At 45.8% G+C, this 57671-nt stretch carries 52 protein-coding genes (2 of these 52 cut by a window edge); 8 read left to right on the top strand and 44 right to left on the bottom strand.

The genetic code is table 11. The features are described 5' to 3' along the window. The 16 genes from BLR65_RS11760 to BLR65_RS11685 form a co-directional block, all read right to left on the bottom strand. A protein-coding gene (locus BLR65_RS11760; RefSeq protein ID WP_093794381.1) for a glycosyltransferase crosses the window boundary here: on the bottom strand, positions 1–655 show its start. The gene continues 1178 nt to the left of window position 1, outside the view; only the first 655 of its 1833 coding nucleotides appear in the window; it begins with the start codon at positions 653–655; its stop codon lies beyond the left edge, outside the window. Between the two features lie 62 nt (positions 656–717). Next, positions 718–2643, bottom strand: a complete 1926-nt coding sequence (locus BLR65_RS11755) for a glycosyltransferase (protein ID WP_143122560.1) — start codon at positions 2641–2643, stop codon at positions 718–720. Positions 2644–2847: 204 nt separating this feature from the next. Next, positions 2848–4587: a flagellin N-terminal helical domain-containing protein gene (locus BLR65_RS11750; protein WP_093794379.1), complete on the bottom strand. Its 1740-nt coding sequence runs from the start codon at positions 4585–4587 to the stop codon at positions 2848–2850. Positions 4588–4956: 369 nt separating this feature from the next. Further along, on the bottom strand, positions 4957–5133 hold the full coding sequence (locus BLR65_RS11745; RefSeq protein WP_093794378.1) for a carbon storage regulator: 177 nt from the start codon (positions 5131–5133) through the stop codon (positions 4957–4959). 52 nt (positions 5134–5185) lie between these two features. After that, entirely contained in the window at positions 5186–5602 is a 417-nt protein-coding gene (fliS, locus tag BLR65_RS11740; RefSeq protein WP_093794377.1) for a flagellar export chaperone FliS, read from the bottom strand. A 49-nt stretch (positions 5603–5651) separates the two neighbouring features. Next, complete coding sequence (locus BLR65_RS11735; RefSeq protein ID WP_093794376.1) at positions 5652–6074, bottom strand: hypothetical protein; 423 nt, start codon at positions 6072–6074, stop codon at positions 5652–5654. 26 nt (positions 6075–6100) lie between these two features. Then, positions 6101–8380 carry a flagellar filament capping protein FliD gene (gene fliD, locus BLR65_RS11730; protein ID WP_093794375.1) on the bottom strand — a complete coding sequence of 760 codons (2280 nt, stop codon included), beginning with the start codon at positions 8378–8380 and terminating at the stop codon, positions 6101–6103. A gap of 24 nt (positions 8381–8404) precedes the next feature. After that, positions 8405–10066, bottom strand: a complete 1662-nt coding sequence (locus BLR65_RS11725; RefSeq protein ID WP_093794374.1) for a flagellin N-terminal helical domain-containing protein — start codon at positions 10064–10066, stop codon at positions 8405–8407. Between the two features lie 16 nt (positions 10067–10082). Next, positions 10083–11609: a flagellar hook-associated protein FlgK gene (flgK, locus tag BLR65_RS11720; RefSeq protein ID WP_093794373.1), complete on the bottom strand. Its 1527-nt coding sequence runs from the start codon at positions 11607–11609 to the stop codon at positions 10083–10085. Between the two features lie 21 nt (positions 11610–11630). Further along, entirely contained in the window at positions 11631–13130 is a 1500-nt protein-coding gene (gene flgK / locus BLR65_RS11715) for a flagellar hook-associated protein FlgK (RefSeq protein ID WP_093794372.1), read from the bottom strand. 79 nt (positions 13131–13209) lie between these two features. Beyond that, a complete protein-coding gene (locus BLR65_RS11710) occupies positions 13210–15126 on the bottom strand; it encodes a flagellar hook-basal body complex protein (RefSeq protein WP_093794371.1) in 1917 nt (638 codons plus the stop codon). A gap of 126 nt (positions 15127–15252) precedes the next feature. Further along, the gene (locus BLR65_RS11705) at positions 15253–15684 is read right to left on the bottom strand and encodes a flagellar hook capping FlgD N-terminal domain-containing protein (protein ID WP_093794370.1); all 432 of its coding nucleotides are present in this window, start codon (positions 15682–15684) and stop codon (positions 15253–15255) included. Between the two features lie 346 nt (positions 15685–16030). After that, complete coding sequence (locus BLR65_RS11700; RefSeq protein ID WP_245692711.1) at positions 16031–17374, bottom strand: TolC family protein; 1344 nt, start codon at positions 17372–17374, stop codon at positions 16031–16033. A gap of 259 nt (positions 17375–17633) precedes the next feature. Continuing rightward, on the bottom strand, positions 17634–18848 hold the full coding sequence (locus BLR65_RS11695) for an ABC transporter permease (RefSeq protein ID WP_211285097.1): 1215 nt from the start codon (positions 18846–18848) through the stop codon (positions 17634–17636). Between the two features lie 56 nt (positions 18849–18904). Beyond that, positions 18905–20044, bottom strand: coding sequence for an efflux RND transporter periplasmic adaptor subunit (locus BLR65_RS11690; RefSeq protein WP_093794368.1), 1140 nt, complete (start codon positions 20042–20044; stop codon positions 18905–18907). 10 nt (positions 20045–20054) lie between these two features. Further along, complete coding sequence (locus tag BLR65_RS11685) at positions 20055–21320, bottom strand: TolC family protein (protein ID WP_093794367.1); 1266 nt, start codon at positions 21318–21320, stop codon at positions 20055–20057. 308 nt (positions 21321–21628) lie between these two features. On the opposite strand from BLR65_RS11685, the gene BLR65_RS11680 reads away from it, so the two are divergent. Both BLR65_RS11680 and BLR65_RS11675 read left to right on the top strand, forming a co-directional pair. Then, complete coding sequence (locus BLR65_RS11680; RefSeq protein WP_093794366.1) at positions 21629–22300, top strand: response regulator transcription factor; 672 nt, start codon at positions 21629–21631, stop codon at positions 22298–22300. Next, positions 22297–23826, top strand: coding sequence for a sensor histidine kinase (locus BLR65_RS11675; RefSeq protein ID WP_093794365.1), 1530 nt, complete (start codon positions 22297–22299; stop codon positions 23824–23826). Before BLR65_RS11680 ends, BLR65_RS11675 begins: the two co-directional genes overlap by 4 nt. On the opposite strand, the gene BLR65_RS11670 is transcribed toward BLR65_RS11675, so the two are convergent. From BLR65_RS11670 to BLR65_RS11610, 13 genes are all read right to left on the bottom strand, one after another. Next, entirely contained in the window at positions 23771–25510 is a 1740-nt protein-coding gene (locus tag BLR65_RS11670) for an amidohydrolase (RefSeq protein ID WP_093794364.1), read from the bottom strand. The two genes, BLR65_RS11675 and BLR65_RS11670, sit on opposite strands and share 56 nt — an antisense overlap. Before the next feature lie 93 nt (positions 25511–25603). Further along, positions 25604–26542: a DUF1848 domain-containing protein gene (locus tag BLR65_RS11665; protein ID WP_093794363.1), complete on the bottom strand. Its 939-nt coding sequence runs from the start codon at positions 26540–26542 to the stop codon at positions 25604–25606. A gap of 261 nt (positions 26543–26803) precedes the next feature. After that, positions 26804–27202, bottom strand: a complete 399-nt coding sequence (locus tag BLR65_RS11660; protein WP_093794362.1) for a helix-turn-helix domain-containing protein — start codon at positions 27200–27202, stop codon at positions 26804–26806. Between the two features lie 64 nt (positions 27203–27266). Beyond that, a complete protein-coding gene (locus BLR65_RS11655) occupies positions 27267–27644 on the bottom strand; it encodes a hypothetical protein (RefSeq protein WP_093794361.1) in 378 nt (125 codons plus the stop codon). After that, positions 27641–28231, bottom strand: coding sequence for a GTP-binding protein (locus BLR65_RS11650; protein ID WP_093794360.1), 591 nt, complete (start codon positions 28229–28231; stop codon positions 27641–27643). Before BLR65_RS11650 ends, BLR65_RS11655 begins: the two co-directional genes overlap by 4 nt. Before the next feature lie 104 nt (positions 28232–28335). After that, the gene (locus BLR65_RS11645; protein ID WP_093794359.1) at positions 28336–29133 is read right to left on the bottom strand and encodes a methyltetrahydrofolate cobalamin methyltransferase; all 798 of its coding nucleotides are present in this window, start codon (positions 29131–29133) and stop codon (positions 28336–28338) included. A gap of 56 nt (positions 29134–29189) precedes the next feature. Next, complete coding sequence (locus tag BLR65_RS11640) at positions 29190–30569, bottom strand: methyltransferase MtaB domain-containing protein (RefSeq protein WP_093794358.1); 1380 nt, start codon at positions 30567–30569, stop codon at positions 29190–29192. Between the two features lie 22 nt (positions 30570–30591). Then, positions 30592–31230: a cobalamin B12-binding domain-containing protein gene (locus BLR65_RS11635; RefSeq protein WP_093794357.1), complete on the bottom strand. Its 639-nt coding sequence runs from the start codon at positions 31228–31230 to the stop codon at positions 30592–30594. A 322-nt stretch (positions 31231–31552) separates the two neighbouring features. Next, complete coding sequence (locus tag BLR65_RS11630; RefSeq protein WP_093794356.1) at positions 31553–32212, bottom strand: corrinoid protein; 660 nt, start codon at positions 32210–32212, stop codon at positions 31553–31555. Positions 32213–32226: 14 nt separating this feature from the next. After that, on the bottom strand, positions 32227–33498 hold the full coding sequence (locus BLR65_RS11625) for a PocR ligand-binding domain-containing protein (RefSeq protein WP_093794355.1): 1272 nt from the start codon (positions 33496–33498) through the stop codon (positions 32227–32229). Positions 33499–33567: 69 nt separating this feature from the next. Further along, positions 33568–35406, bottom strand: a complete 1839-nt coding sequence (locus tag BLR65_RS11620; RefSeq protein ID WP_093794354.1) for an ASKHA domain-containing protein — start codon at positions 35404–35406, stop codon at positions 33568–33570. Further along, positions 35396–36064, bottom strand: a complete 669-nt coding sequence (locus BLR65_RS11615; protein ID WP_093794353.1) for a DUF1638 domain-containing protein — start codon at positions 36062–36064, stop codon at positions 35396–35398. Before BLR65_RS11615 ends, BLR65_RS11620 begins: the two co-directional genes overlap by 11 nt. 200 nt (positions 36065–36264) lie before the next feature. Then, entirely contained in the window at positions 36265–36969 is a 705-nt protein-coding gene (locus BLR65_RS11610) for a DNA alkylation repair protein (protein WP_093794352.1), read from the bottom strand. A 307-nt stretch (positions 36970–37276) separates the two neighbouring features. On the opposite strand from BLR65_RS11610, the gene BLR65_RS11605 reads away from it, so the two are divergent. The 5 genes from BLR65_RS11605 (at position 37277) to BLR65_RS11585 (ending at position 41766) form a co-directional block, all read left to right on the top strand. After that, positions 37277–37708 (top strand): hypothetical protein, encoded by a 432-nt coding sequence (locus BLR65_RS11605; protein ID WP_093794351.1) that lies wholly within the window; start codon positions 37277–37279, stop codon positions 37706–37708. Positions 37709–37906: 198 nt separating this feature from the next. Then, positions 37907–39010: an aminofutalosine synthase MqnE gene (gene mqnE, locus BLR65_RS11600; RefSeq protein WP_093794350.1), complete on the top strand. Its 1104-nt coding sequence runs from the start codon at positions 37907–37909 to the stop codon at positions 39008–39010. Continuing rightward, the gene (locus BLR65_RS11595; RefSeq protein WP_093794349.1) at positions 39007–39834 is read left to right on the top strand and encodes a menaquinone biosynthetic enzyme MqnA/MqnD family protein; all 828 of its coding nucleotides are present in this window, start codon (positions 39007–39009) and stop codon (positions 39832–39834) included. The genes mqnE and BLR65_RS11595 overlap by 4 nt, the downstream gene beginning before the upstream one ends. 23 nt (positions 39835–39857) lie before the next feature. Then, complete coding sequence (mqnC, locus tag BLR65_RS11590) at positions 39858–40904, top strand: cyclic dehypoxanthinyl futalosine synthase (RefSeq protein ID WP_093794390.1); 1047 nt, start codon at positions 39858–39860, stop codon at positions 40902–40904. 28 nt (positions 40905–40932) lie between these two features. Then, the gene (locus BLR65_RS11585; protein ID WP_093794348.1) at positions 40933–41766 is read left to right on the top strand and encodes a phosphorylase family protein; all 834 of its coding nucleotides are present in this window, start codon (positions 40933–40935) and stop codon (positions 41764–41766) included. A 68-nt stretch (positions 41767–41834) separates the two neighbouring features. Here BLR65_RS11585 and BLR65_RS11580 read toward each other — a convergent pair whose 3' ends face one another. The 9 genes from BLR65_RS11580 to BLR65_RS11540 form a co-directional block, all read right to left on the bottom strand. Beyond that, positions 41835–43049 carry an ABC transporter permease gene (locus BLR65_RS11580; RefSeq protein WP_093794347.1) on the bottom strand — a complete coding sequence of 405 codons (1215 nt, stop codon included), beginning with the start codon at positions 43047–43049 and terminating at the stop codon, positions 41835–41837. 1 nt (position 43050) lies between these two features. Further along, entirely contained in the window at positions 43051–43734 is a 684-nt protein-coding gene (locus BLR65_RS11575) for an ABC transporter ATP-binding protein (RefSeq protein ID WP_093794346.1), read from the bottom strand. Positions 43735–43766: 32 nt separating this feature from the next. Then, complete coding sequence (locus BLR65_RS11570) at positions 43767–44873, bottom strand: efflux RND transporter periplasmic adaptor subunit (protein WP_093794345.1); 1107 nt, start codon at positions 44871–44873, stop codon at positions 43767–43769. Between the two features lie 17 nt (positions 44874–44890). Continuing rightward, positions 44891–46156: a TolC family protein gene (locus BLR65_RS11565; protein ID WP_093794344.1), complete on the bottom strand. Its 1266-nt coding sequence runs from the start codon at positions 46154–46156 to the stop codon at positions 44891–44893. A 186-nt stretch (positions 46157–46342) separates the two neighbouring features. Further along, on the bottom strand, positions 46343–47620 hold the full coding sequence (locus BLR65_RS11560; RefSeq protein WP_245692710.1) for a sensor histidine kinase: 1278 nt from the start codon (positions 47618–47620) through the stop codon (positions 46343–46345). Next, entirely contained in the window at positions 47620–48294 is a 675-nt protein-coding gene (locus BLR65_RS11555; RefSeq protein ID WP_093794342.1) for a response regulator transcription factor, read from the bottom strand. Before BLR65_RS11555 ends, BLR65_RS11560 begins: the two co-directional genes overlap by 1 nt. 32 nt (positions 48295–48326) lie before the next feature. Continuing rightward, complete coding sequence (locus BLR65_RS11550; protein WP_093794341.1) at positions 48327–48581, bottom strand: hypothetical protein; 255 nt, start codon at positions 48579–48581, stop codon at positions 48327–48329. A 123-nt stretch (positions 48582–48704) separates the two neighbouring features. After that, complete coding sequence (locus BLR65_RS11545) at positions 48705–49178, bottom strand: HAD family hydrolase (RefSeq protein ID WP_211285095.1); 474 nt, start codon at positions 49176–49178, stop codon at positions 48705–48707. A 26-nt stretch (positions 49179–49204) separates the two neighbouring features. After that, on the bottom strand, positions 49205–49552 hold the full coding sequence (locus tag BLR65_RS11540; RefSeq protein ID WP_093794340.1) for a DUF190 domain-containing protein: 348 nt from the start codon (positions 49550–49552) through the stop codon (positions 49205–49207). 205 nt (positions 49553–49757) lie between these two features. On the opposite strand from BLR65_RS11540, the gene BLR65_RS11535 reads away from it, so the two are divergent. Beyond that, positions 49758–50003, top strand: a complete 246-nt coding sequence (locus tag BLR65_RS11535; protein ID WP_093794339.1) for a hypothetical protein — start codon at positions 49758–49760, stop codon at positions 50001–50003. Positions 50004–50148: 145 nt separating this feature from the next. Here the strand turns inward: BLR65_RS11535 and BLR65_RS11530 are convergent, their stop codons facing one another. From BLR65_RS11530 to BLR65_RS11500, 6 genes are all read right to left on the bottom strand, one after another. Continuing rightward, complete coding sequence (locus BLR65_RS11530) at positions 50149–51543, bottom strand: FAD-binding oxidoreductase (RefSeq protein ID WP_093794338.1); 1395 nt, start codon at positions 51541–51543, stop codon at positions 50149–50151. A gap of 54 nt (positions 51544–51597) precedes the next feature. Beyond that, positions 51598–52779, bottom strand: a complete 1182-nt coding sequence (locus tag BLR65_RS11525) for an FAD-binding protein (RefSeq protein WP_093794337.1) — start codon at positions 52777–52779, stop codon at positions 51598–51600. Between the two features lie 14 nt (positions 52780–52793). Beyond that, positions 52794–53582, bottom strand: coding sequence for an electron transfer flavoprotein subunit beta/FixA family protein (locus BLR65_RS11520; protein WP_093794336.1), 789 nt, complete (start codon positions 53580–53582; stop codon positions 52794–52796). Between the two features lie 441 nt (positions 53583–54023). Continuing rightward, on the bottom strand, positions 54024–54875 hold the full coding sequence (gene panB, locus BLR65_RS11510) for a 3-methyl-2-oxobutanoate hydroxymethyltransferase (RefSeq protein WP_093794334.1): 852 nt from the start codon (positions 54873–54875) through the stop codon (positions 54024–54026). A gap of 47 nt (positions 54876–54922) precedes the next feature. Continuing rightward, positions 54923–56653: a dihydroxy-acid dehydratase gene (ilvD, locus tag BLR65_RS11505; protein WP_093794333.1), complete on the bottom strand. Its 1731-nt coding sequence runs from the start codon at positions 56651–56653 to the stop codon at positions 54923–54925. 18 nt (positions 56654–56671) lie between these two features. Continuing rightward, positions 56672–57671 carry the 3' portion of a four-carbon acid sugar kinase family protein gene (locus tag BLR65_RS11500; RefSeq protein ID WP_093794332.1) on the bottom strand. Its footprint extends 245 nt past the window's final position, so the window shows 1000 of its 1245 coding nt (coding positions 246–1245); the start codon falls outside the window, past its right edge — the gene reads right to left on this strand; it ends in the stop codon at positions 56672–56674.

Below are 57671 nucleotides of genomic sequence, written 5' to 3'. Positions count from 1 at the left end.
TATCTTGTTTAAAAGATGCACTGCCAAAGTGATGGATAAACGTGTCTCTACATAAAAGAAGACGAAAACCCGCTAACCGAATTCGATAGGAAAGGTCATCATCTTCAAAATTTCCCGGACTGAATTGCTCGTCCAACAGTCCCACCTGATCTAAAACACTTTTTTTAATGAGCATACAAAAACCAACGAGTTTTAGCCGGTCTTCCCACATCTTAGGGTTTAGCCGGTTTACCGTACTTGCGAATTTCTGTATCTCTGTCTCAGAGTGATAATTTACCTTAATCGCCTGATAGTAGGATGCATTATTAGTTACAGGCCCGACTGCACCAATATCATTTTCGCTATAAAGGCACTCTATTAGATTATCCAACCATCTACTCGTAACGATAACATCATTATTAAGTAACAAGATATTCTCCCCAGTGGATACGGCAATACCTTGATTACATCCTTTTGGAAAACCAACATTATCTTTGTTATAGATAATTTTTATATCTTTTTGCTTTTTGAGCCAAGAAGTTGTTCCATCTGTGGAGTTATTATCAACAATAATAATCTCATACGTATTTTTCTTAGTATATTTACGAATACTATCAATACATTTTTTGGTATAATCCAATTGGTTAAATGTTAATATTATAATGCTGGTTTTCATTGTTTCCTCCCTGTTTTACACTCGAAAACAACATATTTTTTGAAAGTATCAGCTATACAAACTTACCCATTTCTATTACTGTATAATTCTTTTAACGCCATGAGTTTCTCCTTAATTGCTTCATCAGGACATTGCTGGTATGACCATTCCAGAAAGTCAAAAATATAGTGTCGATTATAGCCAAATTCTAAGGCTTGCGAAAAATACTTGGATGCTCCGGCAAAATCTTTCAATTTATAGCAACAATAGCCAGCATCACAGTAAAGCAGGCTCAATTGCTTTGCTTCCAAACTTGCTCTATTTATATAGTTCAAAATCATATCCACTGCATAGTCAAAAAATCGCTGCTGCATAAGAATTGTGCTGATTTGGGTATAGGCATCATCTGAAAAAAAATTTTTTCCCAATTGCAATAATGTTTCCATCTGTTGCTGGCTAGCCAAATAAATCATTTCTCGCACTAAATCACAAAAAAGTGGAAAATCATCATCTGTTAATTGAATATCGCTATCTATTTGGAAATAAGCGGTAATAATTTTTCTAAAAGAAGTTTTCATTTGTGGCCCTAATAAATCCATCGAGTCGGGTCTTCTGCCAATAAGCAATGATACCACAGCCAGCAATTCCATATCATAATTCCCATGCTTGCGAAAAGAATCAGCTAAAACGGGAAAAACATTTTCAAACTTACAATTCATTAATAGCACTAAACCATTGAGTTTATTATCACCAAACTTATCCAACAGAATTTGTTGATAATAGTCAAGCACTTTTTTTACTTTTAAATGCGATAAGTTGGTTACCAGAAAGCGAATGTCCCCCTCCGCCGCAATATTATATAGCGTGTTCAAAAAATAGATGACCTCAGCCGGATCTTGTTTTCTGATTATGGAAACAAGACCATTAAACGCGTTCTGATTATATTTTTCCCGTTGCAATACTTTGGTATAGCAATCAAATGCCTGAGCGGATTGGTTTTTCATTTCATAAATTTGAGCCACATTAAGATAAGCGTCCGGACTTAATGCGTGGAAATCATTATTTCTATTAAAATCGCTGTAACAAGCGTTCGTTTCAATAGCTTTTAGTAATGATGTTAATGCTTGCTCGCAACGCCCAATGCTCCGATAATAGAGCCCCTGAAACAGCCATATCTCCGGATGATGAGGAAATCTCTCTATCGCCTCATTACAGTTGGCAATAACTTCTTCTTCACTATATGTTTTTAAATGGGTCATACTACTTATTAGAAACACATAGGGTTTATAATCCAGTTCACTGCTCAGCCGCGCTAACTGTTTGATTGCTTTTTTCGCATATTCTATGGATTTTTCATACTGTCCATTTCGCCAACAACCATCACTTAGATAACAATATGTCAAATCGCGAACAACGCCGCTTTTTACTTCGGCTTCTAATATGACCGTATTACGTCGTATCTTTTCGATTATTGTTTTATTTGTATATCCGGTGTGATAAATAACAATCAATTGGTTAGTAACATTTATCAGATTAACAGGTTTTCCGCATTTATAAATAGCCTCATGGACGCGCCCCTTGTAACGTATAACCGGAGAATTACGAAATATCCTGATGCTCGGATTAGAACTTCTAAGCAGACCATCAATTCCTTCCAAATTATTCATCTGGCACCTTATCGCATCAACCTTCCGGTTACTATGAATTTTGTCAATAACCGGGCGAACATTTTTAATCGTTTCGGCTGTAATATACTCATCGGCATCCAAAAAAATAATCCAGGCCCCTTTCGCCTGTGTCAGGGCATAATTCCGGGCTGCAGCAAAATCATTGTCCCATTGGTAATGGAATATCTTAGCCCCAAACCGTTCGGCAATTGATACCGTAGCATCATCGGAACCGGTATCGACAACAATGATTTCATTAACGATATTTTTTACGCTCTGCAAGCAGCGCTGAATATTCTTTGCTTCATTTTTGGTTATTACGCATGCGGAAATTTTTGCCACATTGTTCTCTCCCAAATAAAAAATTTAAATATTTCTTTGATTTTACAAAATTCATCATTTAATAATTATATCGAAGCATTTATTTGAATTTTATTAAATAAATGCGGTACTTCCAGAAACTTATCAATCCACTATACGAAAAAAGCACAAAAGCCCTGCTTAACAGAGCTTTTGTGCTTTTAGTTATCTTGTTACTGTATTAGCTTAACTTTGTAACAGAGTCAATACTTGTTGCGGCTGGGAATTGGCTTTAGCCAGCATAGCAGTAGCCGCCTGGGTTGCAACACTTAGTTTGGTGTATTCTGCCATCACAGAAGCCATATCGGTGTCGCGGATATTGGATTCGGCAGAAGTCAAGTTTTCACTTTCGGTATCCAGATTATTAATGTTGCTTTCCAAGCTGTTCTGAACAGCACCCAGATTGGAGCGTTCAGCCGCAACTTTACTAATTGCATCGTCAATGGTGGTGATTGCAGTGGTAGCGACTGCAGCGGAACTTAGGTCAATACCTGAGTCAGAATCACTACCGGCTACGCCCAAGGCGTTAGCATCCATATCGCTGACGGAAAGTGCCATGGTCTGATTAGAGTTTGCGCCAACCTGGAAAGTCAGGTTACTGGACGAATCTACCGTAACAGTAGCAGTTGCGACATCGGTAAGAGCCCCAAGTGTGTTTACAGCAGTGTTATATGTTCCTAACGCGCTAGTTACTGAAGAATCAGCAGTGATTTTAGCCTGATCAAGCAAAGCTTTTTTAGCGTTATTTATCGTACTGGCATTGCCGTTGGAAAGCGCGTCCGTGTATGCAGTAGCCGCAGCTATATCTGCGGCTGATGTTGTGCCGGACGATGCGGACATAGCGGTTACCAAAGCGTCTAAATCATCAGTAACAGCAGCAGCAGCAGCAGCATAACCAGTAACAGCGGCAGCGTTTTTAGCCAATTCAGTGTCATCACCGGTAACGGTAAGATCAAAAGCAGTTAAGGTATTACCATCACCCAAAGCAGCCGCCCCATTGATGGTACCGGTTGCATTTGTGCCATATTCAGTAACACTGGTGGCAGTAGAACTGCTGCTTACTGCAGCAAATAAATTCTGTAACGTGTCATTATCTGCTTTTAAAGTAACTGACGATTTACTACCGTAAGTGCTATCTGTTAACTGAATATAGTAATTACCACTTGCTCCTCCTGTAACCAACGAAGCGGTAACGCCGGTAGTAGTTGATTCATCATTAATTTTTTTAATAAGGCCTTCGACTGTATCGTCAGAATCAATAGTTATGGTAGTTCCGTTAATGGTAATATCTCCTGCGTAAGCGCTGAGACCAGTAGAACTAGCGGTAGCCAGTGTGGATCCGAGCGTGCTTGTTACGTTGGCACTCGCACCTGTCGTTGCCTGAGTGGCAACCGAGGTGTAAACTACATCATAGGTTCCTGATGAAGTATTATTACCAGCAGACGTCGAGGAAGCAACAATGGCATCCGCATCTACACCAGATACAGCAGTGGACGTACCGCTGTCGCCATTGAGTAGTTTAATAGTGTTATATTCGGTGTCATCAGAAATGCGGTCAATTTCTTGACGGAGGGTGTCAACTTCATCCTGAATAGACTCTCTGTCGGAATCGGTCAATGTATCAGAAGAAGCTTGTACGGCCAGTTCACGCATACGTTTCAGGATTTCGTTGGTTTCGTCAAGGGCGCCGTCGGCAGTCTGAGCCAGTGAAATAGCGTCCTGGGAGTTGCTGCTTGCTTGATCGAGGCCTTCAATTTGAGCGCGCATTTTTTCGGAGATCGCAAGCCCTGCGGCATTATCGGCTGCGCTGTTGATGGAATAACCGGATGACAGTTTTTCCAACGCCGAATTCATCAGTGCTGAGTTTTTGTTTAATTGGTTAGTGGTGTTCAACGCGGACATGTTGGTACTAATGACCATTGCCATAATAAAATTCCTCCTTGAGTTTCCTGTTTTTAAAATTTAGCTTCCGTGCACCATTTTTCGTTAGATTTCTGCTCCCTGTGAGCGACTCTCTAACGGAAAGTTGTCAACAACCCGCCTCCCTCCTTGGTTATCTAATTTTAATGTCGAAAACACATATTTGAAAAATGTTAAAAAATATGTTAAGTTACTATTTTGTCGATTTTACTATAAAAATATCGTGAATTGTTAATAAATTCAATCTAACCCTTGCGTTCACTTACCAATCCGCTGGTAACATATAGATAAAATAAAAAAACAGGCGCCAGCAATGTACTGCCAAAACATTACCTGCTTGCCGCCTGCAAAATAGTTGAAGTATTCATCATTAAATTAATTGTTCTTCATCTGTTTTAATCGATCTTCATATATTTCCCCGCGAATGATATTAGTGGCTTTGGGCGCTTCAATTCCCAGTCTCAGGTAACCGTCGCCACTTTTGACGACCTTAACCATGATATCTTTGCCGATCATAACGTACTCGCCAGGTTTCCGTCCCACTACCAGCATCCATGCTCACCTCACAACAACGTCCATTTTGATCCGGTTCACTACCATTTTCTCAGGCTTCAAATTTGCCTTTGGCAGCTTCATCCATATCTTTGTCTGATCGCGCCAGCTTCATAGCCTGAGACCATGCGTCACGAAAATCTGTCAGCAATTTTTTGGCTTCTTCCAGTTTGGCCTTATCCTTTTTTATATTGCCCTGCACCAGGCAATGCAATATATATTCGTCAATCAATATCCACTTCTGGGAAATTTCCTGCTTCATATCTGTCGCCAGCATCAATTCACGAACAATCTTCTGGGCCCGCATGTTGGCATTATGGGCCTTTTGGATATCCTTTTTTTCAATAGCCCGAATGCTTTCTGTCACAAAACGGATAGCTCCGTTATATAACATTAGCGTTAACTCTGCCGGCGATGCTGTCATGATTTGTTGCCGCTTATACGCATTGGCCATGTTTGCCGCATTCATAGCCAGTCCTCCTTGTGTATCTCTTTAGATTCAAATTTTATACCTTGACTCAGCCTTTTGTATTGAAGCGGCAGCCGGCCATCATATCTCTCCAGGGAGTCACATACTGACTCCTGGCATGGCGATAAAGCTTACTACTTCTTATTTCTGAGGCCATCCGGGTCTTTTCTTGCATCGCCTGCTGCAGCACTTGATGACTGCGTTCCAATACCTCCCGGTGTTTGCCGGTGGCTTCCTGTACAAGCGTCGCCAAGCCCGCTTCATGTTTCCAGGCGGGGTTATTCGCTATCTGCGCATGTACGACCGCAAGTTCGTCAATTAGCGCTTTTCTTTCCCGCAACACTCGTCCAAGGCCCGTTATCTTGCGATCAGGAACAAAACGGCTTAAGGTTTCCGTTTTGGCAGCAATTTGTTCGAGAATTTGCAGCTTGCGCTGCAGGCACTTGCGTGCTTCTTCTTCTCCTTGCTCCATACTATCCGCCTCCCCAAAAAGTTCTATTAGCTGCTGGTAAGTGATGACAAGGCGCTAAGCTGGGCATTCATTGTACTAATATAGGTTTCTAAGGTTGTGTATTTGTCATACATGTTATCTTCATATTCGTCAATCCGGTCTTCTTCTTCCGAAATCTCATCTTCGTACTTTTCAATCAGCGAAGTTAGCGTGTTATCTGTTTCGCTGGTGTCACCGTCAATACCGGCGATTTCTAAAAGCGCTCCCTCACTGCCGGAACTAAAGGTACTTGTCGAGACATTCTGCTCCAAAATGTCGAAAAACCGGTAGGCAAGGCCTTCTTCCTTGTACCTGGTGTTCAGATCAGTTGTGTTTATCGAATACAAAATTGAGTTATTTCCCAGTGACTTGCCGGAAACTGAGGACGTAGTCGCTTTAGAAGTAGCCTTCTTAGTAAACAGGTTCATTATCGCTTCAGGGTCACTGGAAATAGCTGAGGTCAGTGTGTCTTCATCAATCTCAAGGGTTCCTTGATCGGTATAATCGCTGGAGGTGGTTATACCGATGTCGGCAAGCGTTGTCGACAGACCGGATACAGAATCAATCAGCGCTGAGCGCAAGTCGCTTAAAAGGTCTTCCAGGTTGGAGTCATTTTCCAAAATTCCCACTTTGGCTTTAGCTTCCCAGGCAGTAATCTCATCATCATCCATTTCATCTTTTTGGTCATCGGTAAGCGGCGGATAATCCGAATCGGCATTTTCATCGATCTTATCATTGATCGTCGTAATCAATTCATTATAAGCATCCACAAAATTAGAAATCAGATCGTAAATGGCATCCGAATCCTGCGTTACCGTTACGGTGACAGGATCGTCATTGGTAATGGTCGTGGTAGATGTAACAGAAAATGACGTCGTGCCAGCCGCAACCGTTGTTGGTGCCGCCAAGGTAATCGCTCCGGTCCCGGTGCCAAACGTTGCTGAGCCATCGGTTGAAGCACTTACCGTTTGGGACGTTCCGTCTGGATATGTTAGTGTAACATCCCAGGTGGAACCATCGGCATTCTGGGCTACGGTAACAGTATAATCACCGGCCGCTGCACTGGTTCCAGTAGTAATCGTGCTGTAACCTGCCGTATTGCTAGTGGTGCTGACCGCCGCAGAAGTTGTGGTAGTAGCAGTGCCCGTTAATGCAGTCGCTGTATAGGTCACGCCATCAACGGTAACAGAATTGGTACTGCGCGTCAGCTTTGTCCCGTCAATAGTCAATACGGCGTCTGTACCATCCGTATAATCAGTCAATAACATGCTGACAAAGTTGCTTGTACCCGAATCCTTCACAGTCAACGTATTACCGGCTCCGGTATCGTCAGCCGTTAATGTCAGTTCACCGGTCAGTGAATTATAAGCAAGTGTAGCGCCTAGATCAGCACTATTGATCTCCGACATCATCGTTGCCAACGTAGTAGATTTATCAAACGATTTGGTCGTGCCGTTGATCGTGATGGAAAACTCTCCGTCAGTAGTAAATGTTAAGGCGGTATTTAACTGCTTGGAAATTGTTTCTAGTGTTGAAGAAGTGCTTAAGCGGTTGGAAAGGATGGGGGCACTGCCGAATAGCTCACTTAAGCCGGCATTATCAGCTGTACCATCGCTATTAGTATCAGTGGCACTAATAGTAATGGCTTGTACACCTGAACCATCCTGAGCGGTGATTTCCAAATATCCGCTGGAATTGGTGCTAACTTTAACTTTTGTTGCTGAACCGACTGCGTCATCAATCGCATCCTGTAATGTAGAAACCGTATCTGCTGATGTAACGTTACTTACATCAACCGTATAGTCTGTACCATCAAGGGTAAGGACAAAGCTTTCGCCGCTTAAGCTGGAACAATCGGCTGCCGCCGAACCCTGCACCTCTTTGGAAACGCTGCTGCCACTGGAGTAACTGGCCGCAGTCGCCAGTTGGCTGACAGAGACAGTATGGCTGCCTGCTGACGCCGTGCTGGCTGCCGTCACCGTAACGGCATCATCACCACTGGTGGCATTATACTGTAAAAAATTACTGGCTTTCATGATACTGCTGGACCCAGTCGTACTAAAATAGGTATCTTCGAAATCCGTTATATCTGAAATAATGTCTTGGTAGGCATCCTGCTTCCATTCGGCCGTTTGTTCCTTTTGCTGCAGTTTATTTAACTTTTTTTCCTTTTGCGCTGCTACCAGTTGTTCAACAATACCATCCACATCAATCCCAGATGCCAAGCCGGTGACCCGGGTTACGCCATTAACCGTGCTTGTGGTTATGCTGCTGCTGCTTGAGGACATGTACGCCACCTCCCATCGTCATAATTAACCCAGATAATCAATCAGCGTTTTGGAAATTACCTTAGCCCCGACAGCAAGAGCTGCGCTATACGTATACTGGGCTTCGGTTAATTCTGTAGCCGCTGTTGCCGTATCAATATTTTCATTGTCGGTCATGAGTGTGCTATAGGCTTCATAAGCATCATCCAGACTGTCGGATATGTCGGTCAAACCATCCATGCTTGCGCCTAACGTGCCTTGCGCACTGGTGATTCGATCAAGAGCATTGCCCAACTCATCAATTAAGTCGCTGATATCTAACGTATTCGTGGTAACTGTCACATTGCCGGATGCGTCTATTGTTGCTGACTTATAGGTGGTATCACCATTGAGTGCAAGCAGTAGTTTTTGCACCGTATTGAAGAGATTATCGCTCCCTTCGCCGGTAACGTCCTGGCCCTCAATATTTACGGTAACTTCGGAACTAAAACCGACATTGTAGGTAATATCCTGCTCTGAATCAGCAACAGCATCTGACAAAACATCAGCCGTGTTTTTCGCCGCCGTCGCTGCATCTGCTAACGTAGTCGAACTACCATAAGTTGACTCTGCCGCCGCTAATGTATCGGAAGTGGCTTCTGCCGCTTCTGCCGCCTCCGACAGGGTCGTCGTACTGCCATAGGTAGTAATCGCCGCCGCTAAAGCATCATAAGTCGCTTTCGCCGCCGTAGTTGTAGAACTGGTGGGATCAGCGGCATAGGCAGTCTGATAGTCACTATAGGCGTCCTCCTTCGCCGCTGTTAAGGTATACGAGTCACCATAAGTAGTCACTGCCGCCGCTAACGTATCGGCAGTCGACAAAGCATCGGCGGCAGCGTCGGTCAAGGTGGCCGTGCCACCATAGGTAGTAATGGCAGTTTTCAATGTATCATAAGTATTCTCCGCATCAGCCGCTGCCTCTGTTAAATTAGTAGCACCGCCATAGGTGGAAACAGCCGTATTTACCGTAGTGTAAGTTGCTAACGCCGAAGCTGCCTTAGCGGCTAAAATAGCATTCGAAGAATCAGCATCGGCGGCAACTTGGGCTTTCGTATAAGCGGTATAAGCATTATCTGCCGCATCGTTTAAAGAATCATAGACATCACTGGAACTGTCGGTAATAAACGCCTCGATATCTTCATCGGATACATCTGACGATATTACACCGCCCAAACTCAAGTATTGACCCTTGAAAGTCACAGTATTGCCAATATCGGTGGTCACGAGTTCATACGGTTCCTCACTGGTATTGTAACCGCCAAAAACATAGCTGCCGCTTTCATCCGCGTTCATGTATGTAATAATATTTTGCAGGTCTGTTTCGACCGTTGTCGCGTAATTTTCCAGATCGTCATCCGTAACCGTGTCAGAAGATGCCCCATTGGCTATTGTCTTCAGTGATGTAATAACATCGCTCAGTGATGATAACGCACTATCTGTAGTCTTCTGCCAGGCTGTAGCAAGATCAGCATTATCCTGATATTGTTCTATCTGGGCTACATAACTGCGGTAGGTTACCGCCCGTGTTGCCACTGTCGGATCATCGGAAGCCAGTTGGATTTTCATATTGGAAGACACGGCTTCATTGGCCGCGGCCAGCCGGACGGCAGCGGCACTAATATTTCGCAAAGTATTAGCCGCGATCATCCCATTCGTTATTCTGTACACCAAAACCCCCTCCTCTCTAATCGTCTACCATACTGATGGTCGTATCATATATTTCACTCCAGGCACTCACCATAGAAGCTGACGCCGCATAGGCCGACTGATAGGTCGTTAAGTTAACCGTTTCCTCGTCACTGGAAACCCCGGATACGGAAGTCCGGCTGGTGTTGATGTAGGTTGCTGTCGCGCTTTTGCTGCTATAGGCCGTTTCGGCCGAAGCACTGTCGCCGGCGACAGTGGCAACGATTAAATTGTACATTTCAGTCGCGGTGGAGTTGCCGGAAATATTGACATCCGAACAAATGTCAATAAGATCGTCCAGAACATCGGTATTGCTTTCCTCGCCGGCAGTGGAAGACGCGGCAATTTTAGTGGTATCGTCCTGGATATCCTTGGATACGGAGATATTCGCAGCCGTAATATTGCTGTAAGCCTCCTCCAGGTCTGAACCACTGTCCACAAAGTCTGCTGAAGATACATCGTCATACGTAAAGAAACGGATACCGGTGGTTTCGTCATCGTCGATGCCTACCCCGTCGACATGACCGCTATAAGTAGTTTCGGTTCCTGAATCCGAAGTAACAGTAACTCCCTCGTTGAAAGCCTGAGCAAAGGTCTGAGCAAATTTATCCAACTGGTTCATATAGTAGACAACGCCTTTGCTGTCAGCTGTGCTGCCATCCCGCATCTGCAGATAGCCGGTGAGTGATCCGGAATCACCGCTGTCAAAGTCTTTGCCGCTTTCGGCCCAGCGAATACCGTACATCCCATAGGAATCACTGTCGGAATCGGTGACCGTATAACACTCCAGTTCGTTGGCCTCATCCCCTTTTACCAGCGTAACTCCATCCACCGTGATTGTATATGTGCTGTCATCGGCTTCAGTCACACTAATACCAACCAGGCCGGAAAGTTTGTCAACAATCACATCCCGCTGATCTTCCAACTCATTCGTCGAGGCCCCGGAAGCCGAAGCGGTGGAAATCTGACGGTTCAATTCCGCAATTTGCGATGCGTAGGAATTGATCTCTTCAACTGCCGTATTCACTTCGGTGTTAAGCTGGTCGCGTATGGATTCCAAATCTTCCGCAGCAGTGTTAAGAGTATCACAAAAACTTTTAGCATAAGACAGCACAATCTTTCTGATTGATTCATTTGTCGGATCGTCAGCCAGCGTTTCCAGTTCTGCTTCAAAAGTATCCAGGGCCTCAGAAATATCACTGGAATCCGTAGTGCCGAAAACATCTTCAATTTTTTCCATATAGTTGGACGTAACTTCCAGTTCACTTGCCGAGCTATTTTCCTGCCAATATTTTTGATTCAGGCGAAAACTGTTCACCCTGTCAACAGAGGTTACCTCTACCCCGTTCCCGACCAAACTGCTGCTGTAGACGGCAGCCGGGCCAATGGACGTCTGGCTCACCACTTGCCGGGAATACCCGTCTGTATCGATATTGCTCATATTATTGGTGGTTACCGTCAAGCCGACCTGAGCGGCAGTTAGTCCCCGGTTGGCAATACTAAGTCCTGCAAACGTTGAAGCCATTTCATTCCCCCCTTATTCTAATTAAAATACTGCCAGCAAACTCTCTATCATGCTGTCAACCGTGTTCATAACCTGGGCACTGGCGGCATAGGCTGTCTGAAACTTGATCATGTTTGACATTTCCTCGTCAATGGAAATGGCCGAAACAGCCTGCCGCTGATAGTCTAACTGCGACACCAAAGCGGCCTGAGTTTCATAGTTGCTTGCCACGGTATCGCCTTCAGTCCCTAGCCAGGTAGTCAACGCTGTGTAAAAGTCGATAATATCAAGTGATGAACCATCGCTTTCATAGCAGGAGGTATCGCTGGCAAGATCGTAAATTGCGTCGGCAATGCTATAATCGCCTGTTCCCCCACTGGCAGAAGTAACTACCTTGTCCGAATCACTCACCAGCTCCGGATTGACCTGAATATTGGTAATACTCAGCGGCTCATTGGAATCAATGGTCGTAAAAAAAGCCAGGCCGGTATCGCCATTAAGGTCAACCCCCGAAGTGGTTAAAGAATTTATTTTAGTTGCCAATGTGGTAACCAAATCATTCAAAGCCTGACGCATGGTACTGATCGAACTGGTTGCACCAGTGGTAAAGCTATAAGGAAGATCACTGGTATCAATGGTTTCGTAGCCGGTTTGATCGGCATCCTCCAGATAAGCCCCAATGCTCCCGCTGGTAATATCGACTTCATCGCCCGAATCAGCCAGCGTCACCTTAAGCGGATTATCGGTTGATCCGTCGCCTTCAACAACCAGCGTCTTGCTGCTGTCGCCCTTAACCAGCGTCTTGCCGTCAAGCGTGACGGTCACCGAGCCATCGTTTTGTTCACTGACCGATATATTCGCCAAAGCCGACATCTCATCAAGCAAAGCATCCCGCTGGTCCCGCAGGTAGCTGGCTTCGCCGCCGCCTGCCTCGGCCAGCGTAATTTTCGCATTCAGTTCCGCCACCTGTGCGGCATAGTCGTTCAGACTGTCCACGCCATCCTGCACCGAATTCACCGCGTCTTCCTGCAACTCTTGTAACTTCTCGTCAATCCAAACCAGCTTTTCCAGCAAATCTTTCCCGGCGTCTACAACGTCGACACGGTCAGTTTGGCTGGATGTAGTTGTCGACGTGCTTAGCTTTTCCCAGGCAGAGAAAAAATCGGAAATTGCATCCTGCACCCCCTCGGTGGTGGTGGTATTCCCATCGTCGTCAGTGGTAACTGTGTCATATTCACTCAAGATGGTATCCATATATTCCAGATTGCCGCTTTTTACTGCCAGGTAAGCGGAATCGGCATTCTCTGTCCGGTACGTGCTGTCAAGATATATATCCCGTGAACGTGTAATGCTTTCCACGGTAACGCCGGATACAGCAACCGATCCGTCCGAACGGGTAGTTGATGCGTCCGCACTGGTCAGCTGCACCTTGGAAGCGCCAGTCGTGTCAACATTGGCAAGATTTGTGCTTGTTGTTGTCAGTGCGGCCTGATTTGTATACATTCCCGAATAGGCGATGCTATAGGTGCCGAAAGTCGACATCTTGTACCTCCTCCTTTAGCCTGACACAAGCCGGCTGCGTTGCCCGAGCGCCGGAGCCAGCCTGTCCATGATTATTTTATTAGCCCACCATGTTGATCAGCGACTGCAGCATATCGTCCGCCGTGGAAATAACCTTGGTGTTTGCTTGATAAGCCCGCTGGCTGATCATCATATCGCTAAACTCCGACGCCAAATCAACGTTCGACAATTCCAAAGCATAACCGGTCATCGTGCCCGAACTGCCTGTTCCGGCTACGACAATACTGAGATCACCGGAACTCAGACTTTCCGAATACAGATTGTCACCGATCTTGGAAAGGCCTTCGGCATTGGTAAACGTTGCCAGGGCAATTTGGCCGATTGATAAAGTTTCTCCATTCGAATAAGTACAATAGATGGTACCATCGGTCGAAACTGAATAGGATGACGGCGTACCTGTAGTATATCCGTCCGTCGTATCAGACAACGAACTGCTGGTTGAGGATTTGGTCGTAAGATCGGAAAAATCCAGTGCAAGGGTGATATCGTCAGTACCGGCATCTGCCGGTGTTGTGATGGTAACGGTGGATTTCGTGTCGAACGAATAGGTGGTTGATGCTACGGTAAAACTCGTTGTACCGGCTTCCAGGTTCGACGGAGCGGCTAACGTTATGGTGCCGGTCAAGCCGGTGGAAGCCCCTGATGAGTCTGTTGCCAGATTGAAGGTAGCAGAACCGTCGGTCCCGCTGCTGGTGGAGGCAAAGGTATATGTAGTACCGGAAGAATCCGTGTAAGTCAACGTAGTCGTATAAGAACCGCTTGTCCCTGCCGTCGTAATGGTATAAGAGCCTTCCGGCGCACTACTAACAGTGACATCCGAATATTCGTAATTAGCATCACCGCATGTTACTGTATCAGAAGCAACAGAAATAGTAGTAGTGCCGGTCGAAAGGGACGTTGGTTTAGTAAAGGTTAGCGTTCCTCCTGTCGATAAACTAACCGATCCTGAGCCAGTTGTTGAAGTTGTAGAACCCAGTGAAGTGCCGGAACTGTCATACACCGTAATGGTATAAGCATCACTTGTGCCTGTTACTTTAACAGTATAGTCACCGTCTGTCACCCCGCTTGACGTGATGCTAGAAGCTGTGTAACCGGTAGTATCATCCACTGTTGCCGAAAGTGTCGTGGCAGAATCTACTACGTTACCCTCCGCATCAAACGCAATGTAACCGCTGGAGGGACTTATCGTTACATCATCATTATCAAGTTCCCAATACCAGGTCGTTGTATCACCTTCGACCGCGCATTTTTTCATGTTAACACTAACCGTATAGGCGTTGCCTTGCGAATCATACACTTTAATATCTGTCGTAGCGTCAAAGTCCAGATCGGTAGTGTCACCAATAGAGGTCAACCCGGTGGCGCCGTCCGCCACATCTGCTTTTGAACTAACATAGCCGGTGATATCCGAAGAAGTAGAGGCCACAGGCGTCAGTGTATATTTATTGCCGGCATAGCTATCGCTGTAGATGTTGATGGGTTCAACCGAACCGCTGGTATTGTACGTGATGTTGCCGTCGTCATCCAGCGTATAGTCCTCCCAGCCGCAGACGATATAGCCGTCGATCGTCAGGTTGCCTTCCGAATCAACGCTCATACTGCCGTTGCGGGTATAGGCATATTCGCCCGAACTGGTCTGGACAATAAAGTAGCCTGAACCGGTAAGCGCCACATCGGTCCAGTTGCTGCTGGACGAAGTGGTGCCCACCGTCATATCGGTATCGGTGCTGGCCACACTGACCCCCAGGCCAACCTGCGAAGCGTTGGTGCTGCCGGTAGTGTCGGTGGCGGCAGTGGCCGCTTTGATGGTCTGGCTTAGTATATCACTGAAAGTAACCGACTGCGATTTGTAACCGGTGGTATTAACGTTGGCAATGTTATTAGCGATAACGTCAAGGGCTGTCTGCGAACTCTTGATCCCTGACACCGACGTAGATAAGGCGTTCATGATAGCCATAGATAAAAACCTCCTACAAATAGTTACTATTTCCTCTGTCGTTCAGAAATAGAAGATAACCTCCCGTTGTTGGGTCCGGTTATAAAGTACACAATTCAATTAACTTAACTATTCATCAGTCTTATATTAGGACGAAGAAGTAGTCGTAGAGTCGCTTCCCACCTTCGTAATGTCAGAATAATCTACCGTTGTGCCGCCAACGTTGACATACGTGTTGCTGCCGGAAACGGTTACCGACAATACTGTGCCCGTACCGGTAACCGTATTGCCAGATGTATCGGTAGTAGAATACGTTGCCGTTTGGCCAATCAAACTAAATGCTGACGCATTAGTCACGGAAGTGCTGATGTCTGATAGCGCCGACAGGGAGCTGATTTGGGCTAACTGGGACACATACTCGGTGCCGCTGACCGGATCATCCGGGTCCTGGTACTTTAGCTCTGTTGCTAATATCTGGATAAATTCGTCAAAATCCAAACTTGTAGTAGAACTTGAACTGCTGGTACTAGAAGTACTTGATGTCGACGTAGTAGATGTAACTGATGATGTCGTACTCATATTTCTTTTTTCCTCCCTTTTTTTGCTAAAAATTTGGGTCTTTGTAGTCAGTATCGCAAAAATATATTTAGTTTTTGTTAAAATAATAAGATAGCAGGCGATATTTGTATGAAATTCCTGATTGCCTTACGTAATAGTGAAAACAATAGAAAAAGGCTATCTCAACTAGGTTTTAGACCTACGAGATAGCCTTTAATTTAGCATCATCACTCTATAATTACAAAACACGCAAATACAACCATAATAGTTACAATAAATGACAGTATTCAACCCACTATATAAAAATCCGTTACTCCACGAAAACACTCATTGTACCATTTCAATCAAAAATGTCACGAAAGGTTGATCAACGGCCCTTCTCAACAATGGCTGTTCCAATGGCCTTCTCTACCTGGGCCTTACTGGTATTATAATCATACAAAGCTTTAATATTATTAAGTTTGGCCTGGTTTAAAGCTAACACGGCGTCAAAAACATCTAAGTTGGTGCCTACACCTGATTTATACTGGGCTTCGGTAATATTTAGACGTTCAGTCGCCTGCTCGACGGCGACCTTCTTGAGATCAATTCTTTTTTCCGCTTCCCGCATGCTTACATAGTATTGACGTACTTCAAGCAATATATTTTCCCGCTGCTGCCGTGCTTGTTCCTGGGCTGCAGTTAAACTGTACTCCGCCTGTTTGACTTTGGACTTATTAAGGCCGGAATCAAATATGTTCATAGAAGCTGTCAGTCCGGCCGTCCAGTTGCTGTTATTCAGCCCTGGTAAATCTCCGTCATACCAGCCCTGGGTTAAGGTTAATTGAACAGTGGGGTCGTACCCGCTTTTAGCAATTTTAACATCAGCCTGAGCGCTTGTAATCTTGGTCTGATAGACGGCAATCTCCGGGCGGTTATCCAAGGCTTGCCGTATGCATTCCTCAAAAGTAGCCGTAAAGGGAACATAACTTAGTTCATCCTTAAGTTCGATCTCACTGTCAATAGGCAAGCCGATCATGTTGTTGAGACTAGCCACCGCCACTGCGTAATCGCTTTGGGCTTTAATGAGGTTGTCCTGTGCATTCGCCAGTTCAACCTGGCTGGACAATACATCAAGTTTCGCCACAGCGCCTATTTGATATTGATCCCTGACATGTTTCAAATGCGCAGTGTAGTTATCCACTGTTTCCTGGTTGACTTCCATTTCTTTCTTGTACTGCAGTACATTAAAATAGCTGGTGGTAACATTTTGCCTGAGTTGCTGCTTGGCAGCTGTTAAATTCAACTCAGCCACTTTAGCGTCCCGCAGCGCCTGCTCAATCTGCGTTTCCAGTTTGCCGCCGGAATATAGCGGCAGACTAAGCGACAGTGCATTGGCAAAGTAGTTGTTACTGTAGTATCCGGAAATATCAACAGGCACGCTATAGTATGTATCGGTATGGGTCAAACTGATACTGATATTTTTATTAGCCCTTGCCTGTTTAATCGCCCAATAAGCCTTATCCCGGAAAGACTCGGCAATTTTGACATCGGCATTGTTCTGCAACGCCAATGCAAGACTATCTTCCAGCGATAGCGCAATAGGAGCAGCCCCGACCGGTTGAGTAAGTACAAGCCCGACAAATACCGTCCCTATTACCTTGCAGACATATTTTTTAAATTTCTTATGCCAATTATGTTGGCGGCAGGCTGTTTCTGCAATCATTTCCATAAGCATTTTCCTATTCGCTGATAATCCCCTTCCCTGTTTTTGCGGTCATTAGTTTTATTCCATTATGAAGAAATTGGCGAGTCTTGTCAATTCAGAAACAATCCTGCTACATCTAAGGAGCAACCACATGTTTGAAAATATATTTCTATTGGCATTATTACATAAAATGACGCCGCTATTTAAGCGGTGTCATTTTATTGTATAATGATTTATGCTTGCGCTAACCTCATATAATTATCATTAAAACAATAACCCGGCATCACTCATAACGCAGCGCCTCAATGGGATCCAGCAAAGCGGCTTTTCTGGCGGGATAAATACCAAAAAACAAACCAACCGCAACCGAAACTGCAAACGGCACCAGAATAGACACCGGTGAAATTACAGTGTTCAAACTGCCAAAAGCGGAGATGGCAAATGCCACTGCAACCCCCAGCATAATGCCAAAAATACCGCCAAGCACACCAATTACCACCGACTCAATCAAAAACTGCAGCATGATATCGCGATATCTCGCTCCCAATGCCTTCCTAATGCCAATTTCCCTGGTTCGTTCCGTGACTGACACCATCATAATGTTCATAATGCCAATACCGCCAACCAGCAATGAGATAGCGCCGATACAACCCAGAAACAATGTTATGGTTCCGGTCGTTGCGGTCATCATTTCCATAATGCTGGTCAAATTGCGTACGGTAAAGTCGTCTTCCTTATTGCCGCTGATTTTATGCCGCTGCCGCAGCACATTAGTGACTTGCCCCTGGACCTGGTCCATTTCTTCCACCTTGGTAACTTGAATACTAATGGAATTAATGTAAGTAATCCCCAGCAACCGTTCTTGCGCTGTAGTTAGCGGTACCAAGACGATATCATCCTGGTCCTGCCCCATAGAGGACTGCCCTTTGCTGTCCAGGACACCAATAACTTGATAAGGGGTATTGTTGATACGCACATTTTGTCCGGTTGGATTCATTTCACCAAATAAGCTTTCAGCAACCGTCGCCCCAATTACGGCTACCCGTTTACGGGAATTGATATCCTGCTGGGAAACGAAACTGCCGCTGCCTACTGTTAAACTTTTTATTGCCATATATTCAGGCGTAATGCCATATACAGTCGTCGTCCAGTTTTGATTCCCGGCAATAATTTGATATTGTCTGCTGACAGAGGGTGCTACATAGTCAATTCCCTGTATCACTTTTTTTATATACTCAGCATCTTCCAAATTTAACGTGATACTACTGCCGGATGCGGAACGCACCCCCTGGGAAGATGCCGCCCCCGGAGTCACAATCAGCATGTTGCTGCCCAGACTCGCAATCGAGCTTTGTATCTTTTCCCTGACGCCCATCCCAATCGATACCATGGCAATTACCGCTCCCACCCCAATAATGATGCCCAGCATGGTTAAAATTGAGCGAAGCTTATTGGCCAGCAAAGCTCGCAACGCGATTGCAATGCTCTCTTTAAACATGATTCTGCTCCTTTATCTCACCGCTTATCGTCCTCATGACCGCGCCCGCACACATACTACATGGGTGGCGGCGGACCATTGTCTTTTTTCTTGGAAGTACTTTGGCTTTGTGATTTCGTATAAGAAACGATTAATTGCTCATTTTCCTGCAAACCGCTAAGAATTTCAACTTTATCGTCACTTGTCAGACCAATTTCCACCGGAACGTTTTCGCTTTGGCCATTATCACGCAATACCATTACATATTGTCCGTTAGTACTTGTTTTTAGCGCGGCTAACGGAATAAGCAACGCATTGTCTCTTTCCTCTACCTTAATATTGACTCTTGCCGTCATTTCTGTCTTTAACAAATTATCCGGATCGTCGACAGCGAGTGTTACATAATAATAGACGACACTATTAGAGGAAGACGAAGAGGACGACGACGAGGACGACGAGGATGATGACGAAGATGTGCTTGTTGTACTTGTGGAAATCTCGCCTATTTTGCTGACAGTGCCTGTAAAGTTACGATTTTGATAGGCATCCACAGTAAACGTTGCCGCTTGACCGACTTTAATCTTGCCAATATCGGTTTCATCCACTTTTACCTTTACCATTTTGCGGGAAACATCCCCAATCATCATAACAACCGTCGGGTTATTGACACCTGCTGTTACTAGGGTTCCGACCGCTACCGGTTCTCCCAAAACGACACCGTCCATCGGCGAGACAAGCACGGTTTTTTCCACGTCCGACTTAGCATCATTGTAACTTTCTACAGCCGTCTGATAGTTTAGCAAGGCGTCTTCCAGATCAGCATCGGATTTTGCCCCAATGGAATGCAAATACTGATACCGCTGATATTTGGCGCTATAATTATTCATGGCATATTCGGCTTTTTTCATTGTGGTTTCATAGGTCTTAGCGTCTAAAATCGCCAGAACCTGGCCGGTTTTAACATGGTCATTTTCCTTAACTTTAATCTCTTTGATCAAGGCGGTAACCTGCGATGATATATCCACCGAATCAACTGGCTTTACTGTGCCGGTTGCGGCTACGGTAGAGATAATTTTACCTCTGGTTACTGTTACCGTTTCCTGATTAGCGACGGTTTTAACTTGCTGTGTCTGCTGATAGTACCTTACCCCGCCGGCAATTACCAGTAAAGCGACGATAGCAACTACCAATAGTTTTTTATTTAGTTTCCCCCACATGTTAAACCTCCTAGTCTATTCCCATAGCATTTTCCAGCTTAGCTTTATAGGTCACGTAATCATACTGTGCTGTAATATAGTTGTTCTTGGCAGTTGTTAAGGCCAATTGGGCATCAATAACATCAAGAATAATGCCCTCCCCTACCCGGTATTTTTCTTTAGCAATGAAATAATCTTCTTCCGCTTTATGTACGGCAAACTTTGTTGTCGCAATCCGTTTTTCGGCTTCCCGCATTCCCAGATAATACTCTTTTACGGAAAGTTCCACCGAGTCTTCCTGCGCAGTCAAGTCCAACCGGGCATTCTCAACCGCATTGATCGCTTTTTTAACTTTGGCATTGGTAACTTGACTATCAAACAAATTCCAACTGCTTGTGATCCCCACATAGGTATTTTTATTATCATCGTTAGGTAAAACCGTACTGTGCCAACCGGTTGCTGCCGTAAGCGACACCGATGGTTTCTTATCGGCTTTCGTAACCTCAACCGTTTTTTCCGTCTCATCAATCGCGAGGCGATACTTTTTAACGTCCGGACGATGTTCTTTGGCATAAGCCACACACTCGTCCATGGTCTTATTGACAGGAACATATTGAAAATCTTCAACAAATTCGATTGCCTCGGAACTTTTCCAACGAATCATGTTTTTGAAATTATTAATGGCCACTTCATAGGCATTTTTAGCCTTGATCAACGTTTGCTGAGCATCGGTCAATTCAACTTCCGACCGTAAAACATCCGACTTGGCAATATTGCCGACACTATACTGGGCTTTGACATCATTAAGATGTTTTACATAATTATCGACGGTTTCCTGATCGACAGCCTGCGTTTTGCGGGCTTCAATTACATCATAGTAAGCGGTGATGGTGTTTAATTTCACATCTTGCTTGGTTTTCAACAGACTAAGGCCGGCTATCGTAAGGTCGGTTTTAGCAATCTCAATGTTGCCTTCATTTTTCCCGCCAGTGTAGAGCGGCAGCGATAGCGTAATGGCGCTGCTGCTGCTGTTTGCCGGATAATTAATCCGTTTAAGATAAAAAGTGTTAGAAGCATCAATCGAAAACCCACGGCTGCCTTTCGCGCTTTCCAGCGCATATTCAGCCTGTTTTTCACTATTAACAGCTTTCTTAATATCCAGATGATTTTCCAGTGCCATGTTTACCGCTTGCTCCACTGTCAGGGGTACGGCAAAGGCTATTGTAGTTTGAGCCAGTAAACACAGCCCTAAAATACTTGCACTTCCCTGCCTTGCATATTGTCTTAACAAACTCAATTCCAGTCCTCCTTATCATACTCCAGCGGTTTGCCACTTTGTTAACCACGTTAGGGAAAATATGTATATATAATACCATACCAATGTTACTAAATTGTTACAAAAACCACCGTAAAATTGCTTTCTTGGCTTTGATAATTCTTCTGATATTTCTATCGTAATAACCGCTCAAATAGTAAACTCCTGCAACAGATGCGTTGGACCCGCTTCTTTTCATTCTGAGGGATTCATATTACAATAATGAATAAGGATACAAAATACGCCATTTTTCAGGTCTGCATCCAAAAAGCCGCAAAGGAGGTCACCTTATGGCTAAAACCGTCTTACTAGTGGACGATGAGCTGCGCATGAGAAAGCTGGTTGCCGATTTTCTTTCGCGCGAAGGTTACTTTATACTGGAAGCTGCGAATGGCCAGGAGGCCCTTTCGCTTTTCTCCAGGGAAAAGATAGATCTTGTCATTCTTGATATTATGATCCCGGAACATGACGGTTGGACAGTATGCCGTGAAATCCGGAAAAATTCAACCATCCCAATTATCATGCTGACCGCCAAAGGCGAAGAAGCGGACCAGCTTTTCGCTTTTGACATTGGTGCCGACGAATATATTGTCAAACCCTTCAGTCCCAAGGTCTTAACCGCCCGCGTAAATGCCCTATTCCGGCGAATTGAGCAGGAAAAAAGCAAAACCGCCTTAGATGGCGGCCTAGTGATTGATGCAGCCGCCCGTCAAGTATTTCTTGACCGGCAACTGTTGGATTTGAGCCCCAAAGAATATGAACTGCTAACTTATTTGGCCGAAAATACGGGAAATGCGCTGAGCCGCCAGCAAATTCTCGACCATGTATGGACCTATGACTATCTGGGTGAGTTACGTACCGTCGATACCCATATTAACCGGCTTCGAACCAAGCTTGGCCCTAAAAGTGATTTGATTCAAACCATTAGAGGCTACGGGTATCGCTTCGAGGCAGCGAAATGACATCCGTTCGCACCAAACTTTTTCTTATTCTCAGCGGTCTGGTACTATTCTTCGTATTAATATCACTGGCCTCCCTGGGACTTGGCCTGAAAAAATTTTATGTTTGGCAAAAACAGGATCTTCTTATCACTACCAGTCGCAGCATTGACCAAAAGTACCGGGGAGAGCCGGAAGAATTGTCTCTGGAATTGGAGCGGGCTGCCAATACCCTTGGCGCCCACATTAGCATTTTCACCCCGGAAGGAAATATTAAATACAGCTCCATCAGCCATATTTTGAATAAAAAACAAATTGAGTCTCCCGAGCCCTTGCCTGATGTCACCCCAACCCCGTCCCCTCCCAGTCAATTCCGCATTCCCCCCAATTCACTGCAATTAATTAAAAGCAGCCAAATAATCGATAGCCGGACTGTCGTTGAGATGCAGCTTGACCAGATGCTGCGAATTGATTTTATGGTTTTAAAACGGCAGCTGCAAAGCGGCGATGTGCTTATTATCCGGCAGCCGCTGGCACCGATAGCGGAAAGCGCGGTTGCGGCCGCCCAGTTTATGTCTTTAACAGGCCTGCTCACCTTATTGGCCGGCTGCGTGGGCGCCTTCTTTTTTTCCAAAAGATTTACCCAACCGATTCTGGAGCTTAAACAAATTGCCCAAAGCATGGCTAAACTTGATTTTTCGCAAAAATGCAAAGTAAACCGGGACGATGAGCTGGGTGAACTGGGCAACAGCATCAACCACTTATCCGACCAGCTGGACACCGCCATCTCTGCCCTCAATCAAAAAAACCAGCAACTCTTGGCCGATGTCGAAAAAGAACGGGCCTTGGATAAGATGCGCAAAAGCTTTGTATCCAATGTCTCGCATGAGCTAAAAACACCGCTGTCGCTTATATTGGGCTATGCCGAAGGGCTGAAAGAAAATGTGGTCCAGGACAAAGAAAGTAAAGACTTCTACTGCTCAGTGATTATTGACGAAGCGGAAAAGATGGATAAACTGGTCAAGGACCTGCTTAATCTTTCTCAATTAGAATCCGGCTTGTTTGCTTTAAGCCGAACTGATTTTGACTTTTGTCTGTTGCTTAGGGATATAAAAAAGAAGTATTTGTCTGTGCTTGATGAAAAACTTATTTCCCTGGAAATAAATCTGCCTGCCAGCCAATGGGTGAACGGTGATCCTCGCCGCATTGAACAGGTTTTGCTTAATCTTTTTACCAATGCCCTGAACTATGTCAAAGGATCAAAACACATCAAAATTTGGCTGGAAGACACAGGCAAATTAATCCGTTTTTTTATTTATAATACCGGCCAGCCGATCCCGGAAGACAGCTTGGAAAAAATATGGACCAGTTTCTACAAAACAGATGAAGCCCGCACCCGGGAAAACGGCGGCTACGGGCTAGGTTTATCGATTGTACGTGCCATCCAGGAACAGCACGGCAACGGGTATGGAGTAAGAAATACGGCAGACGGTGTTATATTCTGGTTCGATTTAAATAAGGCTTTTCCCCCTGTGACTCCTCCCTCTTAAATACCAGCCTGCCGGCAAAAAAAGTCATATTTACTTTCACCGCATCAATCGCGACAGGGTTAATTGCCAGCAGGTTTTGACTAAGCACCACAAGATCAGCCTGCTTGCCAACCTCGATCGAACCTATGTCTTTTTCGCAAAATAAAGCATAGGCACCGTTAATGGTAAAGCTCTTGATCATTTCTTTTACAGAAACCCGTTCGCTCTTATTGAGCAAATACCGTTCATCATCCATGTCGGTTATATCCTCTACCCCAAAAACAGGACCATTGTAAATATTGCGGGTAACGCCCGCTTCAATGGCAAAGAGCGGATTGGGCTCAGGCGTAATTGGGTAATCAGACGAAGAAATAATGGTAACTCCCTGATCAACAAAAGACCGTAACGGATACTCAACCTTTGCCCGCTCCCCCAAAATCCGGTAATCCACACTCTGCCACCAGTTTGGACCCTTAAAGTGCCAATAAGGCTGAACACTGGCAATCACCCGGAGCGACTTAAAGCGGCTTATATCCGTTGGGTTTACTAGCTGCAGATGCGTAATGGTATTGCGGTAGTCGCCGGGCGGAGTTACTTGCCGGGCGTCTTCCAGAGCGTCCAAAACCCGCCGCGTCGCGGCATCGCCGATGGAGTGAACGTGAATCTGCAAACCATGTTGGTTGGCTAACGCAAAGGCCTGAGCCAGCTTCTCCTTATCCCATAAAAATTCGCCACAAAACTCGGGGGCCCTACCTGTTTCCAACGTGTAAGGATTTAACAAATAAGCGGTTCCGCCCTCCACAACCCCGTCAGCAAAAAACTTGGCTGTCTTGATTCGGAAACAAGGAGAATCAAATTCTTGTTTAAGCCTGTCAATCGCCGTCAACTGGCTGAACACATCCTCCTGCTTATCAACCATTACTGCCCCTTGCATATGCAGTGCTAAATCTCCTTGTCTTGTAATCAGCTGCCATGCCTGCAAAATCATTTTCATAAACCGCCCCATGATGCAAAGAGCACCGGTAATACCTAAGCTATGCATTTTACTTTGAAACGCACGTAAAGCTTCGACATATTGTTCCAATGAGTATTCCGGCTGCATAACCAGGGAGATGGCGTTCTCCTTCACCGTTCCCCACAATTCACCGGTTGTAGTGTTTTTTTCAATTATCCCGCCCTCTGGCGCCTGCGTACTCCGGGTTATGCCACTCACAGCCAATGCCTTGGAATTTACCCACCAGCTATGTCCGTCCATAGCCCGCAATATGACAGGAATATCCGGTGCAATCTCATCCAGATACTCTTTGCGCGGCCCTTTGTTCACCTCTTCCCCCGAAAAAGCACTCCATAGCCAGCCTTGACCAAAAACCGCTTTCGTTCCCGGGTGCTCATTAATAAAGTTCTTTACCGCAGCAAGATAGCCTTCCAGGCTGTTAATGCCGAAAAGTTGTACCTCATAAAGTTCTGACAAGGCAATTCCCGGTGGATGAATATGCGTGTCAATCATACCTGGAATAACCATCTGCCCTTGCAGGTCAATGGTTTTCGTACCTGGGCCGATAAACTCGTCAATTTGTTCGTCACTGCCCACAAAGGCTATTTTTTCTTTTTGAATAGCAATTGCCTGACAGAGGGTATCCTGGGTATCGGCAGTATAGACGATGCCATTCATCAATACGAGGTCGGCAACTAATCCTTGTGCCATGTCTCTCACCTACTTGCTATAAGTATGCCAAAATAACGATTGCTCTGTTGTTTACAATTATATTCGTTTCTGCCTAGCGTTACCAGTCTATTGTTAAAACAGAGACGACTGTATATTCTTTAACGATTTGCATGCGCGGCTGCCGACATGATCCTCTTCAGCCGGAACACCGACTAACAAGGGCGAATATACGCTATGCAGCTGCCTGTTTTTTTGCACCGCGGCTTCACTTTTTGTACCATAGCAGTAGATACAGCCGTAAGGGCAACAATCATAAGCCCCGATATCAATACTTTCCAGGCACCCACAGTCCGGACGCTGGTTGGGGTCTTTTTTTCCGCCAAGAGAAGAGTCGGTTATCTTTTCAATCAGCCTTTTATCTATACAGGCTGCCCGTTCAATACCATAAGCACTAAAATCCATGGTCTCAGAGCAGGCCGCCAAGCTTAGCTTATGAGCTTGAGCAATCGCTGAAAAACCGGCGGCAATTTTGTTTTTATGCCGGGGTTCTGTTTCACAGGCCATAATATCCCGTAAGTTTCGCCGGTTTTTCGCATACACATCGATAAAACTGATCATACATTGACCGGTATAATCGCCAAGATGATCGCACAGATTGCCGAAAGCTTCCAGATGGTACTGTACAGAAAATTCCGGGCTAACAATTACAGGGTCATAACGCCAGATGACGCGCTGTTTGCCAATTTTTTCGCTTAAATATTGGAAGGTTTCTATGATTTCCGCTTTAGGCGGAAGCCTTTTTTCCACCTGCTGATCATAGGGTGTTATGGTAAACTGAAAATAATACGGATAGCCCATTTTATCGATTACATCCAGTTTATTCAGCATCGGTCGGGCATTTTTTGTCCAGAACACAATACAATCGACGACCGCCGGGTTTAAGGCAACACTGGCAATCTGTCCGGGATTACGCGGATTTCTGACGTAAACAACACCTGCTTGCAGACGATACATAAACCACTCAGCATAAAAAGCAGGGATGTCGGTCCGTCGGCTGGCGCTTATTATCATTTTCCGGCAACCTCCTATCTATATACAACGTACTAAAGATTTTTGCAGGCGGGCGGGGTGTTGGCAAAAGCGGAAGTCTTGAATACAATTATCCCTATTTTGTATTCTAGCAAAAATCACCTGCCAGAACCAGGGGGCATCACATCTTACTAAGGATTGTACGAAAAAAGGGAATAACTCTACCTCATACCTTCATATACTATTTATAACAGTAAAGCCACCCAACCAGAAATGGCAGTGTGGCTTCTTCACATGTACTGCTTATTCTATTCCGGATCTATGATCCCCCTGTTTTTGATGAATTTTATTGTATCCCTTGATAAACTCTATAGCCTGCCCTAACTCCTCGGGACTAATATTAGCAGCTACGGCTTGCTGCACCACACCGGAATAATTCAGATAGTCTTCATCACCGTGATTTTGCCCGCTGCTATCACGGGATTCAAATTCTTCCAGCGTTTGCGGGTCATCATACAGGAAAAACTCTACAGGCGTGTTAAGCTTTTGAGACAAAATGACGATCTTATCGCGGCTTAGCTTGCGGCGATTGTTTTCGACATGGGATATGTACGATTGACTTACATGTAAGAGTGTAGCCAATTGTTTGGTAGTAAGAGAAAATCTGCTCCGGATATACCGAATTTTTTCACCAAACCCCATCCGTTGCTTCCTCCTAAATGTACTTTTCGCACAGCAGATTTTTTGTGTCTGTATTCCCTTTTTCTTAGCGATAATCCCCTAATTGGTTTAATGACTCCGTCACCTTGGTTTCAATTTCACTGAACGTATGTCCAAAAATCAGTACATTGATATCCAGATCTAAACCGGTTAAGGTAATGCCGTTTACATGCGACCAACACTTTGAGGGAATTACGTTCACTTGATCCAGCCGGGTAAGCGATAGAAAAAGGAAATGCTCCACCGCCAGTTCCGATAACCTGCCCAACAGTTTGATATGTCCCAAAATAACGTTATCCTGTGAGAAAGAGTGCCCAACTGTTACAATAAATTCCCGCAATAGATTTTCCACTTCCCGCGTGTGCAGTGGGTTAACAAACGAAACATGATAATGTTTGCTAAAAACCGTGGCCTCATTACTCATAAGGAAACGACCTCCTCAAGCACCGCAAGCGGCAATTCCTGGGCTGCGCTGGTGGCCACACACTTAATATGTTCTCCCAATAGGCGTAAATCTCTTTCGATGGTTTGTACATCTTCACCGTCAAGGTCCACTTTGTTAATAATAATGAGGTCACTTCCTTCCACTTGTCCAGTAACAAGCGGTCCCAGCGTTGCCATCAGCTCTGACCACCGCCCGCGATCAACAATCGTTATTGTTTTAAAGGCCGAACAAACTGTGCTGTATTTTCTAAGCGACTTTGCTGTCTTGGAGGGATAGGCCAAACCAGTCATTTCAATCATAATCCAGTCCGGCTTCAACGTTTCATGAATTTCCTCAACAGCATGCAGCAAATCACTGGTAATTTGGCAGCACACACACCCACCGAATAACTTTTTAACCTGCAATCCACTGTTCGCAAAAAGCCGGTCGTCAATTCCCGCTGCCCCGATCTCGTTCTCGACAATGACCACCGTTTCATGGCGCACAATGGTTAGGTATTTGGCAATTTGCAAAATGGTAGTCGTTTTACCTGTTCCCAAAAAGCCGCCAAAGAGCAAAATGCGCATAGTTTCTCCTCCTTAGTCCCGCGGAATCAGATAGTTTAATAATTTTAGTTTTTAAAATAAAGGGGCCATCCCCATGTTTGGAGACAACCCCTTCCCCACCACAACTACCAGGAAAAACCTCCTTGGCGATAAGCCTCAAGATAGTTACAACAGAAATTATCCCGTCCGGCCAATGTTTCCGCCGTGACAATACCGGCCATCATGGCCTTATCCAGCGGGTTAATAATTAAACCGTCCAACCCTTTGGCAATCCCCATCACCGCAAACATTTGATTCATAAATTTACGGTTTGGCAATCCATACGAAATATTGGATAAACCGCAAATCGTATGCACACCCGGATAATTGGCGGTGATAACCTGAATCGCATCCAAAAATTCAATGCCAAAAGAGTCACTGGTAGCCACCGGCTGAACTAACGCATCCACATAAATATTATCCAAAGGTATATTTTGTTTTGTCAGATTATTAATTAATTTATCGGCAATTTTGAGTCTGGCTTCCGTAGTCTCTGGCATCCCGTCATCACTCATGCATAAAGCCACAACTTTAAGATCGGTTCCGGCAATAACCGGCAACAAGGAGTAATAACGTTCTCTTTCCAGCGAAATAGAGTTAACCATCGCCGTTCCCCGGTGAATTTTCAGTGCCTGTTCAACACATTTCGGGTCAGGACTATCAATACAGCAGGGCGCATCGACAACTTCCTGCACCGTTTTAACCAGCCAGTTAAGGTATTCCGATTCCTTGCCGACAAAAATACCGGCATTAACGTCAATATAATGAGCTCCGGCTGCAAACTGGTCTTTGGCTACTTTTTGAATCGCTGCGGCATCTTTATCCTCAATAGCCGCCGCAATGGCTTTACGGCTGGAATTGATTAACTCACCAACAACTATCATGACTTCTTATCCCCTTTCTGCTACGTTTTTGCTGATGTTTACGTACTAAGTAATAATCAATCAAGCTCGTACTCGGCAGGGATAAATTTATCCAGCTCTAACTCACCTTTGATTTGATGCCAGAATTTTTCTTCATCATCAGGAATAGCCGCCAACTGATCGTCCATAATATCCAGCCAGTTTTTCTCACGTTCGGCGATAAATACTTCCTTATTGTCAACCGCTTTTCTAATCGCATCAACAGCCAGCTTGGCACCGGCTTTTGTTTTTAAGAAAGGTGTTTTGGCTTTGATTAATTCTTTGCTAAGTTCAAAAACTACATCCGGACGCAGTATATAGGCTTGCGGATCTAATTTAGAGTCGGAATCAGCGAGAAAATCCCTAAAGGTAATGCCATAGCCTTTTTGCTTGGCCACATTCATCAGCCGGCAGTCATAAATCAATTGTTCGATTGAAACGACAGGTGCTATATCGGACAGCAGCCGCACCGGCGCGACGGATTCATTGCTCCACAAGTCGGCAACTGCCGCGGCGATATTGCCGACAGCGCTTAAATGGGCACAGGCCGCCGATTTACCTTCCATGGCAATGGGTACACCGGCAATGGCCTTACAATAAACGCCTTCATAGCCACAGTCCTTATTAGGGCCAACCGCACCGGCTTCATAAGCGGCCAGGGTTCGGGCCACACTGGCTACCCGGACAACGGCGGCAAACACATTGGGGATAAATCCTTTATGCGCCAAAACCATAGCGGTATTAGCAAACCCGCAAGCCGTATCCCCGGCCGCCTGTGCACCGTTTGCCCCGGCTATCTGGACAATATGCTCCCACAGGAATTTTATATCCCGGGTACCCATGACGCCAAGGGCAAAAATTACTTTGGTTAAATCGGCGTTTACCAGCGCATCATCATGAATTTCTTTACCGCCTGTTGATTCAATCGCGATAAAATCCGCACCGCCTTTGGCCGAGCCTTCGATCGTTTTGAGCAGATTATTGAAGATTTCCCCACTGCGCATTACCGGCGGGCGTTTAAATTCACGCACATCACCGGGCGTACTGCGCAGCGCGCTCTTTAATCCATATTTGGCTTCATATTCAGACATGGCATTACGCAGCAGGTTGTTTACCTCAATTCCCCATTCCGGTACAAGCGTCATTTCCGGCAGCATTTCAAACTCCACTACAATTCCGGGGGCATACAACTCTTTGGCCCGTTTCAGTACTCCATTAATCATTTCCGAATAAATTTCTTTAATCTCCGGCATGTTACTTGCAGTAACTTCCATGGCCGGCAGGGTAAAGTTAAGCTCCGGATAAATCTCGCCGCCGCCGATAACCATGCCATTTTTGCATTTAACAGGATTGGGCGCACTACCATATACAAAATCGTTTAACGAATTGTACGCAAGTTTTTCAAACGTTTTGGCCATTTTAAACTCCTCCTCCTAAAATTTATTGTTTTTTCGCCAGATATTTTTTCGCAACATCAACCGCGACAACCGCATCTTCCGCATAGCAGTCCGCATGAATACTCTTGGCATACGCTTCCGTAACAGGAGCCCCGCCAATCATAAATACAAACTGGCCCCGTACGCCGGCTTTTTCAAATTCTTTGATGACGCTGTCCATATACGGCATAGTCGTCGTTAACAAGGCGGAAAGACAAATCATGTCGGCTCCAACCTCTTTAGCCTTTGCCAAAAATGCCTGGGCAGGTACGTCAATTCCCAAATCATACATTTCAATGCCGGCGCCTTTCAGCATCATACGAACCAAGTTCTTGCCAATGTCATGCAAGTCGCCTTTTACGGTACCGATAACCGCCTTACCGATAGGTTTAACCCCGGTGGCAGTTAAAACCGGCTCCAATACCTGCATTCCTGCATTCATTGCTTTGGCGGCCATCAACATTTCAGGCACATATATTTCGTTATTTTTGAACTTTTCTCCGATCGCTGTCATTGCTGCAATTAAACCTTCATTTAAGATTTCGGTAGGAGACACCTTTTGAGCCAAGCCTTCAGATACCATTTCTTTTACTTTGCCGCCATTCCCTTTTTGTACATAGAGCGAAAGTTGATTAAAATCCATTTTTCTTCCCCCTTTTGATTTTTGTAATTTTGTTTTTGATCAACTATTCCCACATGCTTCCTTGGATTGGCTTTATTATAGCATTGTTGTTATTCAGAAAATTCGCTTCATTACTGCTCTTTTGAATACAATCCTTGCATCGTCCAATATGTGAATAAAAAGACATATCGCATGCATTTTTAAGTGAATTTATTAACGAAAAATCCGCGAAAAATGCGGCTTCGCGCCACACTTTTAAGTGCAGGATTGTGAATAAAAAAACAAAACAGCCACCCCTACCCTGGGTAGCCGTTTCGCCACTCATTTGCTAAAAAATATACAATTATGTAGCTACTTTTCGCCGCAGTACAATCTTACTCAAATTATGGTCAAGAAAGCTTTTAGCGTCTTTGGCACATTTAAAATAGCAATCGGCATTAATCGCCCGGGCAAAAGTTTCATCCACCGGGGCACCGCCTACGCAGACAATCAACCCCTGACGCATATCTGCAGCCTCCAGCTCTTTGATTACTTTTTTCATGCAAGGCATAGTCGTCGTTAACAGCGCTGCCATCATCAGTATCTCGGCTTTGTGTTTTTCCACGGCCTGAAGAAATCTTTGCGGCGTTACATCAATCCCTAAATCAACAATATGGGCACCGGTACCCATTATGGTTAGCTTGACCAGGTTCTTGCCGATATCATGCAGGTCTCCCGCAACCGTACCAATAACGATCGTCCCTGTCTGCCGCCTTGCTTTATATTTCATGTGCGGCTCCAGAACAGCCAAGCCGGCATGCATCGCTCGCGAAGACAGCAGGACCTCCGGCACGATAACCCGCCGATGGCTATATTTATCGGCAATTTGATCCATTCCACAAATAAGCCCCTTTTCTAAGATGACAAGTGCGGGATACCCTTGCGCCAAGGCTTTGCCGCATAGTTCCCTCACGGCCTCCGCGTCGCCATTCTTTACCTTATCGGCAATCTCGGCATAAATCATAGCCATCCCTCCCGTCAAGACAAGCTATTACGGTAAATTAACGGCGCAACACCGATATGTTTGGAAAAAACTTTGGCAAAATAACTTTGATTTTGAAAACCGACTGCCTGAGAAACCTGCGCCACACTCATTTCCGGTTTTTTCATCAGTTCAACAGCCTGCTCAACCCGTACTCTGGTTATATAATCATTCACAGTACAGTTAAGCTCCTGGCGAAACAAACGCGACAGATGGGAAGGGCTGATATATAACTGTGCCGCCACATCGTCAATTTTAATCGACCGTGAATAATTCTCCAGGATATAACTTTTGGCCTCATTGACTATGCCATAATGTTTCTTACTCTCCAGTGACACACTCTGATTTAAAAATGCCGCAACCAGTTTTTTCAGATGGAAAAAGAATTCTTCCATGCGCTGGCAACTATTAATCCGTTCATTAAATTTATCCAGTAACACCATCACAGTCTCTGCCTCGGCGCCCCCTTCCACAGCAGCCCGGGAAACCAATGTCGCCAACTCGCTGACACGCGATTTTATCGTAGCCTGTTCGCCGGCAGCTTTCACAAAAAGGTGCGTGAGCAGCATATGCAGGTTCTTTTCAGCCCGGGGCTTATCGCCAAGCCGGATATAGCGAAGAAAACTCCGTTCTCTATGCAGATATGTTCCATAATCATCTACTTCCCTGGCTGCGGAAAGCTGCTTCAGCTTACGATTTTCCAGTTCCTTATGAATGCGTTGCTGCAGCTTATAGGTTTCCACGTTCTCCAAAACCAATAGATCCCGTTTCATCAGTTGATTCACCGTAACGTACAACATATCAGCCGCAGCCTGAAAGCGTGCCGGGGAGATGATATCAAGCTGCTCTGCTTTCTTTTCCAGCTCGGTGAAATCGTCCACCTCCGGATTCAATTCGCGAAGCTCCTGATAAAAATATCGATCCGGTTTCCAAAGCAGCACCTGACTGCAAATAATACTGCCCAGAGAAATCCCCCGTAAACTAATAGGTACTGCCCAGATAACCAGTCCGGCACGGCAACGGAAGAAATAGGGTTCTTCCCATTTTGAGGCTTCCTGAGTAGCCTGTTTGTAGGAAGCCCGGCATTTCACTACCCCGCTCGGCTTGCTGCGAATATAACGGCAAAAATCACAACGTTCGGCTGTATCAAAAAGTCCAAAGGATTCTCCTTGTTTATTTACAATTGCCACATGTAGACCGGTAGCTTTTGAAAAATTATCCAATACCTCTTCGAGATATTGGAGGTCGGCCAAATTCCTGTCAAACATAGCTTTCCAATACCCCCCGATCTAAAAAATTACTTTCATTACACCTGATTATTTAGATTACCCTCAAATTCAGATTTCACATGGTTCAATACACATACTATCCATAAAGTACATACTGAAAGTAGCACTTCCTCCTAACTCTACATGTTGAATATTACCGGCCTGCTGCCGTAAACCGGTAAAGGTTTTTTGATTGAGTAAAGCTTTAACGGCACCGGCATGCGCCGCGTTTCCCGCCGTTTTTAATTTATGCAGGCTCAGGTAGGGAATAAGACCAATATCGACCGTACTTGCCAAATTCAGATGGGTGGCAAAAGTTCCTGCCAAAACAACGGAATCCAGATCGGCAATCCCCAGCCCGGCCATATCCAGAAGTGTCCGGATACCGGCACAAACCGCTCCTTTGGCCAACTGCAACTGGCTGATATCGCGTTGCGTTAAAACAATATCATCCCCATCCGGGCGGTAGGCCAGGACAAATTCCCGGTGCTGCTGTCCGGTGCGAATACGGCTCCTGAGTTCCGGCGGCAATACAGCTTGCACCTCAGGATCATCAGGATCGTTTATCGTTCCTGACGAACTGATAACACCGGCCTGGCGCATTTGCTGCACGGCCCCAATAAGTCCGGACCCGCAGATGCCGATGGCCGTCCCACCTCCGATAACCGCGAGGGTTACCCCCTGTTCATCAATCGTTATCCGTTCGATAGCCCCCGGCTGCGCCCGCATGCCGTAAGTAATGCCGGCACCTTCAAATGCCGGTCCGGCGGCAGTGGAACAGGCCCACATTCTTGCTCCGTCCTGTAAATACAATTCACAATTTGTACCAATATCGATGAGCAAATGCCGCCCGGTTGCCAGCTCCTCCGCTGCCCCAAGAACAGCTCCCAGAGTATCACCGCCAACAAAACCACCTACATTGGGAAATACAATCACCTTGGCCTGAGGATGCAAGGCCAATTGAGTCTCGGTGGCATTTAATTCCAAAGACGTATTGCACACCGACACAAACGGCGACAATGCCAGATAGGAAACATCCAGCCCCAGGAATAAATGCTGCATAGTCGTATTGCCGACCACAACCGCTTTATAAATTTGCTTGCCGTCAATTTGACCGGTATTGCATACTTTATGCAATAAGTCATTAAGCGTACCCACGATCGCTTCCCGCAGTAAGTTGCGATTGTCCTGGCTCTTATTGGCAAAGTCAATACGGGAAATAACATCAGCCCCATAGCGTGTCTGGCCGTTCTCCGCTGCCGCCAAGCGAATCAGCATTCCGGTTTCCAAATTATATAACGCAACGGCAACATTGGTTGTGCCAATATCAATGGCCACACCATAAACAGGTACTTTCTCCGTCCCTGGCAAAATATCCAAGACTTCCTGATGCCACAAAACGGCAGTAACGGCAAAATCTTTTTGGCGAAGCCGTGGCGACAGGGTTTGCAACTGCGGCAGACTTAAGTTTAGTTCAGCCGCCAAGCAGTTCTCCTGCAGTTTGGCCAGCAGCCGGTCCCAGTCACTCCGTTCATCATCAAGGGTTGGTTTATCAAGAACAAGTTGTACCTGCTCAATACCGCAATACTCACTGCTTGCCTGCTCGATAAACAGAAGTTTTTCCTTTCTGTCAACATGGCCGCTCGCCCCGTAGACCAGAGCCATTCCCGGATAAGGCTGAACCTGGCAGGCAAGACGGGTTCCTGTAGCAAGCTCCCCGGCGCTAAGCTTCTTATACTCCATTTCGCTGGGCTCCGGGGCGGCACTTGTTATATTCACTTTACACTTGCCGCAGGTTCCCCGGCCATTGCAAATATTAGTCAGGGGCAAATTATGGCGAATCAATGCCGCCATCAAGTTTTCCCCTTCCTCTACGATCACCGGTTTGGAATTAACGTTAATCTGCATAATGACTCTCCTCCTCCAATACGATCGGTGTGCCAGGAGCCACCCGCATAACATCCGGGCCACGCTGCCTGGAAATGACTGCCTTCAATAGTGTAAGATCCCCGGTTACCTCACGGACTTTCCAACCAAAGAAATTGGCAATCAGACTTACTCTCTGTCTATATTTCTCTAGCTTTGCACCTTCGCCAACGGTTTGAATAAACATGGCTTCCTGATAGTTGCCATAAAGAGAGCGAATCAAATAAGCAGCGTCTTTTTCCCCATAGCGCTTTCGATATTCACAATATTCCGTATAGGGGTCACGGCCATACTGCAGCCACCCCTGACTAAAATAGTAAACGGAGGGATGAACGGCATTTAACGCTTGCCGCCGTACATCCGACCCCAGCAATAAACTGATGCAATCATGGGCCTTGGGCAATATCAGCGGTACTCGGGGAGAAGCCAGCCCCGCTACGGCATGCGCACATCTCCCATAGGTTAAAATAATTTGGTCATAATGCTGACAGGCATTAATTCTACTCTGCAGTTTTCTGTGCAGTTGCAGAGGGTCCGCATGAAAAGAAAAATCCAGAAATTCACAGTCAACTTCGGATGATACCCCCAACGCCAATACTTCATTTCTCGTGGAATGACAACCAATCAGCTTAATCCGCACGCTATCCCCCAACATACCCAACATCTTGTAAATGATTAAAGATCCAATATGTAGATAATAAATAGTTATAATTTTATGATATCTCGATTTACTTTTTTTGTCAAAGGTTTGTATATACGTATTTTTATCCGATAAGCGAACTACCCAAACTTCCAGCTTGTCTCAGTATATCAAGATGGATCTGACTTTTTGTAAAACAGTCAGACTGTTTTTCCCTTTTGTACTTTTCGTTTCATACCACGCAAATAGGCCTTGGTTTCCCGGTCTACACGGAAGGATTCCATAGTTTTTTGCAATGCTTTATTATAAGTAAAATCATCCAGGGTATTTTCCTGTAAATAGCGCATTGTCTTGTCCGGAAACTTAACAAAACTTACCGAGACAGCCCAGGCTACCGCCATTTTGACATAATAGCCATTATGTTTGGCTTTGTCTAAGCATGCCAAAACCCGGTCGATATATTCATCTTCTATATAATAATCAAGCAGCATAACAATACCGAACCGCAAGACAAATTCGTTGCCGGAGAGCAGATAAGGCTGCAAAAACTTCCAGATTCGCGCCTTATGCCTTTTCGTGATTTTTAAATTACTGCAAAAACTGTCACAAATACCCCAATTGGCAATTTGGGGAACAAAATCAGTGACATACTGCAAGATTTCCTCGATATCAGCTTTTGCATAACCAATAACCAATCCTTGCAGCATAATTTCTTCATAATAGTCTTTCTGGGCAGTCGCCAGATACCCGCGCCAATCTCCTTTGGCCAGTTCTTGGGCAAGTGCCCGCAAATGCGGCAGACGCACACCCAGAATATTATCGGTATCAGGAACCAAACCACTGTGAAACAAGCGGTACTTTTCATCGGCCAACTCCATTAGGCGCTCTCGTATCGTTTTCTCCATGAAATCTCCTGTCTAATTTTATTTGCCAAAATAAATGTAATCCATCAGTCTATTTCCTATATGCTACTACGCTTATTTTCCTCATGCAAATCCTGATAGGCATAATCACAAATTTTCCCCTTTATTTTACCATTTTATGCTCCAATATGTATTAATTTTTTTATTCATAAGGATTGTTACTTTTTGACTACTAAATAAAACCTATCCGATAATCGGTGCTGAAACGCATTTCATGGTTGACTACTGAGTCATTTTTAGTATAATCAAATTATAGTATCCAAACTAAATTTTTACTGGAGGATTTCATATGAAGAAACACATTGTAATCGGTCTATTGCTGGTTTCCCTGTTATCAGTTGCCGCTGTTCCGGTTTCGCAAGCCTTTAGCTTGGGTGATGTTTTAAAAGTTGGTGGAATAGGGTTTCTTATCGATAAATTTTCAACCCCACTGAACAATTTCATCAATACATTGACGGCTAAGCACAGCGCCGGCAGTGATTATGCTACCAAAGTAGTCCCCATTGTTTCTGTCGGTAATCGAGGCTACATAGGCGCCGCCCAGGTAACAGGCGCCCAGGAACTGGTAGATGAAACAAAAGCCGTCTTACAAGTGGAGGGAAACTTTAACGGCAGTACCTTTAGGGTCAAAGCCTTAGTACCCATAAACAGTACCAATCCGCTTCACTTCAGTCGCGTACAGGGCGTTGGCGTATCGGCCATTATTGATGTAAGAATATAGAAAATCCCGAGAAACCTTTTGCGGATAGTTATCTTATTCGCAAAAGGTTTTTTTATTTGTGTTGTATCCTTTTACAGTAAAAGGTCCTATTTTCAACCGGCAGGAATCTACTTAAGTTTCATAGAAATGATAGATGTATTTATCAATATTAGGAAGTCCTGCGTAAAGTTTCCAGGACACGCCAACAGGAGTGAGTACATGAACGAGCAATTATGCTTGATTGAACAAAAAATAGGTAACGGGGAACGGTTGACGCGGGAAGACGGCTTATTTTTATTAAAATGCGACGAGTTGCTGCGGATCGGCACATTGGCGCGTTTAGTGAAACAGCGTAAATCAGGCAACAAAGTCTATTTCAATGTTAACCGGCACATTAATCTAACCAATATCTGTTTATCCCGCTGCAAATTATGCGCGTTCGGCTGTGATGCTGATGCGTCCGAGGCGTATGTGATGGAACCGGAAAAAGCATTGTCAATTGCCCGGCAAGCGGTAGCCGATGCACCGGAAATGACAGAGTTGCACATTGTGAGCGCGTTGCATCCGGACAAGCCCTTTGACTATTACGCGGATATCATTCGCCGTATTCACCGGGAATTTCCCAAGCTTCATATAAAAGCGTTTACCGCTGTGGAAATTGCCCATTTTGCCAAAATAGCAAAGTTATCCATCCGGGAAGTACTGACAATTCTTAAAGAAGCGGGGTTAGGCTCAATGCCGGGCGGTGGCGCCGAGATATTAAATGACAGAGTGCGGCAAATTTTATGCCCCAACAAAGCGAGCGCCGCCGAGTGGCTGGAAGTGGTGCGTACAGCGCATCAACTGGGTATCCGCAGCAATGCAACCATGCTCTATGGTCATGTGGAAACTCACGAAGAACGCATTGACCATTTACTGACCCTGCGTAAATTGCAGGACAAAACCGGCGGCTTCCAAGCCTTTATCCCTTTCCCGTTCCATCCTGAAAACACCGGACTGAGCGACATAAAGCGGACAACAGCCTGGGAAGATTTGAAGATGCTGGCAGTCAGCCGTCTGATGCTCGATAATTTTGATCATGTCAAAGCATTCTGGATTATGCTGACAGTTCCCATCGCTCAGGTTTCACTGGGTTTCGGCATCGATGATCTGGACGGAACGGTTGTGGAAGAAAAAATTCTCCACGCCGCCGGGGCAAAAACCGCAAAAGGCATTAGCAAGCAGGATATTATTGCTTTTATCCGTGAAACGGGAAATATCCCGGTTGAACGGGATACATTGTACCGCGAAGTACAAATTTACGACGGGAGCCACGCGTTATGAGACCCAGAGTAGGACATATTCAATTCATCAATTGTTTACCCCTGTATTACGGTTTGGTAAAAAACGGCATCCTTTGGGATGTAGAATTGACGAAAGATACCGCCCGTGAACTGAGCCGGCATTTGCTGGAAGGCCGCCTTGACATTGCTCCCGTGCCATCCATCGAATACTCGCGGCACTGGCGTGAGCTCACCCTTCTTCCCGATCTGTCGGTAAGCTGCGACGGCCCGGTGACAAGCATATTTTTAGTCAGTAAAGTGCCTATCCACGAACTGCATAACCGGAAAATCGCGCTGACAAATACTTCACGCACCTCGCAAATCCTGCTGAAAATTATCCTTGAAGATAAGTATCATGTTAAACCCGCCTATTTTGAGTGTCCGCCCAATTTAGGCTCAATGCTGCTGGAGGCCGATGCGGCCCTGTTAATTGGCGATGAAGCCCTCCATATTCATTATCAGGTTCCCGCCGGCTTGTATGCCTATGATTTGGGCAGCGAGTGGAAGGAGTTAACCGGCTGCAAAATGGTGTTTGCCGTCTGGGTTGCCCGGCAAAGTTTTGCGCGGGCAAATCCGGAACTTGTCCGCGAAGTGCAGCGCTCGTTCGTGCACTCCATGTCTTACAGTATGGCGCGTGTTGAGCAGCTGGCCAAAGATGCCGCTCGCTGGGAATCCTTTGATGCCGATTTCCTGCAAGCTTATTTTACTACACTGCAGTTCTCTTTTGACAGCAACCATCAACAAGGACTAAAGGAATATTACCGGCGCGCCCAGGCGTTGGGTCATATCGCCGAAGTGCCTGAACTGACATTTCTGGAGGTATAAGCGTGGATAAATGCCAAACAATTATTGACCGGACGCTTGCGGGCAACCGCTTACAGGATGATGATGCCCTTGCGCTATTGACCGAGGGAGATTTGCCTGCTTTAGGACAGGCAGCAGATACGATCAGGCAAAGAAAACATCCGGAACCCTATGCCACTTTTATTGTGGACCGCAATATCAACTATACCAATGTATGCAAAAGCCAATGCAAGTTCTGCGCTTTTTATCGAGCCCAAGAGGCCGAGGACGCTTACGTACTGGCTACGTCTGAACTCTACCAAAAGATTGATGAAACAATTGCAGCCGGCGGTACGCAGATTATGCTGCAAGGCGGTTTGCATCCGGCGCTGCAGCTCGAATACTTCGAGAATATGCTGCGAGGAATTAAAGCGCGGTTTCCTATTACCATTCATTCCTTTTCTCCGGCAGAGATTGTCCATATGGCCGTTCAAGCCGGCATCAGCATCGAAGCGACTCTGCGCCGCCTGCAGCTCGCAGGCCTGGACTCTTTGCCAGGCGGCGGCGCGGAAATATTAGACGATGCTGTACGTCAACGGGTCAGCCCCTTAAAGATTACGGCCAATGAGTGGCTGGATGTCATGGAAACCGCCCAGCGCCTGGGAATGGGCACAACGGCGACGATGGTAATCGGCATGAGAGAGACATACCGGCAGCGGATTAATCATTTCCGGGCTATCCGTGAATTGCAAGACCGTACCGGTGGGTTCCGGGCCTTTATTATGTGGACATTCCAGCCGGGTAATACGGAATTGGGCGGCGAAAAGGCTACTGCCTGGGATTATCTGCGCACGTTAGCCGCAGCCAGATTGTATCTCGACAATATTTCCCATCTTCAAGGTTCCTGGGTCACCCAGGGCCAGTCGATCGGCCAGTTGACACTGGCCTTCGGCGCCGATGATCTAGGCAGTATTATGCTGGAGGAAAACGTGGTTAGGGCTGCCGGCACCGCCTATCAGATGTCAATTGACAAAATGACCGGTCTCATCCGCGCCACCGGAAAAATTCCCGCCCAGCGGAATACGCAGTATGAAATACTAAAAACTTTTTAAGAATGTTATACGATTGCGAGGAGATACCATGAACGCTATTCCACAGGCAAGCATTGCCATTATCGGCGGTTCAGGCACGCTGTCCATGGACTTTCCGGCGGCACTTGCCCGCCAGGATGTAGAGATCATTCAGCGGGAAATGGTGTTTGACACCCCGTATGGACAAACACCGCCCCTGCTGTTATTTGGTCTGGGCAACAAAAAAGTGCTGACCTGCCGGATGCACGGCTGGCGCAGCGGCGTGAGCCGGGCTGATGCCTCACGGCAGATTTTCTGGCTATTTCGTGAGGCAGGTGTAAAAAAAATACTGGCTGAAGGCGGCGTAGGCTCGGTCAACCATTTGCTTGATACCCGGGATGTGGTAGTCGCCTCAGACTATATTGATCAATCCATGCGCAAGGACGTTGGCCTGGAGGGGCATTACCTCTTGATTATGCGGCAGGCCCTCTGCCCGCATCTGCGTGAAGAATTAATCACTGCGGCAGAGGCGCGACCGCTAAATCGGGTCTTTCGCCGCGGAGTGTATGCCGTAACCGATGGACGGCATTTTGAAAGTCCCGCCGAGGTGGCGACGTTCAAAGGCCATGCCGATATTATCGGGCAAAGTCTTTGCCCTGAAGTCTATCTGGCCCGGGAAATCGGTGCTTGTTACGCCGGCTTATATACGGTTGTTAATTATGGGGAAGGTGTCGTAAAGGACTGGGAACACAGTGAACTAAGCCAAATTTTCTATGAAGATGCCGATAAGATTGGGCATATTTTATTGGATGCGATCAGCCGTTTAGACGATAAGCAAGACTGTGGCTGTGCCGATTTGCGCAAACCAACGTTATTAAAAAAAGTTTATGGGCCGGAAAGCTAGTCTATTATAGGCATAAAAAGGAACTGTACCGAAAACCGTTGTCGGCACAGTTCCTTTTGTTTCGCTATTTACTCATAGCGTAATGCATCAATTGGATTCAAAAGCGCAGCTTTCCGGGCCGGGTATAAGCCAAAGAACAGGCCGATTCCCACTGAGAAGCCAAATGAAACCAAAATGGGCGTTGCCGTAATGACCGTATTCCAGCCGGCAATAGATGAAATGGTGTAGGAGCCGCCAATTCCCAGTGCAATACCGATGGCGCCGCCAATCACCCCAATAACAACCGCTTCAATGAGAAATTGCATTAGAATATTGGAAAACCTGGCTCCCAAGGCTTTACGGATGCCGATTTCTCTGGTCCGTTCAGTGACTGAAACCAGCATAATGTTCATGATGCCAATCCCGCCAACCAGGAGAGAAATGGCGGCAATACTGCCAAGCAGCATCGTAATAGTCCCTGTTGTTTCCTGGGCTGTTGCCATAACACTAGCCAGGTTGCGCACGGTAAAATCATCAGCTTTGTCGCCTGCTATGCCATGGCGGGCCCGCAACAGAGCGGTTATGCCATCCTGGACCTGATCGACCACATCCTCGTTAGCTGCTTGCACGCTGATTGTCTGGACATAGGTAATTCCCATCATGCGTTCCTGAGCGGTGGTCAGGGGAATAATAACAATATCGTCCTGGTCCTGGCCGCCGGCTGACTGTCCTTTGCTGTCCAGAACACCAATAATGGTAAATGGTGCATTATTAATGCGAATACTTTGCCCGACCGGATTCACGCTGTTAAATAAGTTGCTGGCGACGGTAGCGCCAATAACCGCTACCCGGTTCCGGCTATCCAAATCGTCATTGGTAATGAAACTGCCGGCTTGGACAGTGAGGTTGCGTACCGTCAGATACTCCGGTGTAGTACCCTGGACACTTGTCGTCCAGTTCATATTGCCGGCAACCATTTGATACTGCTTGTTTACGCTGGGGGCAACCGCCCCGATTCCGGGCACTTCGCGCTCTATCGCTTCGGCATCCTTGAACGTTAACGTTATATTGGTGCCGGCAGCCTGCCTTACCCCGGAGGAAGAGGACGCTCCCGGCATAACGATAATCAGGTTACTGCCCAAGCTGGCAATGGAGTTTGATACCTTTTCCCTTACTCCCATACCAATGGAAACCATGGCAATAACGGCACCGACCCCAATAATAATGCCAAGCATCGTAAGAATGGATCTAAGCTTGTTTGAGACTAATGCGTCTAAGGCAATTTTTACGCTTTCCCAGAACACATTATTCCTCCTTTTCCGTGTCCCGGACAATCAACCCGTCCCGGACATGAATTACCCGTTTCGCGTAGGCGGCAATGTCCGGCTCATGCGTTACCAGGATAATGGTACGCCCGTAGGAATTGAGCTTCATAAATATCTCCATAACCTCGTCACCGGACTTGGTGTCAAGCGCACCGGTCGGTTCGTCGGCCATAATAATGGTAGGCTCATTAACCAAGGCCCGGGCAATCGCTACCCGCTGCCGCTGACCGCCTGACAATTCGTTAGGCAGATGATCCATTCTTTTGTCAAGGCCGACTGATGCCAAGGCTTCCGCGGCCCGCTCTTTACGTTCCTTTGCGGCGACACCGGCATAAACAAGCGGTAAGGCCACATTATCGATAGCGGTAATACGCGGCAGCAAGTTAAAATTTTGGAATACAAAGCCGATTTTTTTATTGCGGGTCAGTGCCAGTTCGTCGTCATTTAAAGCGGCCACCTCCAGCCCGTCCAGCAAATAGGAACCGCTGGTCGGACGGTCTAAACAACCCAGAATATTCATTAACGTGGACTTGCCGGAGCCTGAAGGCCCCATAATGGCGGTAAATTCTCCCTCCCGGATGTCCAAACTGATTCCTGCCAGGGCAGCCACCACGCTTTCACCCATTTGATAGGTTTTGGTTATATTAGCTAATGCTATTGTCATTGTATGACCCCCTTATTCAACTGATACTTAGCTTAAAACAGCGGGCGGACTCCGCCGCCCTGTCTTGATCCCTGCTGGCTGCCGGTTTGTCCCTGAGATTGTGTCTTGACTTGCGACACAACAACTTTATCGCCATCATTCAAGCCACTGATAATTTCCACCCGGTCATCGCCGGTATTACCGGTTGTTACCGGCACATTTTGGGTTTGGCCATTGGGTCCGGCAACAACAACATATTTGCCGCTCTTATCTGAACGTATAGCCGATAACGGCAAGGTTAAAGCATTTTTACTTTCGCTGACAATAACAGATACTCTGGCAACCATGCCGGGGTTTAGAAGGTTTTCAGCATCCAAAACATCAATTGTCACCGGATAGTAGGTAACATTCTGAGAAACGGTAGCTTTACGGGAAATGGTTGTTACCCTGCCGCTAAATACTTTCCCCGGGTAGGCGTCCACTGTAAAAGTCACATTTTGCCCGAGTGCAATTTTACCGATATCGGTCTGATCAACATTGGCTTCGATCTGCATTGTCGACATATCGGCAATCGTCATAATGACGGTTGGGTTATTAACCCCTTGCGCCACCAGTTCTCCGGCTGACAGCGGCTTGCCAATGACGTGGCCGGCAATCGGGGAAATAATCACCGTATCATTAAGCTTAGACATAACTTCATCATAATTGGCCTGGGCAATATTATAATCCATACTGGCATTGTCCAGTTGTTCCTTGGATGAACCGCCGATACTTGTCAGCCGGGAAACCCGCTGAAGCTTGACAGCGGCATTGTCCAGTTTTTCTTTCGCCTGGGTTACCTGGGCCTGCAGGCCGGCGTCCTCTAAAATAACAAGTACTTGTCCGGCTGTTACTTGTTCGTTTTCCTGCGCCTTAACCTCTTTAATCCTTGCGGTAATTTTAGAGCTAATATCGACCGAGTTAACAGCCTTGATTGTCCCGGTTGCCGCCACCACTGACGTAAGGTCCCGGCGTTCAGCCTGAATGGTCTGCTGCGGCGCAGTAGCTGTTTTGCTTTTGCTTTGATAGTAGTACCCGCCGCCGGCGGCGACAGCCGCGGCTATAAGCAACGTAAGCAGTAAAGTTTTATGGTTGCGGATTTTTTGCCACATCGTTTTCATCAAAATACCTCCACCGCCTATAAGCTACTGGCTTTCAGGCCCATTGCTTTATCCAGTTTGGCTTTATTCACATCGTAGTCGTACAGTGCCTGTACGTGATTGGTCTTGGCTTGTGTCAAGGCCAGTTGCGCGTCAAAAATATCAAGGTTGGTAGCCACACCGGCTTTATAGGATTCCTGGGCAATATATAAATCCTCGTTTGCTTTGGTTACCGTTACCTCTGTGTTCGCTAAACGCTTTTCAGCTTCCTTCATATTAAGGTAGCCTTGGCGAACTTCCTGTTCAATAGAATCGAGAGTTTGATCATTCTGCAGCTTGGCTTTGTTCAGGGAAGACTCTGCCTGATTGATTTTGGATTTGGTCACGCCGCCGTCAAAGATACTCCAACTGGCGGACGCACCCACCGACCAATTATTGGTATCGTCCGGTACCAGGCTGTCATTCCAGCCGGTTGAGGCGGAAAGCGACACAGTCGGCCGTTTATTGCTTTCGGCAATTTCAATACCCTTTTGCGCACTATCAATACTTACTTGCGCCTGTACTGCCTCCGGCCGGTTCTGTTTGGCAAAAGCAATGGCTTCATCCAGGGTTCTGGTATCAGGCTGATAAGCTAATTCGCCCTTTAGCTCAAGCTCTGTCCCGCCATCCATATTCATGGTAGTAAGCAGATTGGATACCGCCAAATCATATTGATTTTGTGCCTTAATCAGGTTTTGATCGGCATTAGCGACTTCAACCTCGGCTCGCAACACTTCGGATTTGGCGGCAATCCCCTCCTGATATTTCGCCTGGACAATCGCAAGGTGAGCCCGCAAATTACTGACATTCTCCTCATTCACGGTACGCATGTTTTTGGCTGCAAGTACATTATAATAATTGGTCGTAGCGTCAAGAATCAATTGCTGAGTAGTTTTATCAACATTTAGATCGGCACTGCGGACTCCCAGTTCCGCCTGGTCAATCTGAGCTTCCGTCCGGCCGCCGCTATAGAGCTGCCAGTTCATGCGCAAGCTGTTGCTGAAACTATCGTCACCGGAATTTCCCTGATAACTATAATTACTGCCCAGCGAGACAGTCGGCAGTTTACCGGCTTTCGCTTCGCCGACACTAAGCTCCGATTTTCTTTTATCTTCACCGGCAATCTGGATCGACGCGTTATTTTTGAGAGCATAATCAATGCTGTCCTGTAAGGACAGCTCAAGAGGCGAGGCAAAAGAGACCGAATACTGCAAAAAAAACAAACCAATTGCAAGAAGCAGAGCCTTATTCTTTCTATTTGACATGGTTGCGGTAGCCTCCTCTGTTAATATGTCTAAGGTAAGACGTTACCGTTATTGTAGTTGAGATTCTTTTGAATTTCTTTAGGATTTATCAGCGAAACCCTGCCGGATATAAGCAAAAATACCAAGCCCTAGTAACTCAAAAAGCACCTGTCATTGACAAGTGCTTTTCGCGTACTGTTATGAACTTTATGATGATTTTTTTATAGGCAATACCACACTAAATTTCGCACCACCGGCGGCCTTATTTTCCACACTGATTTTACCGCCGTGTTGTTCAACAATCCATTTGGCAATAGACAAGCCCAAACCGGTTCCGCCTGATTCGCGGGAACGTGCTTTATCCCCCCGGTAAAACCGGTCAAATACCCGGGGCAAATCTTGAGCCGGTATTCCCTGACCGGAATCTTCCACAGCAATGATAATGTTATTGCCATGCTTATCGGCAGTAACCAGAATCTCGCCGGGAGGCGGCGTATACTTGATGGCATTATCTAATAAAATAACCAACAACTGATGCAGACGTTCCTTGTCTGCCATTAATTCAAGTTGGTCGGCAATCTTAATTGTGAGAGTGAGTCCTTCCATTTCGGCCAGCGGTACAAATTGTTCGGCAATAGTCTCAGTAACTTGATTCAGACTCACAGCACTTATCATTAGTTCCAATTGGTTAGCGTCCGATCTTGCCAGCGTCAGCAACTCCGAAACCAGCTTGGTCATCCGTCTGACTTCCCGGATAATGTTGGTTACCCGGATACTTTCTTCCTCAACCGTATGGCCGGGATGCCTGAGGATAAGCTCGGCATTGCTTTTTACCACAGCAAGCGGCGTGCGTAGTTCGTGGGAAGCATCGGCAACAAACTGCTGCTGTTTCTCCCAGGAAGCCTGAATGGGAACCATGGACCGCCGTGCCAGATAATAGCCGGCAATAATTATAATAATCATGCCGGTAACAAGTCCGCTGGCAATTATAATCAGTAAATCTCCCAGAGCAGCTACTTCTGAATCCACGATACTTACTGCAATAATACTGTCTACGACAATCGGTCCACGATCAGTCTGCAGGATATTATCTTCGTACAAATAAGGAATATTGAGAATCCTGTACGCATGATCCTCTATCTCTTTCGTATAGATACGGCCTGTTGGCGGTGTATGCGCTATCAGTTCAGCCAGACGTTCCACGTCAATCTCTTCACGCGGGAACATATTAAAGACCCGTCCGTCAGTGTCTCTAAGAAAAATAAGAATGCGCGGATCAAATAGCCAACGGTTCCGGCTCTGGAAAACGATTCTGCCATTGGCAATGCCAAGGTTATTCGCCTTCAGCCGCATAGAATCGTCAACTTTATCAAAAAAACGATAAGATACATAACCATAAATCACTGTTCCAAAAATAATAAAAATCAATAAAAACACAACGGAAATTCTCACAGATAACCGGCGCAAAGTACGTTTGAACATCATTAATTCTCCTTAAACATAAAGCCGGCGCCGCGTACTGTACGCAGCATGCTGTCGTGACCGGACGGAGCCATTTTTTTGCGTAAGTAATGAATGTATAAGTCAACCACACTGATGGTAGTTTCCGACTCAAAGCCCCAAACCCGATCAAATATCTGCTCTCTGGTTAGAATTTGTTCCTTATTCAAAATCAGGAATTCCAACAACTCATACTCTTTCGTTGTTAACCCCAAAGATTGTTTATTAACATAACCGTCATGCACCTTGCTGTCAATTGTAACACCGCCGTAACTGATTTTGCCGTCATTGGCCATTGTCCCCCGGCGACGAATCAGTGCTTTTATGCGGGCTAACAGTTCCTGAATGGCGAAAGGTTTTACTAAATAATCATCAGCTCCCGTTTCCAGGCCGCATACTTTGTCTGATACGCTGTCGCGCGCTGTTAACAGTAAAATAGGCACTGCATCGTCGGCAGCCCTGACTTTCCTGACAATATCAAGCCCACTGATTTCAGGCAACATAATGTCCAATATCAGTAGATCATAAATTCCCTGCTGTGCCAAATACAACCCCTCGTCCCCGGTAGCCGCTTCATCAGTAAGATAGTTCTCCTCCTGCAAAAGAGAAACAATGGCCTCCCGTAATGGATCGTCATCCTCAACAACTAATATTTTCACAAAATCACTCCCGCGCATTTCTCTGTTAATACTTACTTATCAAGTTGTAGCAAATCATGAAAAGCGTTATCTTTTTTATCCACCCTGTCACTATACTGAATAATATTAGCTTCTCCTGAAGCATTGTAGGTTATTGTTGATGCTTTTACACTAAAACCATCAAAAACCGCGACAGGTTCCGGAGCTTCTGAAGCATAAACCATAGCCGCTACCGGCGCAGCCATAATCAGACCGGTCGTAATCAAACTAAAAATGCAGTTTAGCAAACGATTGGCAAATTTTTTCATACACTCACTCCTTACTCTATCCGGGTTAAACTTTGTGAATAAGTGTATTATAGCCAAGAAAATTTAATATTTTTTTAGAAAATAGCCAGTTTCCTTTCCTTTACTGTTTTTCTATTTTCATAATTAGCAGCGTAAGGTAGCAATCAGCCGCTTGGGCTTCAGCAACAGGCGGATGGCATCTTCCGGGCTTTTTACAACGATAGTCGCGGCAGCCAGCAAGCCACTGCTTGCCCCTTCCGGACCGATAACAGCGATTTTTAACCCGCCGATAAAAAACATCGGCTGGTCATTTACGCCGTTGCCAATAACAATTGTGGTTTCTGAGCCAAGTTTCTGAACATAACGGGCCTTTTCCGTTCCATCCAAACCACTGCCAATAACAATGATCTCTATTCCTTCCACATCCTGCAATTGCTCCCGGACGATTCCAAACGTATCTGCCGTGATGACAGCGACATGGACTTTTGCGGCTAATTCCCGCAATAACTCTTTAACTAGGTTGCTGGTTATCCCATCTTCCGCTAAGGTCCCGTTATAATCGAAAACAACATGTTTAAATTCAAATGTTCTGCCGTCAGGCATATTTATCGTAATCATATTTCTTCCTCCATAGTACCCATACATTACCGACCGGGTTGTTTTTTCCCATACTTAATCACTTCAATATCATCAAGTATAACTAAGCCTTCCTGCACCATCTGATCCAGAAAAGGTAAAAACTTGTTTATATATTCCTCGCTATCTACAATCTCCACCAAAACAGGTAAATCACTTGATAGATCAACAATGCTGGCCGTATGAATCCGGCTGTTGGCCCCATACCCCATGAGGCCGCGAAATACAGTAGCGCCAGCCAGATCCAACTCCTTTGCCTTTTCCACAATAGCCTGGTAAAGAGTTTTCCCGGCATAACGGTCACGTTCGCCAATGTAAATCCGCAGCCGCTTTGCTGTACCTGTGATTTTGGGCATAATGTCCCCCCCTCTTTTGTTATAATGCCATTTTCCCGGTTCCCTGTGGAAAATCCTGCTAAACCTTTATCGATAATTATATAACCATTTAAAATAAATTATACCGCTCTCATCCGAGCGGCACTTTCCGTTTCCTGCCGGCAATTGCAGGACATTTGGCAATAAGGCGAATATACTATATCTAGAAATGGGAGGAGGTATGTTCATGAATTGTCACAATGAATCCTGCACCTGTATCTGCGTAGAAGAATTAGAAAAAAAGTCAAGAAGACTGGCAAATTCCACCAAGACTACCATAACCGCCGGCAACTCGGTTGTCCTGTTTACCATGCTGCTGCTGGAGGAAATTCTTGAACAGCTTTCCTTAAACCCGGTTGCCAATCTAAACAGTATTCTTGCTATAGCGAGTAGTATTGCAACCTTAAATAATAGCATCACCATTGATCCTTAAGAAATGCTGCCACAAAACTTCCCCTATTTTTTTAAGTGACTTGACTGTAAGATAAAACTAAGGAGCTGCCTCTTCAGGTAAATACCTGTTTGAGACCGCTCCTTATACTATATACCTAAGGCCTGTACTTTATATAATGAGATAATTAGCAGACTTTGCCGGGATTCAATATATTTTTCGGATCAAACGCTAATTTCACCCGTTTAAGCAACGCCATATATTCACTGCCTTTGGTTGCCTCCAAATATGGTTTCTTGGCAATACCAATTCCATGTTCACCGGAAACTTCGCCGCCAAATTCTTTGGCTTTGGCATACATGGCATCCATAGCGCGGGCTAATTTCTCCTGCCATTCTTTTTCGCCAAGCTGATCCCGCAACACGTAAACGTGCAAATTGCCGTCGCCGGCGTGGCCAAACCCTTTAATCTTAATATCGAATTTTGACTGAAGCTCATCGGTATATTTAACAAAATCGGCAACTTTATTTCTAGGTACAACCACATCACATTCATCAAGTTCTGTGGTAGATGCCTTTATTGCCTCCAAGAATGCGCCGCGTGCCGACCAGATTGCTTCCTGGCGTTCCTGCGTATTGGAAATCAGCGCGTCAATTGCACCCGCGTCCAGACAAATATGGGCAACTTTCTCGTAGGCTTCTTCCAACTCTTCCTTCGTGTTGCCGTCAAAAGTAAGCAGTAAATAAGCATTCGCCGAACTGTCGGGAAACTGCTTGCCTAAAAACTCTTCCGATTGCAGGATAATTTCTTTTTCCATAAACTCAATGGCGGTCGGAATGGATTTGGACTTAATAATCTTCGGTACAGTTTCGATGGCTTGCGCCAGATTCGGGAAAGGAACCAGCAGACTTAAGTTTTTTTTCGGTAACGGTAACAATTTTAAAATTGCTTTCGTTACAATCCCAAGCGTTCCCTCCGAACCGACAATCATATCCTTAAGACAATAGCCTGAACTGTTTTTCACCGTTTTGCCACCCATTGTCATAATTTGGCCATCAGCCAATACGACTTCCAAGCCGCGGATATAGTCCCGGGTAACGCCATATTTTACGGCCCTCATGCCACCGGCATTGGTGCTGATATTGCCACCGATGGTAGCACTCTTTTCACCGGGATCGGGCGGATAAAACAAGTCGTTCTTTTGAACGAATTTTACAATATCCAAAAGCAGTACGCCGGGTTCCACTGTAAGGGTCAGGTTTTCTTCATCAAGCTCCAATATTTTATTCATGCGGACAGTACTGACCATAATTCCGCCGTCAAGAGCTACCGAACCACCCGCCAGACCTGTTCCCTGGCCGCGGGGAATTACCGGTATATTGTGCTCATAGGCATATTTCATAATCTGGGAGACTTCTTCCGTACGGTCAACTTCTGCAACTACCTCGGGAAACAAATGCTTATTGACTAACTCATCACGACCATAACTTTCATGAATTTCTTGGCCGGCGAAAATGCGATCCTTGCCGCAAACAGATACAAGAAAAGCTATATCCTTGTCATCAACTTTTTTATAATTCATATTCATCACCTCTAACGCAACTAATTTGGATAATGAAGCTCTCTTACTTGGATTCTAGCCCTGGTTTAAGCGCTCAATTAAGTCTGGTACAATCTCGTATAGATCGCCAACTATCCCATAATGAGCTACATTAAAGATGGCCGCATTCTCATCGGTATTAATGGCAATAATGTTGTCGGACTTATCCATGCCGGCCACAAACTGGACCGATCCGGAGACACCGCAGGTAATAATCAAATTGGGTTTTACGGTTCTGCCGCTTAGACCGATTTGCTGTCTGGGATCAGCAAAGCCTGCTTCAATCAGCGGTCTGGTGGCAGCAACCATGCCGCCAAGCTTGTCTGCCAGCACTTGCAGCATCTCCATATCTTTGGCGCTTTTAATACCGCCGCCGGCAACCACGAGTACCTCGGCGTCTTCTATACTTTTAACTTTTTCTTTGGCTTTAACCTGCAGTACCTTAATCTTAGATGCCAACTTGTCCTTGGCGATTGCACAGTGGGTGACTTTCCCGGTCGGGTTGTTCGTTTTTTGAGCTTGCGAGAACACTTTATAGCGGACGGTTGCAAACTGGGGGCGGGTATTGGGCGTAAAGATATGCGCCATAATGTTACCGCCGAAAGCCGGTCTGATTTGTGCCAAATCCGTATTTTCCTCTACATCCAGCACAGTGCAGTCCGCCGTCAAACCGGTATGGAATCTGGCTGCCGTTCTCGGCGCCAAGGATCTGCCGACTGTCGTTCCGCCCACTAATACGATGGATGGCTTAACCTGATGAATAAAGTCTTCGAAAACTGCCGTATAGGGCTCGATACGGAAATATTTCAGTTCTTCATCATCGTAGACAAACACTTCATCAACGCCATAGTGCAGCAAAGCCTCGGCTTTGCCTGTTATGTTATGCCCCATAAACAGGCAATACACCGGATGACCGATTTTTCCGGCCAGTTCTTTTGCTTTACCGACAAGCTCCAAAGTTACCGGATGAATATCGCCGTCCAGATGGTCTACATACACTACAATGCCTTGCCATTCACTCTTATCGACAGCAACGACTTCGTCCTCAATTAAGGAAAATACCCCTGCCGGTCCCTTTTTTACACACAGCTTGCACATCTTGCAGGCAGCATTAATGCTCAAATAATGATTATCCCATTCAATTGCCCCAAAAGGACAAAGTTTAATCAGTTCTTCAGGCTCTGTTACTTTTTCTTGATCAATAACTATCTTCGCCAATGTCGTTTCCCCCTTTACACATACTTTAATTCTTTTAACTTACCAGCCAACCGGTCAACCAACACACCCGGTTTATCTTTCCACATTTCGCGGTCATGGTTGGCTTCGGGGGAGAATATTCGAAGTACACGGGTCGGTGAACCGTTAATCCCATAATTCTTTTCATCCTGGTCCGCAAAGTCTTTTAACCCGTACATGGGTATTTGTTTGTCCTTAGTCGATAGTTTCCGTTTAAACGAAGGCAGCCTGGGCTGATTGATATCTTTTTCGACCGTAATAAGACAAGGATAGCTGACCTCTACCGTTTGCACGGCATGCGGCATATCCATGTCCACGATAATGGAATGTTCTTTCACTTCCACAATCTGTTTAACATTGGCAATATGGGGTATGCCGAGGAATTCCGCCAATTCGGGACCTACCTGGGCCGTATCGCCGTCTGTGGTTTGTTTGCCGCAAATCAAAAGGTCATAATCGCCAAGTTTTTTTATTCCCTGGGAAATGGTGTAGGATGTTGCCAGTACATCAGCGCCGGCAAACACTCTGTCGGAAATAAGCGCCCCTTCATCTACTCCCATCATATAAGCTTCCCGAATAATCTCGGCGGCCTGAGGCGGTCCCATGCTGACAACGCTGACTTTAGCCCCGTTTTCCTCTTTTATCTTTACCGCCGTTTCGATAGCAAACAGATCATAAGGGTTCATTTTCGAATCAATGCCTTCTCTTTTTAAAACCCCTGTCTCCTGATCTACTTCTACTTCGGATGTTCCCGGAACTTGCTTAATACAAACAATGATATTCAAAATATTAGTCACCTCGCTAAATCTATACCCTTCCGGAGAAAATTTTGAAAGTATACCCAATACCCAGTATGTTCTGATTATTTATACATATAACCAGATAGTCCTTCGGAATTTTTTGACTTTTATAAGAACTTTTTTGATGTCCTACCACCTCTAAATATTAATTGTACCATATTTATTATGCACCTGTTGCGCAAATTCTTTAACTTCCTGTTCTTGAGAAACATCAGCGCCATAAACGAAAGGATCATACCAATACTATAATAGTTTCCAATATAATGATATCCCATGTATGGATGCCATTTACCAAATTGGATATCATATAGCAAAAAAGCTGAGAGGTTTCCCTCGCAGCCCTTTTGCTGTTATCTGATCCAACTGCTTTTTTCATTAAAAGCAGACCATACCGCCAAGCAGTATGGTCCAGCTCGCAAAACAATTCTATCTATCCAGTTCAGCTAAAAATTCTTTTACCTCTGCTTCGCTCATTTTGTAGGTATGTTCATCATCGTTAGGGAATTGACCCTTTCTGACTTCTTCCGTATATTCTTTAAAGGCATTTGTCAGGACTTCGCCGACATTCGCATATTTCTTAACGAATTTCGGTGTAAAATTGTCATACATGCCAACCATATCCGCATAGATAAGCAGTTGTCCATGAGTATAAGAACCGGCGCCAATACCCAGAATCGGAATCCCCGCTCTCTCGGTGATGGCTTTACCGACGGCAGCCGGTACGCCTTCGACCAGAATGCTGAATGCGCCTGCTGCTTCGACAGCTTTAGCTTCTCTTACCAGCTTCATGGCGGCATTGGCACTGCGTCCTTGAGCCCGGTAACCACCGATTTGGCCCATAAACTGCGGTGTTAAGCCGATATGACCCATAACCAGGATACCGGACTGTTGGATAGCGGTAATGCGTTCGGCAATCATCGGGCCGCCGCCTTCCAGTTTAATGCAGTCAACGCCGGCTTCTTTTACCATACGGCCGGCATTGGCGATAGCCTGTTCGTTCGAAGTCTGATAAGAAAGATAAGGCATATCACCAACAATGAAAGTATTCGGTGCGCCGCGGCGTACGGCCTGACAATGGCGGACCATGTCATCCATAGTTACCGGGAAGGTAGTATCGTACCCTAAGCTTACCATGCCAAGAGAATCGCCGACCAAAATCATATCCACGCCGGCTTTTTCCTGCATCTTGGCAGTCAGATAGTCGTATGCTGTCAAATAGACGATTTTTTCCCCTTTTTCGACCATTTGTCTAAAATCATTAATTGTCTTCTTAGCCATAATAGTACCACCTTTTTTATAATTTTATACTATATAGTATTATCAGCCTAAATATCCAAGCCGGCGCCTTGTGTGCAGGTACGTGCCAGTTTCTTATACATTCTCAGTAACGGTGTCGCTTCTTTCACTGGGAATACTTTAGTCTTTTTGCGTTCTGCCAGCACGGCGGCCACTTCTTCCGGCGTAGCCTGTTTACCGTTAATGCCGACTATATCCAGCTTGCGGGCAGCAACATCCATCTTGATGATGTCGCCGTCTTCCAAATAGGCAATCGGACCGCCTTCTACGGCTTCCGGTGCAATATGGCCTACAGCCGGGCCGCGGGTAGCACCGGAAAAACGACCGTCAGTAAATAATGCGACACTACTGGATAACTCCGGCATATTCCACAGGGCTTCTGTTGTCCGCAGCATTTCCGGCATGCCGGAACCCTTAGGGCCTTCAAAGCGGATAAAGACAGCAGTTTTCGGACCGATCTTACCGGCAAGCAATTCAGCTACGGCTGCTTCCTCAGAATCAAATACCCGGGCTGTACCGGTGAAATTGTGAATAGCTTCATCGACACCGGATAACTTGATGACAGCGCCTTCCGGTGCAAGATTGCCTTTCAGGATTTTAATATTTCCCTGGGGTTTTACAGGATTTTTACGGGTTTTTACAATATCGGCGGCCTGAACTTTATAGTTGGTTAAATAACTGTTGACTTCATCAAACCAACCGGCTGCTTCCAGGTCGTCCAGGTTCTCGCCAACTGTCTTGCCGGTAACGGTTATGGCGTCAAGACAGAGTATGTCTTTGAGTTCGCGCATTAATGCCGGTACTCCGCCTGCATACCAGAACAGGTCTGTTGGCCATTGTCCGCCGGTTTTTAGGCTGACAAGAACCGGAACCTCACGGTTAATCGCATCAAATTCCTGCTGTTCAATCGTGATCCCCACTTCACGGGCAATAGCCGGCAAATGTAAAAGGGCATTGGTGGAACCGCCAAGTGCAGCGTGAATAATTAAGGCATTCCTAAAGTTCTTTTTGCTGATAAATTTGCGGGGAATTACGGAATTTTTGACGTTTTGCATAACTTGCCGGCCGGCTCTGCGGGCATAGCGGGTCAAAAAGCTGGTGTATGCCGGTGCCAGCGCATTACCTGGCAATGCCATGCCCAGCGCTTCTGACATGCACTGCATGGTGCTTGCCGTACCGATAAACTGACAGGCACCTGCACTGGGGCAGCAGTTACGGGAATAGTACATCAGTTCCTTTTCCGTCAGCTCACCCTTAATGTATTTGTCGCCTGCTCCGTAAAGAATTTCGGAGGACATATAGTTCGGACCGCTGAGCATTGAGCCGCCGGGAACATGGATGGTAGCCATATCCAGCCGCATCATAGCCATTAACTGCGCCGGCACCGATTTATCACAAGAAGCCATAAAAATGCTGCCATCATAAGGTGACGCCATTGCGTGGATTTCAAACATAAAGGACATAATTTCCCGGCTGGCCAAAGAGTAATTCATCCCATCATGGGCCATGGCAATACCGTCACAAATATCGGTAACTGTATAACTAGCAGGTTTTCCCTGTGATTCATAAACGCCAATTTTTGCTTCGTCAGCCAGAGTGCCTAAATGGCTGCTGCCAGGATGGCTGTCTCCGTGTACGGTATCAATCAAGATCTGAAGTTTATCCAGATCCGGTTCATCCCACTGCGTTCCGACCCGCAGGCCGTCTCCCTGATAATTTACTTTTCGTAAGCTTTGACTGCGACTGCAACCACAACTCATATACATCAAACCTCCTTATTATAACAACTCCAACACCTTGCGGAGTGAGTTTCGCTTACCAAACCCGCCAGCTTTAGTAACCAGATGCACACCGTCACAATTGCTGCCAATCATCTTGCCTACCGGTATACCGGGAAGCAATTCCCGCTCAAGGTCGATGGCGGTTATTCCCAAGGTATGACAAATGCTTGTTGTTGTACTCCCTCCGGAAATCACAAGATTACGCAGCCCCTGCTTCTCGATGATATCTTTTGTAATTTTCCCCAAAAAATTAGTTACCAGTTGTCCGTATTTTTGTACTTGCACAGATAAACTTAGCGCACCGGCTTCATTGCGATTTTTTAACAATGTATCGGTAACTACAACCGGAATTCTGCCTGCTGATAACGCTGTTTCAATTTTGCTTTTTACTCGTTGAAATTCTTCATTGTCTCTGCCATCATAAATGTCTTCGGTCTGAATTTCAATTAATTCGGTATTGGGATAATCTAAGGTACTGATAATTTGCTCGGCCGTAACGTGAATAAGGGTTCCCGCTACTACCATCGTTCCTTGCCGCAAATTCAAATGTTCTTGGGCTACCACCTTCCAGGCAATCGGTAAATTGCCTGCTAAACCGGCAGAGCCAACAGCAAGGCAGGGAACGGTAAGCCTCTCCATGGCAATGGCAATCATCCGCAAATCTTCATCCGCTATCGCGTCAACAGCAATTAAACTAATCCCTGCTTCATACAATTCGGTAAACTTTTGCGTGAGTTCTTTTTCACCCTGCCGTACATCGGCCAGTGTTAAAACCGCAACCGGAATTTCCGGAGCGGTTTTTATAATCGAGGGAACATAGCAGACAGGCAACGGGCTACTGCTGTCACCCCAAGCCTGGACAATCTGCAAATAGCCATTTTCTACAATTCTGCCATGTGCTGGATAGGAAGGGACGACAATGGCAAACGGCAACGCCAGGGACTGCATCATCGCTTTTACCTCTTCGGCAATATTACCACGCAACGTGGAGTCAATT

The organism is Sporomusa acidovorans (assembly GCF_900101845.1).
GTDB lineage: Bacteria > Bacillota > Negativicutes > Sporomusales > Sporomusaceae > Sporomusa > Sporomusa acidovorans.
The sequence above is the reverse complement of the archived record's forward strand: the minus strand, read 5'-3'. Positions and strand labels throughout refer to the sequence as shown.

Coding starts and splice junctions, on each gene's coding strand:
- BLR65_RS11595 (WP_093794349.1), top strand. CDS start 39,007: ATGAGACCCAGAGTAGGACATATTCAATTCATCAATTGTTTACCCCTG.
- ilvD (WP_093794333.1), bottom strand. CDS start 56,653: ATGAGTTGTGGTTGCAGTCGCAGTCAAAGCTTACGAAAAGTAAATTAT.
- BLR65_RS11695 (WP_211285097.1), bottom strand. CDS start 18,848: ATGTTTAAAGAGAGCATTGCAATCGCGTTGCGAGCTTTGCTGGCCAAT.
- fliD (WP_093794375.1), bottom strand. CDS start 8,380: ATGTCCTCAAGCAGCAGCAGCATAACCACAAGCACGGTTAATGGCGTA.
- BLR65_RS11550 (WP_093794341.1), bottom strand. CDS start 48,581: ATGAAAAAATTTGCCAATCGTTTGCTAAACTGCATTTTTAGTTTGATT.
- flgK (WP_093794373.1), bottom strand. CDS start 11,609: ATGGCTTCAACGTTTGCAGGACTTAGTATTGCCAACCGGGGACTAACT.
- BLR65_RS11750 (WP_093794379.1), bottom strand. CDS start 4,587: ATGGCAATGGTCATTAGTACCAACATGTCCGCGTTGAACACCACTAAC.
- BLR65_RS11680 (WP_093794366.1), top strand. CDS start 21,629: ATGGCTAAAACCGTCTTACTAGTGGACGATGAGCTGCGCATGAGAAAG.
- BLR65_RS11645 (WP_093794359.1), bottom strand. CDS start 29,133: ATGATAGTTGTTGGTGAGTTAATCAATTCCAGCCGTAAAGCCATTGCG.
- BLR65_RS11630 (WP_093794356.1), bottom strand. CDS start 32,212: ATGATTTATGCCGAGATTGCCGATAAGGTAAAGAATGGCGACGCGGAG.
- fliS (WP_093794377.1), bottom strand. CDS start 5,602: ATGAATGCGGCAAACATGGCCAATGCGTATAAGCGGCAACAAATCATG.
- BLR65_RS11675 (WP_093794365.1), top strand. CDS start 22,297: ATGACATCCGTTCGCACCAAACTTTTTCTTATTCTCAGCGGTCTGGTA.
- panB (WP_093794334.1), bottom strand. CDS start 54,875: ATGGCTAAGAAGACAATTAATGATTTTAGACAAATGGTCGAAAAAGGG.
- BLR65_RS11655 (WP_093794361.1), bottom strand. CDS start 27,644: ATGAGTAATGAGGCCACGGTTTTTAGCAAACATTATCATGTTTCGTTT.
- BLR65_RS11735 (WP_093794376.1), bottom strand. CDS start 6,074: ATGGAGCAAGGAGAAGAAGAAGCACGCAAGTGCCTGCAGCGCAAGCTG.
- BLR65_RS11635 (WP_093794357.1), bottom strand. CDS start 31,230: ATGGATTTTAATCAACTTTCGCTCTATGTACAAAAAGGGAATGGCGGC.
- BLR65_RS11605 (WP_093794351.1), top strand. CDS start 37,277: ATGAAGAAACACATTGTAATCGGTCTATTGCTGGTTTCCCTGTTATCA.
- BLR65_RS11625 (WP_093794355.1), bottom strand. CDS start 33,498: ATGTTTGACAGGAATTTGGCCGACCTCCAATATCTCGAAGAGGTATTG.
- BLR65_RS11620 (WP_093794354.1), bottom strand. CDS start 35,406: ATGCAGATTAACGTTAATTCCAAACCGGTGATCGTAGAGGAAGGGGAA.
- BLR65_RS11570 (WP_093794345.1), bottom strand. CDS start 44,873: ATGAAAACGATGTGGCAAAAAATCCGCAACCATAAAACTTTACTGCTT.
- BLR65_RS11560 (WP_245692710.1), bottom strand. CDS start 47,620: ATGATGTTCAAACGTACTTTGCGCCGGTTATCTGTGAGAATTTCCGTT.
- BLR65_RS11535 (WP_093794339.1), top strand. CDS start 49,758: ATGAATTGTCACAATGAATCCTGCACCTGTATCTGCGTAGAAGAATTA.
- BLR65_RS11565 (WP_093794344.1), bottom strand. CDS start 46,156: ATGTCAAATAGAAAGAATAAGGCTCTGCTTCTTGCAATTGGTTTGTTT.
- BLR65_RS11640 (WP_093794358.1), bottom strand. CDS start 30,569: ATGGCCAAAACGTTTGAAAAACTTGCGTACAATTCGTTAAACGATTTT.
- BLR65_RS11660 (WP_093794362.1), bottom strand. CDS start 27,202: ATGGGGTTTGGTGAAAAAATTCGGTATATCCGGAGCAGATTTTCTCTT.
- BLR65_RS11700 (WP_245692711.1), bottom strand. CDS start 17,374: ATGGAAATGATTGCAGAAACAGCCTGCCGCCAACATAATTGGCATAAG.
- BLR65_RS11610 (WP_093794352.1), bottom strand. CDS start 36,969: ATGGAGAAAACGATACGAGAGCGCCTAATGGAGTTGGCCGATGAAAAG.
- BLR65_RS11545 (WP_211285095.1), bottom strand. CDS start 49,178: ATGATTACGATAAATATGCCTGACGGCAGAACATTTGAATTTAAACAT.
- BLR65_RS11585 (WP_093794348.1), top strand. CDS start 40,933: ATGAACGCTATTCCACAGGCAAGCATTGCCATTATCGGCGGTTCAGGC.
- BLR65_RS11690 (WP_093794368.1), bottom strand. CDS start 20,044: ATGTGGGGGAAACTAAATAAAAAACTATTGGTAGTTGCTATCGTCGCT.
- BLR65_RS11575 (WP_093794346.1), bottom strand. CDS start 43,734: ATGACAATAGCATTAGCTAATATAACCAAAACCTATCAAATGGGTGAA.
- BLR65_RS11745 (WP_093794378.1), bottom strand. CDS start 5,133: ATGCTGGTAGTGGGACGGAAACCTGGCGAGTACGTTATGATCGGCAAA.
- flgK (WP_093794372.1), bottom strand. CDS start 13,130: ATGTCGACTTTCGGCACCTATAGCATCGCCTATTCGGGAATGTATACA.
- BLR65_RS11530 (WP_093794338.1), bottom strand. CDS start 51,543: ATGAATTATAAAAAAGTTGATGACAAGGATATAGCTTTTCTTGTATCT.
- BLR65_RS11705 (WP_093794370.1), bottom strand. CDS start 15,684: ATGAGTACGACATCATCAGTTACATCTACTACGTCGACATCAAGTACT.
- mqnE (WP_093794350.1), top strand. CDS start 37,907: ATGAACGAGCAATTATGCTTGATTGAACAAAAAATAGGTAACGGGGAA.
- BLR65_RS11670 (WP_093794364.1), bottom strand. CDS start 25,510: ATGGCACAAGGATTAGTTGCCGACCTCGTATTGATGAATGGCATCGTC.
- BLR65_RS11710 (WP_093794371.1), bottom strand. CDS start 15,126: ATGGCTATCATGAACGCCTTATCTACGTCGGTGTCAGGGATCAAGAGT.
- BLR65_RS11665 (WP_093794363.1), bottom strand. CDS start 26,542: ATGATAATAAGCGCCAGCCGACGGACCGACATCCCTGCTTTTTATGCT.
- BLR65_RS11650 (WP_093794360.1), bottom strand. CDS start 28,231: ATGCGCATTTTGCTCTTTGGCGGCTTTTTGGGAACAGGTAAAACGACT.
- BLR65_RS11540 (WP_093794340.1), bottom strand. CDS start 49,552: ATGCCCAAAATCACAGGTACAGCAAAGCGGCTGCGGATTTACATTGGC.